Source organism: Stenotrophomonas sp. YJH_SMC_81 (assembly GCF_059370875.1).
Genome location: NZ_JCAFUB010000001.1, coordinates 170550 through 226275 on the forward strand (window position 1 = coordinate 170550; position 55726 = coordinate 226275).

Below are 55726 nucleotides of genomic sequence, written 5' to 3' on the forward strand. Positions count from 1 at the left end.
CCAGCAGCATCGCCTTCTCGGCGGTGCCACCGATGCCGATGCCGAGCATGCCCGGCGGGCACCAGCCGGCGCCCATGGTCGGCACGGTCTTCAGCACCCAGTCGACGATGGAGTCGGACGGGTTGAGCATGGCGAACTTGGTCTTCGCTTCCGAACCACCGCCCTTGGCGGCAACGATGACGTCGACCTTGTTGCCCGGCACCACCTTGACGTTGACCACGCCCGGGGTGTTGTCCTTGGTATTGATCCGCTTGCCGGCCGGATCAGCCAGCACCGAGGCGCGCAGCTTGTTGTCCGGATGCATGTAGGCGCGGCGAACGCCCTCATTGGCCATGTCTTCCACGCCCATGGTGGCGTCATCCCAACGCACGTCCATGCCGATTTCCAGGAACACGGTGACGATGCCGGTGTCCTGGCAGATCGGGCGGTGGCCTTCGGCGCACATCCGCGAATTGATCAGGATCTGGGCCATCGCTTCCTTCGCGGCCGGCGACTCCTCGCGCTCGTACGCGGCGGCGAGGTTCTTGATGTAGTCGACCGGGTGGTAGTACGAGATGTACTGCAGCGCGTCGGCGATGGACTGGATGAGGTCTTCCTGCTTGATCGATGTCACGGCTTGCTCGCTTGCTCGAGGCTGGCGGGGGTAATCCGCCCATTTTACCCCCTCCCCCGGCCCCGGGGTGGTCGTGCTGGCCGCTGGCCGGCAAGATTCCCCCGACGCTCTGTCACGCCACGCGCCACTGCGGCGTCCTTGCCCACATGAACGCCGAAACCGTTTTCCAGACCCACCGCCCGCGCCTGATGGCGCTGGCCTATCGCCTGCTCGGCAGCCGCGCCGACGCCGAAGACGTGGTCCAGGACGCCTGGCTGCGCTGGTCCGGCGCCGATCCTGCCGGCGTCCGCGATGCAGAGGCCTGGCTGGTCACCACCACCACCCGGCTCGGCCTGGACCGGCTGCGAGCGGCCAGGCGCGAGCGTGTCCACTATGTCGGCCCATGGCTGGCCGAACCGCTGGCCGTCACCCTGGAGCCGGACCCGGCGCCCGGTCCGGCCCAGCTGCATGCGCTGGCCAACGACGTCTCGGTCGCCTTCCTGACCCTGCTCGAACAGCTCGGCCCCGAGGAACGCGCCGCGTTCCTGCTGAAGGAGGCCTTTGACCACGACTACCGCGAAATCGCCGACCTGATCGGGCACAGCGAAGCCAACTGCCGGCAACTGGTGCATCGCGCCCGGCAGCGGTTGCAGGCCGGGCGGCCGCGCTTCAACGCCGACGCCAGCCAGCACCGGCAGCTGCTGGCGCGCTTCATGGATGCCTCGCAGCGCGGCGACAGCGAGGCGATCCAGGCCCTGCTGCACGCCAACGCGCAACTGGTCTCCGACGGTGGCGGCGTGGTTACCGCCGCGATCCGCCCGCTGCTGGGCGCCGAGCGCATCGGCCGCCTGTTCTGGGCCATCGCCCGCCGCGGCGCGGTGCATCCGGCGCAGCTGGGCTACGTCAACGGCGAACCGGCGATCCTGCGCTTCCAGGGCGACCGCCTGCACTCGTTCACCACCATCGAAGTGGTCGATGGCCGCATCGCCAACGTGTACAGCGTGCTGAATCCAGAAAAATTGCCGAAGGTTGTCACGCACCGCAACGCTGCGGCGTCCTTGTGATGAAGGCGGCCATCGTGGCCGCCGTGGAGCCCACGATGTCCGATCACACCTCCCCCCGCGTCCCCTACACCCGCCTGGCCGCCGAGGCCTTCAAGGGCCTGCTGGCCACCAGCCAGGCGGTGCATGACAGCTCGATTGATCCGACCCTGATGGAACTGGTGTTCCTGCGCGTGTCGCAGCTCAACGGCTGCGGCTACTGCATGGACATGCACGGCACGGCGCTGCGCAAGGGCGGCATCGAGCCGCGCAAGCTGGACACCCTGCCCGCCTGGCACGAAAGCCGCTTCTTCGATGCGCGCGAACGTGCGGCGCTGGGCTGGGCCGAGGCGCTGACCCGGCTGACCGACGGTGCGCCGTCGCAGGCGACGTTCGATGCATTGGCGCCGCACTTCGATGAGAAGGGCATCAGTGACCTGAGCATGGGCATTGCGGTGATCAATGCCTGGAACCGGCTGGGTGCGGGGCTGCTGCCGCCGCTGCCGTAACGGGGGGCTGGCCGGGCTGCCGCCCGGCACCCGCAGAGGCAACAACCAGAGCAACATCAAAAGCCGGCGCTACTGTGGGTTGGCGGGGTGGATCAGGTCGCAGGGGACGCTGCAAGTACGTCCATGTAAGCTCGGTCGCCGCATCCATGCGGCTCACGCCCCTGCGACCTGACCCACCCCGCCTTCGATAGTTCACTGGAGCTGCTGGTAGGTGTCGACCGTGGTCGACACGGTCGATCCACGCCGTGCATGGATACGGGAGGGTCAGATCCCTTTGTGTGGCAAAGGGATCTGACCCCGGTGCCGGCCACACGGCTGCACTGACCCCATCTGCACGTATCAGGCGCGCACAATACGCGCATGCCTGCTTCCCCCACCGCTGGCGCTGCCGCCGCGAAGAAACCCAGCCTGCGCCAGCGCTTCAGGGCGATGCGCAATCTGCCCCCTTTCCTGCGCATGGTCTGGAAGACCAGTCCGGCGCTGACCCTGGCCAGCCTGGGGCTGCGCCTGATCCGTGCCCTGCTGCCGGTGGCGATGCTGTACGTCGGCAAGTTGATCATCGACAGCGCCCTGCACCTGAGCCAGCACGATGCCGGCTACCCGCCGCTGGGCGAGGCGCTGTCCAGCGGCCTGCTCAATCCACTGCTGGGCCTGCTGGCACTGGAATTCGGCCTGGCCATCGCCTCGGACCTGCTCGGCCGGCTGGTCAGCTACGCCGACGCTCTGCTTTCCGAACTGTTCGCCAACGCCACCAGCATCCGCCTGATGGAACACGCCGCGACGCTGGACCTGGAGGATTTCGAAGACCCGGACCTGCAGGACAAGCTGGACCGTGCGCGGCGCCAGACCATGGGCCGGATGAACCTGATGAGCCAGCTGTTCGGCCAGGTGCAGGACGCGATCACCGTGGCCAGCCTCGCCGTCGGCCTGCTGGTCTACGCGCCGTGGCTGATCCTGCTGCTGGCGCTGGCACTGGTGCCGGCCTTCATCGGCGAATCGCACTTCAACGCGGCCGGCTACAGCCTCAACTTCCAGTGGACGCCCGAGCGCCGCCAGCTCGACTACCTGCGCCAGCTGGGCGCCAGCGTGGAAACGGCCAAGGAAGTGAAGATCTACAACCTGCACCGCTTCCTGGTGGAGCGCTACCGGCGCCTGTCGGTGGCATTGTTCCAGGCCAACCGCGCCCTGGCACGGCGCCGCGCGTTCTGGGGCACGCTGCTGGCTGCGCTGGGCACGCTGGGGTATTACACCGCCTACGCCTACATCGCATGGCGCACGGTGCGCGGGGACTTCTCGATCGGCGACCTGACCTTCCTCGCCGGCAGCTTCCTGCGCCTGCGCCAGCTGCTGGAAGGCCTGCTGATCGGCTTCTCGCAGGTGGCCAGCCAGGCGCTGTACCTGGATGACCTGTTCTCGTTCTTCCAGATCCAGCCGGAAATCCACTCGCGCGATGGGGCCGTGCGCGTGCCGCAACCGATCCGCCAGGGCTTCGTATTCGAGAACGTCGGCTTCCGCTACCCCGATGCCGAACAGTGGGCGGTGCGCCATCTGGATTTCCAGCTGCACGCCGGCGAAGTGCTGGCCCTGGTCGGCGAGAACGGCGCCGGCAAGACCACCCTGGTGAAGCTGCTGGCGCGGCTGTACGAACCGGACGAAGGCCGCATCCTGCTCGACGGCCGCGACCTGCGCGATTACGACCTGGATGACCTGCGCGCCAACCTCGGGGTGATCTTCCAGGACTTCGTGCGCTACAACCTCAGCGCCGGCGAGAACATCGGCGTCGGCCAAGTCGAGGCGATGGACGACCAGGCACGCATCGCTGACGCGGCGCGACGCGGCATGGCCGAGGAAGTCATCGACGACCTGCCCGGCGGCTATGACCAGCAGATCGGCCGCCGCTTCAAGCAGGGCGTGGACCTGTCCGGTGGCCAATGGCAGAAGATCGCCATTGCCCGCGCATGGATGCGCAATGCGCAGGTGATGATCCTGGATGAGCCAACGGCAGCGCTGGATGCCCGCAGTGAGTTCGAGGTGTTCCAGCGGTTCAGGGAACTGGCGGATAATCGCACCGCAGTACTGATTTCCCACCGTTTTTCCTCGGTACGCATGGCCGACCGCATCCTGGTGCTGGCCGATGGCCGGATCGAGGCCAGCGGCACCCATGCGCAGCTGATGGCGCAGGGCGGCCGCTATGCCGAGCTGTTCGAGCTGCAGGCGGCGGGTTACCGCTGAGAACGCCTCTCGTTCCGCCCAATGAGAACTTGTCTCATTTGAGATAGAATCACCCCGACGACTTTCGATAGATACGCCCATGTCCTCCGCTTTCGGCGCCGAAACGGTGCTTGAGGTCCGTCACTGGACCGATGCCTACTTCAGCTTCACCACCACCCGCGACAGCGGTTTCCGCTTCGAGAACGGCCAGTTCGTGATGATCGGCCTGGAAACCGAGGCGCGACCGCTGCTGCGCGCCTATTCCATTGCCAGTGCCAACTGGGAAGAACAACTGGAGTTCTTCAGCATCAAGGTGCAGGACGGCCCGCTGACCTCGCGCCTGCAGCACATCAAGCCGGGCGACAAGGTACTGGTCGGCAAGAAGCCCACCGGCACCCTGCTGATCAGCGACCTGCATCCCGGCAGGAACCTGTACCTGCTGGGCACCGGCACCGGCCTGGCGCCGTGGCTGTCGGTCATCAAGGACCCGGAAACCTACGAGCGCTTCGAGAAGGTGATCCTCTGCCACGGCGTGCGCTACGAGAAGGACCTGGCCTATCGCGATTACTTCGAGAAGGAACTGCGTGAGCACGAGTTCCTCGGCGAAATGATCGGCGACAAGCTGCTGTACTACCCGGCCGTCACCCGCGAGCCGTTCGCCAACCAGGGCCGCCTGACCCAGCTGATGGAGAGCGGCGAGATGCAGCGCACCCTCGGCCTGCCGGAACTGAGCCCGGAAAACGACCGCGCGATGATCTGCGGCAGCCCGCAGATGCTGGCCGACCTTCGCACCGTGCTCGATGCCCGGGGTTTCCAGGTTTCGCCGCGCATCGGCCAACCGGGCCACTACGTGTTCGAACGCGCGTTCGTCGAGAAATAACCCATCGCATCTGTAGAGCCGAGCCCGCGCTCGGCTTGCGCGCGGCGCGCGCTCTCGGAGTCAGCCGGAAAAGCAGCCGAGCGTGGGCTTGGCTCTACAGCAGCGCTTCGATCGCGCTGCGCAACTGCTCCGGCCGGGTGGTGGGCGCATGCCGCGACACCACCTGCCCCTGGCGATCGACCAGGAACTTGCTGAAATTCCACTTGATGCGGGCACTGCCGAGCAGGCCACGCTTTTCGTGCGTCATCCAGGCCCACAACGGATCAGCGCCCTCGCCGTTGACCTCGATCTTCTCCGACAGCGGAAAGCTGACCGGATAGTCCAGCGAACAGAACTGCCGGATCTGCGCCGCGTCCCCCGGCTCCTGCGCACCGAACTGGTTGCACGGGAAGCCGATCACCACCAGGCCGCGTTCGCGGTAGTCCTGCCACAGCTGTTCCAGCCCGGTGTACTGCGGGGTGAACCCACAGCGGCTGGCAACGTTCACCAGCAGCAACGGGTGGCCCTGATAACGGGCCAGCGCCTGCGGCTGGCCGTCGAGGTCACGGAAGCTGAAATCGTAGGCGCTGGTCATGAGGGCGGGCCGTGGGCGGTGAATGCATGGTACCCGCGCCCGGAGCCGGCAACATGCCTTTTGACACAAGTGCGGGCGCCGCCGGCCGGGTTACCCTCGGGCCCTTGTTTGCCTTACCGGAGTTCCTGCCTTGACCACCCGCCTTGCCCTTGCCGTGGCCATGTCCCTCGGCCTTGCCCTGCCCGCCTTCTCGGCCGGCGCCGTCACCCCGGCTGCCAGCACCCATGCCCAGCAGGCCAATCCGTTCTTTGCCGAAAGCCCGCTGCCCCTGCATTATCCGCAGTTCGACAGGATCAAGGACAGCGACTTCGCCCCGGCCTTCGACGCCGGCATGGCGCAGCAGCTGAAGGAAGTGGAGGCCATCGCCAACAACAAGGCCAAGCCGACCTTCGACAACACCATCATCGCCCTGGAAAAGAGCGGTGACATCCTCGACCGTGCGACCACCGTGTTCTTCAGCCTGGTCGGTGCCGATACCAATGACACCCGCAAGAAGCTGCAGGCCGACTACTCGGCGAAGTTCGCCGCGCACAGCGATGCGATCGCGCTGAACGGCAAGCTGTTCGCCCGCATCCAGGCGCTGTACGACACCCGCGGCCAGCTGGGCCTGGACGCCGAAGGCGTACGCCTGGTCGAGAAGTACTACGACAACTACGTGCGCGCCGGTGCCAAGCTGTCCGAAGCCGACAAGGCCAAGCTGAAGGAGATGAACGCCGAGCTGGCCAACCTGGGTACCAAGTTCAGCCAGAACGTGCAGTCGGAAGTGAACGCTTCGGCGATCACTGTCGACGACGTCAAGGAGCTGGACGGCCTGTCCAAGGAGCAGATCGCCGCCGCCGCCGAAGCTGCCAAGGCCCGCGGCCAGGACGGCAAGTACGTGATCACCCTGCTCAACACCACCGGCCAGCCGCCGCTGACCAACCTGGCCAACCGCGCCCTGCGCCAGAAGATATACGAAGCGTCGGTCAGCCGTGGCAGCCGTGGCGGTGAGTTCGACAACACCGCGCTGGTCTCGCGCATCATGCAGCTGCGTGCCGACAAGGCCAAGCTGATGGGCTTCCCGAACTTCGCGGCCTACAACCTGACCAACCAGACCGCGAAGACCCCCGAAGCGGTCAACGCGATGCTGGGCAAGCTGGCTCCGGCCGCCGTGGCCAACGCCAAGCGCGAAGCTGCCGACCTGCAGGCGATGATCGACCAGGAACAGAAGGCGGCCGGCAAGCCGACGTTCAAGCTGGAACCGTGGGACTGGGCCTTCTACAGCGAGAAGGTGCGCCAGGCCAAGTACAACTTCGACGAGTCGCAGCTGAAGCCGTACTTCGAAATGAAGAACGTGCTGGAGAACGGCGTGTTCCATGCCGCCAACCTGGAATTCGGCCTGACCTTCAAGCAGCGCACCGACCTGCCGGTCTATCACGATGACGTCACCGTCTACGACGTGTTCGATGCCGACGGCAGCCAGCTGGCGATCTTCATCTTCGACCCGTATGCACGCGCCTCCAAGCGCGGTGGTGCGTGGATGAACTCCTACGTCTCGCAGTCCAAGCTGACCGGCTTCAAGCCGGTGGTCGCCAACCACCTGAACATCCCGAAGCCGCCGGCCGGCCAGCCGACCCTGCTGACCTGGGATGAGGTGAACACCACCTTCCACGAGTTCGGCCACGCCCTGCACGGCATGTTCTCCAACGTGAAGTACCCGTACTTCTCGGGCACCTCGGTGCCGCGTGACTTCGTCGAGTTCCCCTCGCAGGTCAACGAGATGTGGGCTGACAACCCGGTCATCCTGAAGAACTACGCCAAGCACTACCAGAACGGTTCGGCGATGCCGCAGGCGCTGCTGGACAAGGTGCTGGCGGCGGCCAAGTTCAATCAGGGCTTCGCCACCACCGAGTACCTGGGTGCGGCCATGCTGGATCAGCGCTGGCACCAGATCGGCCCGGACCAGGTGCCGGCAGCCAAGGACGTGATGGCCTTCGAGCGCGCCGCACTGGAGAAGGACGGCATCTACTACGCTCCGGTTCCGCCGCGTTACAGGACCCCGTACTTCAGTCACATCATGGGCGGCTATTCGGCCGGCTACTACGCCTACATCTGGTCGGAAGTGCTTGATGCCAACACCCAGAAGTGGTTCAAGGACAATGGCGGCCTGAGCCGCAAGAACGGCGACCACTTCCGTGCCACCCTGCTGTCCAAGGGCGGCAGCGTCGACGCGATGCAGCTGTTCCGCGATTTCGCCGGCCACGAGCCGCAGATCGAACCGCTGCTGGAAAAGCGTGGCCTGACCGGCGCCGGCAACTGATCGCCTGCGCGCTAGCGTGAAACGAAAACCGCCCGGGAGACCGGGCGGTTTTTTTGTTGTGGTTGGGGTCAGAGCCCTTTTCTGTGAAAAGGGATCTGACCCCGGGGTCTCCGACCCCGCGCTGGCTTCATCGCGGCGCCACGTACCCGCCCGGCACGCCTTCCGGCGACAGCACCAGCTGCCACAGCTGCGCATGCCGGCAGCGGAAGGTGGCCATCGACCCGGCCAGGTAGAAGCGCCACATTCGCCGGAAGTGCTCGTCGTAGTGCGCATCCAGCCGCGGCCACGCTGCTTCCACGTTGCGCCGCCATGCCTGCAGGGTCAGGTCGTAGTCGGTGCCGAAGTTGTGCCAGTCTTCCAGCACGAAACGGCCTTCGAACGCCCGGGTGATCTGCGCCGCCGACGGCAGCATTGAGTTGGGAAAGATGTAGCGCGCGATCCACGGATCGGTGCGATGCCGGGAGATGTTGGTGCCGATGGTGTGCAACAGCAGCAGGCCGCGCGGCGACAGGCAACGCTTGGCCACCTCGAAAAAGCCCGCGTAGTTCTTGTCACCGACGTGCTCGAACATGCCGATCGAGAAAATCGCATCGAACGGTTCGTCCAGCTCGCGGTAGTCCTGCAATCGGATCTCGATCGGCAGGCCCGCGCACAGGTTCCGCGCGAACTCGGCCTGCTCCTGCGAAATCGTCACGCCGACGCCACTCACACCGTAGCGCTCAGCGGCGAACTTCAGCGCTTCGCCCCAACCGCAGCCAATGTCCAGCACGCGCTGGCCCGGGCGCAGGCCCAGCTTTCGGCAGACCAGGTCGAGCTTGGCTTCCTGTGCGGCGTCGAGATCATCGGCGTTGCGCCAATAGCCGCAGCTGTAGACCAGGCGCTGGCCGAGCATGGCCTGGTAGAGATCGTTGCCCAGGTCGTAATGACGGCGCCCGACCTCGTAGCTGCCCTGCCCCGCCTGCAGGTTGAACAGGCGCGCCTTCAGCGCATCGGCCACTTCGCGCCAGCCGTGCACCCGTTCATCCAGGTGCGCCTGCATCAGGTGGGCGAGGAATTCATCCAGGACGTTCGCATCCCACCACCCTTCCATGTAGCTCTCGCCCAGGCCGAGCGAGCCTTGGCCCATGACCCGCGCGAAGAAGCGCGGGTCATGCACCTGGATGTCCTGAGGCTGGGTACCGCCGATGCGGACCCCGGCTTCGTGGAGCAGGCCGGCGACCCGCTCCTGCAACCCTGTATCCACGTCACCTCCTCGACTGCGGTCAACCGCGTGCGAACAGCTCCACGTAGTCCTTGGCCACGTGCGGCAACAGCACCGCCGCCGGTACATCGGCGGTCTGGGTGCCGTCCGAGTATGGACCCACCTGGTACGGAGGGAAAACAAAGCGCAGCGCGGTGATCTGCCCCTTGTCGTCGGTCAGTGGCTGGAACTGGCTGAAATTGTCGGCCTGCGGGCCAGTACCGTCGGCGATCATGCGCGATGCGTTGCGCAGCGATTCCTGCAGTTGGGCCGGGTCCATGTCCTCGCCGCTGAGCCGCGTGGCCACGCGTTCGCGCAGCTGGTCGGCGACGAACTCACTGATCACTTTCCAGCCCTTGGCATCGGCCACCAGCTTGTCGGCGCTGAGCATCTGCTGCTGCTGCGGCAGCCACACGAAGCGCGCCACCAGCGGTTCGCCATGGGCGCCACCGGTATAGCGGCTGCCATCAGCACTGACCACCACCAGCTGCGGCGTTTCCAGCAGCTTCTCGAAGCTCAGCGACAGCTCGTAGGGCATGGTCGGCTTGTCGTTGCCCAGCCCGTCCAGCGCCTGCTGCAGGTCGCTGCGTGCGCTGGTGGCATAGCTCTGCAGCGCGCGCGCCAGGCCGGGGTAGCGGTCGATACCCGCCGGGTAGCTGATGCCCACCACCTCACGCTCGTTGTTTTCGATCACGTCGCGCAGGTCCAGCGGCGCTTCCGTGGCTGGCGTCTCGCCGGCGGCGGTGGCTTCGGCGGCGGGCGCCGCGTCGGTCACCGGCGTCGGCTCGCTTTCACGCTGGCAACCGGCCAGCAACAGCACGCCCACCACGCCGGCCAGCACGCTGACGTGCAGTGGCCGGTTGTTTCCAATCTTCATCGGGATCCCCTGTTCATGTTTGTACATCATCGCCTGCCATGGCTGAAGCGTGGCCCGCTGGCACTCAGCCAACGAGCAGGTCGTGGTACTCCTCGTGCCGCTGCAGGAAAGCCTCGGCGTAGGAACATGCCGGCACCACCTTGTACTTCTGCTCGCGGGCGAAACGCAGTGCCACGCGGGTCAGCTCACCGGCGATGCCACGGCCGGCGATCGGCTCGGGCACCTCGGTGTGGGTGATCACCATGCGCTTGCGCTTGATCTGGTAGTCCAGCACCGCCAGCTGTCCTCGCACACGGGCGGTGAAGCGGTGGTTGGCCAGGTCGTGTTCGACCTCGTAGGCCAGACCGGGGGGCGTGACCGAAGCCATGGAACTGTCTCCTGCGGCGACTGCGTGGATGGTGCGCAGCCGGGCGCCATGATCGCGTGAAGCCTGAACAGGGGCAAGTCCAGTCCATTCACGTCAGTTTTCGCCCTCAAGCTGGAGGGTCGCCGGCCGCTATCGCCTATGGCGGGGTACGGCCAGGCTGGCACGACCCTTGCGACCGTTGATCATGCGCACCACCGTGGAGGCTCCCATGCACGCCAGCGATTCCCATTCCGATACCGACCGCGCCCTGCTGGAGGGCCTGCTGCAACTGGCGGTGGAAGGGCAGACCGAGGATCAGGATTTCCAGCGCATCGGCGAGGAAGTATTCGCCCGCCTGCTGGATACCTACGGCCACACGACCCAGGCCTGAAACCGGATACGCCGGGGCCGGATCCACAGGATCCGACCCCGGCACGCTTCAGCCGCCCAGGCGGAAGGTCGGGTTGGAGAGTTCGCGCAGGAAGTGGTTGAAGATGCTCGGCTGCATGGCCAGCATGAAGATCACGCCGAACGCCGCACCTGCCAGGTGCGCGCTGTGGTTGATGCGGTCGCCGCCGCGCTTGTCCATCCAGATGCTGTAGCCGACGTAGAACGCGGCATAGATGATCGCCGGTGCCGGGATGAAGAACACCAGGATGATCGACCACGGCTTGATCAGGATGAAGGCGAACAGCACCGCCGACACCGCACCGGATGCCCCGAGGCTGAGGTAGTTCGGGTTCTTCTGGTTCTTCAGGTAGCTGGGCAGGATCGAGACCAGCAGCGCGCCGATGTAGAACGCCGGGTAGGTCAGGTAGCTGCCGGTCAGCTGCACCATCACGCTCTCGATGAATCCCCCGAAGAAGAACAGGGTGATCATGTTGAAGATCAGGTGCGACCAGTCGGCGTGGATGAAGCCATAGGTCACCAGCCGGTCGTACTGGCGATGGCGGTCGACGGCCGGCGGCCACAGGATCAGGCGATCGGCCAGCTTGCGGTTGTTGAACGCCATCCACGACAGGATGGCGGTGATGGCGATCAACAGCAGATTGACGGGGGTCATGTCAGGCTCAGGCGCTACGGTAGTTGTCGACCATACGATAGCGTTTCGCGTACCAACCGAAGGCCAACGCCGCGACGAAGGCGAAACCGGCGAAGAAGAACATCAGGAACGCCGCTTCGCTCAGGCCCGTACTGGCAATCCTGTGGGTCACGGCATCGTTGCGCACGGCAGCGTTCGACAGCAGCACCCACAGGTTGCCGATGGTGGTGGTCAGGTTCCAGAAGCTCATCACCACACCCTTCATCGCCTGTGGCGCCTGGCTGTAGGCGAACTCCAGGCCGGTGGCCGAGACCAGCACCTCACCGAAGGTCAGCAGCGCATACGGCAGCATCTGCCAGAAGATCGACATGGCGTTGCCGCCGTCCATCACCACCTGGATGCCGCCGACCACGATCCAGGCCAGGCCGCTGAAGGCGATGCCGGCGGTCATGCGGCGCAGCGCGGTCGGCTCAAAGCCGAAGCGGCGCAGGGCCGGGTACAGCACCAGGTTGTTGAACGGAATCAGGATCATCACCAGCAGCGGGTTCAGCGCCTGCATCTGCGAGGCGGTGAACCAGCTCGGCATCTGCATCTGCTGGCCCTGCAGGACCCAGGTCGAGGCCTTCTGGTCGAACAGCGAGAAGAAAGGCGTGGTCAGCGCGAAGATCACCAGCACGCGCAGCACCGAGCGCACGCCTTCCACGGCTTCGGCCGGATGCTGGCCACGGGCGCGGTCCAGCTGCAACCAGGTACCGCCACCGATGCCGGCGAGGATGGCCACCAGCGCCAGGCACAGGCAGATCACGATGCCCAGCGAGCCGACCAGGCCGAACGAGGCCGCCGCCAGCGCCAGGCCGAGCACGGCGATCACCAGGCCCGGACGGCCCTGGCCGGCCACGCGCGTGGTCAGCGCGGTACGCACCACGTTGGCGAACGAATGCGGATCCTTCGGCGGCAGCGGCACCAGCACGTAGCGCTTGCGGCCCAGCCAGAACACGAAGGTAGCAATGAACATCAGGATGCCCGGGATACCGAACGCCCACTGCGGCCCCCAGTTCTTCAGTGCCAGCGGGATCAGCAGCGAGGCGAACAGCGAGCCGAAGTTGATGATCCAGTAGAAGGCGTCGAAGACGATCTTGGCCAGGTGCTTGTTGCTCTGGTCGAACTGGTCGCCCATGAACGAGGCCACCAGCGGCTTGATGCCACCGGCACCCAGCGCGATCAGGCCCAGGCCGAGGAAGAAGCCCTCGCGGCTGTTCTCGAACAGCGCCAGGCACAGGTGGCCGGCGCAGTAGACCAGGCTGAACCAGAGGATCGTCTGGTACTTGCCGAAGAACCTGTCGGCCAGCCAGCCACCGAGCAGCGGGAAGAAATACACGCCGATCATGAAGCTGTGCATGATGTCCTTGGCTTCACCGGCACGGCCTTCCGCAGTGATTTCCTGCAGCAGCAGCGAGGTGATCAGGAACTGCACCAGGATGTTGCGCATCCCGTAGAAACTGAACCGTTCGCAGGCCTCATTGCCGATGATGTACGGAATCTGGCGCGGCATCTTTCCTTGGCCGGCGATGGGGGCGACTGCGTCGTGGCTCATCCTGTAAGGCATTCCTGCAAAGCGAAAGGCGCAAGGTTACCGGAACCGGGGCTTGCGAAGCACGCTGCAGGGCTGCATGACAACGGTGCCAATCCGTGGCAGGCAGTGCAGGCCCTGCCGGAAGTCACGGCACCTGCACGGCAAAAGCGTAAACTTATCGTTATGCGCCCCCTCGCCCCCGCCCGCCTCCTGCTCAGCTGCCTTGCGCTGTTGCTGGCATTGCAGGCGCAGGCACGACCACAGGCGCCGGCCGCCGTTGCCAGTGAGAGCGAACCTCGGCAGCTGACGGTAGCCGCGCTGGAGCTGCCCAGCCGCGATGACGCGCAATGGAAGCAGCGCCGCGAGCAGGTCGCACAACTGCTGACCGACCTGCAGCCGGACGTGATCTCGGTGCAGCAGGTGCTGCAGCAGCAAGGCCGCAACCCGGCCTGCTGGCTGGCCAGCCGGCTGCGCTACAGCTGCGACTTCGTCACCGCCGACCCACCCAGCCAGCCACTGCGCCATGGCAACGCCATGCTGACCCGGCTGCCGGTGAGCGAGGACGGCGTGACCCTGCTGCATCCTCCCGGCACCTTCAGTGCGGCCGGCATGATGCGGCTGAAGCTGGGCGAGGCGCTGGTCAACATCTATGTGGCGCGGCTGCGCCCGGACCCGGACGAGGCCACTGCCCGCCAACACCAGACCAGCGACCTGATGACCTGGATCGGCGCCACCGCCGAAGGCATGCCGAGCCTGATCGCGGGCGACTTTTCGGCCAGCACGGTGGAGCTGGTGCGGAGCACGCCCGGCTTCCAGCCGGCACGGCGCAATCCCGGCGGCCGCCCCGAGCCGCCTGCGGCCAGTGGCGGCGGCGCCAGTGGCCACGGCTTGGACGTGCTGTTCCAGGTCAAGCACTTCGGCGGCATCCGCCAGCAGCCGATCCTGCTGCCCGCCGACGGCGACCTGCCCGGACTGCGCCTGGGCGTGTTGGCAACCCTGCGCCTGCAGGACGCTACGGCCACGGCGGAATAGGTCGTGCCGGGATCCTGCAACAGAAAAGGCCGGGGTCTCCCCCGGCCTTTCCACTCATCCCGTCGCCGCGATCAGGCGATCGCTTCCTGGTAACGGCGCTCGACTTCATTCCAGTCGATGACGTTGAAGAACGCGCCGATGTATTCCGGGCGGCGGTTCTGGTACTTCAGGTAGTACGCGTGTTCCCACACGTCCAGGCCGAGGATGGGAGTGTTGCCTTCCATCAGCGGGCTGTCCTGGTTGCCGGTGCTCTCGACCACCACCTTCTTGTCCGGGGTCACGCTCAGCCACGCCCAGCCGCTGCCGAAACGGGTCAGCGCCGCCTTGGTGAAGGCGTCCTTGAACTTGTCGAAACCGCCCAGGTCCTTGTCGATGGCCTTGGCCACGTCACCCACCGGGTTGCCACCTGCGTTCGGGGCCATCACGGTCCAGAACAGCGAGTGGTTGGCATGGCCACCACCGTTGTTGCGCACCGGACCCTGCAGGTTCTCCGGCAACGACTTGAGCTTCTTCACCAGCTCTTCGACCGGCAGGTCAGCGTATTCGGTGCCTTCCAGCGCCGCGTTGACGTTGTTGATGTAGGTCTGGTGATGCTTGGTGTGATGGATTTCCATCGTCGCCGCATCGATATGCGGCTCCAGCGCGTCGTAGGCGTAGGACAGCTTGGGCAGGGTGTAGGCCATGATGCATCTCCTGATTGCGAGGGCACCCGACGATGTCGGGCGGTGCGCCGTGAATGATGGGGACAGACCCGCAGATTACCAAGGGGGATGTAAAGGAAATTGCGTCCTGCCAGTGAGCACGACGGCAATTGTTACGCAGCAGTGACGCGGCACCCTCCTCATGCGCCATGCAGCGCGCAGGCGCTACAGTGCGTGCACCACCCTCGCCCGCCCCTGCCCATGCGCAACCCCCGGCTGCTGATCACCGCCATCGCCCTGCTGCTGCTCGGCCTGGTCGCCAACCATTTCCTGCAGCGGCCGCCGGCGCCACAGTTCGCACCGGACCTGCAGGGAACACCGACCGCACGGGCCCCTGCCACGGCAACGCCCGGACGGGACAACGGCCTGCCCGCGTTCCTGCCCACCGAAGCACGCCAGACCATTGCCCTGATCCAGCGAGGCGGTCCATTCCCGCACCGCCAGGACGGCACTACCTTCGGCAACCGCGAGCAGCAGCTGCCACAACGTCCGCGTGGCTACTACCGCGAGTACACCGTCGACACCCCCGGTGCACGCACGCGTGGCACGCGCCGCATCGTCACCGGCGGCGATCCGCCGGAGGCGTGGTACTACACCGACGACCACTACGAATCGTTCCGCAGCTTCACCGTACCGGCCCAGGGAGCGCAGTGATGAGCCACGATGATTTCGGCCTCGGCCTGCATGACATCAACAATGCCGGCGTCTATGCCATCGACAGCGATGACATCGGCGCACTGGCCGCAGCAATGCGCGATGCCAGCCTCAAGGTGATCCGCATCGATCTGGAAGGCGTGACGGACAAGCGCACCCTGCTCGCCCGGCTCGCCGCGCAACTGGATTTCCCGGCCGGTTTCGGCGGCAACTGGGATGCACTGTCGGACAACCTGCGTGATCTGCAATGGCTGCCGGCCAACGGCTACGCGCTGTTCCTGTGCGATGTGGACGCGCTGCGCGCCGCCGCACAGAAGGACTTCGACACCCTGCTGGACGTGATGGATGAAGCCAGCCGCGATTGGGTCGGTCGCGATGTGCCGTTCTGGGTGTTCCTGTCGCAGAGCGCGTAAGGGCAACGCCCTGATAGAGGCTGACCTTGGTCGGCATGGGCGTGCCCCCCATGGATCATCCACGCATGGCGTGGATCTACCCGGCGCAGCTGGATGCACAGTAGATCCACGCCATGCGTGGATGCGCCGTCCTAGCGGCTCCCGTTGTCTTCCTGCAGTTCCTTCTTGAACGGGATGTCCGGCGGGGGCCGTGCCACGGCCGGCTGGTCCTGCATGTTGGGGTTGGTCAGGCCACAGCCACCGCCGGCCTGCAGGATCGAAATGACGCAGGAAATCCTCGTGTTGGTGCCCGGCAGCGGAATCTCCATCGCCTTGACGCCCTTGCGCACCCATTCGGCCAGCAGCGATTCCTGCGGCACCCAGTACTTGTCGAACGAGGTCGGCGTGTAGTCGTAGGGCGGGCGCTTCAGCCAGGTGCCCGATTGCGCGATGCGCTCCTTGCTCCAGCCGTCGTTGGCGCCACCGGGCGCACCGCGCTCGGCGTGGCCATCGCCGTCCTGGCCCGGCACGCGCACGCTGCCATCGGCATTGAACAGGCCATTGCCCTTGCCGGCAGTGCTGGCCTGGCGGGCGCCACTGCTGGCACCGTTACGGTTACGGCTGGATGAACCCCAGTCGTCGCCCTTGGCAGGCGTGGCCCAGTTGCCTGGATTGGGCGCCGGGCGCGCTCCGGCGTTTGCCGTGCTGCTGGAGGCCGACGGACGCGTGCTGCTGCTCGTCTGCGCCGCGCTGCCTTGCGCCGCAGCCGCAGGCGTCACGGAGGCACTGCCACTGGAGGATGCCGGTGCCGCCGCCGGTGCCGGGGCCACTTCACGCTCCCGCACCTGTACATCACGGCCGGTGGGCGCGCGTACGGCGGGCTCACGCCCGGCCACCGCCGCCATCCGCACCTGCGGATCGGCCACGGCCTGCACTTCACGTTCACGCACCTGCACGTCCTGCTGTGGCACGCGCACCTGCATTTCAGGGCTGCGCAGCGGTTTGGGTGCGACGGGCGCTTCGACGATGCTGACTTCGCGTTCGCGCACCTGGATGTCACGCACCTGCGGCGTGCGCACGGCCAGTTCCGGGCTGCGCATCTGGCTTGGCGTCGGCGGCGCCTGCACCGGCTGCACGCTGCGCTCGCGCACAACGGGCGTGCTGTCACGCGGTACGACGCTGACTTCGGTTCGAGGCACGCTGACCGGCGGCACCACGAAATCCGTGCTGGCCTGCGCCACCTCGGTGGCCTGGACCGGTGAAGGCGGCGGCGCGGCAACCGGCGCCGGCTCGGCTTCGGCTGGCGGCGGAGGAACACTGGCGGTCGGCGCGGATGCAGGGGAAGATGCGGCGGCTTCGGCAGCCGCCGGGTGCGGGGCAGGAGCTGTGGCGGCACCCGTCTGCTGCCCCGTCGCAACCCGACCTGCCGCAGCGGCCGCAGCGACTTCGGCGCCTGGCTGATCGCCCCCGCCTTCCTGGGTCGCGCGGCCGACGAACTCCACCTGCACGCGCTCACCCTCGGCACCCTCTTCGTCTGGCGCAGTGGTGCGGATCACCGCCACCCACAGCAGCAGCATGAAGAACAGCAGGTGCAGCAGTGCGCTGATCAGTGCCGAGGTCCAGCGCATCCAGCGCTGGTCGCGCGGCGCAGCGTCCCAGTCCTGCCAGAACAGACGGCGCAACGCTTGCCACAGCGACAGCTGCGGCGATTGGCCTGGCCGGCCGGGCAGCGGACGCGGCAGCAACACCGCAATTATTTCGCCGGCATGCAACGGCCGCGGCAGCGGCCCCAGCGAGCGCAGCCACAACGCCCAGCCATAAGGCAGGCGCGTGGTCTTCTCAAGGACGGCGCGGGGCTGCTGGCGGGCCAGCAGCAGATCGATGAGTTGCTCGGCCCGGGTCAGAGGCACGCGTCAGCGATCAGGCGACGTTGTCGCGCGGAATGTACGGCGCGTGGCCGCTGTCGTGGTCGGTCGCGTCGCGCACGGCGGTCACGCCCGGCACGCGGCCCATCAGGGTCTTTTCGATGCCCTGCTTGAGCGTCACGTCGGCCATGCCGCAGCCCTGGCAGCCACCACCGAAGCGCAGCAGCACCACGCCGTCGGCCGAGACTTCCTGCACGGCCACCTTGCCGCCATGCGAGGCCAGCTGCGGATTGACTTCGTTCTCCACCACCCAGTGCACGCGCTCGACCAGCGAGGCCGCATCACCGGGCGCTTCACCCTTGATGCGCGGCGCCTTGATGGTCAACTGCTGGGCACCGGCGGTGCCGGCGACGATGTCGATCTCTGCGCCGTCGAGCCAGCCAACGCTGCCGGCATCGACATAGAGGGTAAAGCCATCGCAGTCCACCGCCCACTCGTCGCCCAGCAGGTCGGTGGGTTCGGCGAATTCCAGCCGGGCGTCGGCGCGCGGGGTACCGGGGTCGACCGCGCTCAGGCGCACGCCCATGCCAGGCACGCCCTCGCGTTCGATCAGCTTGCGGAAATGGGTCTGGGCAGTGTCGGAGATCTGGATCATCAGGCTATTCTAGCCAAGTAAGCGTCAGCCGCTCATTCGGTTTATACACCGTCCGGCGCATTGTTCAGTCAACACGAGGTGGAGATTCCCATGGCCGACCTGATTCCACTGGCCCAGGCCCGTTGCGTGCCACGCAAAGGCAGCGACCACAAGCTCGGCGAAGCCCGCCTGGCCGAACTGCTGCCGCAGGTTCCCGGCTGGGAGCTGAGCGAGGGCGGGCAGGCCCTGACGCGCACCTTCCGCTTCAAGGATTACTACGCCACCATGGCCTTCGTGAACGCGCTGGCCTGGATTGCCCATCGCGAGGACCACCACCCGGACCTGGGCGTGCACTACGACCGCGCGGTCGTGCGCTTTTCCACCCATGACGTGGGCGGTCTGAGCGAGAACGACTTCATCTGCGCGGCAAAGACTTCGGCCCTGACGGAGCAACTCCCATGAACGTACGCTTGCTGAGCCTGTCCCTGATCGCTGCGACCGGCCTGGCCGGCTGCGGCTCGTCCGAACCGCCGGCACCACCGCCGCCACCGCCGACCGAAGTCGCAGCAGTGAAGACGCCGCCGCCGCAGTACCCGCTTGAACTGGCCTGCATGGGCGTGGGCGGCACCAGTACGTTCAAGGTGACCATCGGCACCGACGGCAAGCCCAGCGAGGTCGCCCTGCTGACTGGCGCGGGCAACCCGCAGCTGGACGAACTGGCCAAAACCGCCGTGCAGGGCTGGCAGTTCAAGGCCGCGACACGCAATGGCCAGCCGGTGCCGGCCACCATCCAGGTGCCGGTCAGCTTCAACCCGCCGCAGCCGAAGCCGGACCAGTGCTTCGCCATTGAAGAGCGCCTGCGCCGCGGCGGCTGATCGCACGCAACCCGACGAGGCCAGCCGGCGCCCGCCTCGCCCTCGCCGCCCCGGTCCTGTCCGGGGCGGTTGTCTGTTGACCAGGACTGCGTCGGTAGATGCTGCAGATTCCCCCCGAAAACATCTGGATTGCGCTGGCGGTCACCCTCGCGGCCGGCCTCGCCACTGCGATCGGCAGCCTGCTGGTGCTGTTCTCGCGCCGCCCCAACCCGCGCCTGCTGGCCTTCGGCCTGGCCTTCGCCGGCGGCGCGATGGTCTATGTGTCGCTGTCGGAAATCCTCAACAAGTCCATTGCTTCGTTCGCACTGGCCCATGGCGAGCGCACCGGTTTCACCTACGGCACCCTCGCGTTCCTGCTGGGCGTGATCGTGATCGTGATGATCGACCACTTCATTCCCAACCCGCATGACAGCCTGGACAAGCAGGATCCCGCGTTCCGCGAGAACAGCCGCGAGTACCTGAAGCGGGTGGCGCTGCTGACTTCCGTCGCGATCACCGCGCACAATTTCCCGGAAGGGCTGGCGACCTTCTTCGCCACGCTGGAAAGCCCGTCGGTGGGCATGCCACTGGCCTTTGCGATTGCCATCCACAACATCCCCGAGGGCATCGCGATCGCGGTGCCGGTGTACTTCGCCACCCAGAACAAGGCCTATGCGTTCAGCGCCAGCCTGCTGTCGGGCCTGGCCGAGCCGGTGGGCGCCGCGCTCGGCTACTGGTTGCTGTCCGGGTCGCTGTCGCACGCCACCTTCGGCTGGTTGTTCGGGCTGATTGCCGGCGTGATGGTGTTCCTGGCACTGGACGAGCTGCTGCCGGCCGCCAAGCGCTATGCGAAGGGCCACGAGACCGTTTATGGGCTGGTGGCGGGCATGGGCACGCTGGCGATCAGCCTGGTGCTGTTCAAATGGTGAGGGGTTTGCGGCCGACGGGCTGAGCCCCTTCGCGGCTGGTACGTCCCACAGTATCGAGAGGTCACGGGCGGGTATGGGCCTACGCTGCGGATGTCCGGGTCCGCCTTGTAGCGAGCCGAGCACCGCAGGTCCGGCGAGGGCGAAGAGGCGCGGGTGTCTGAGCGCAGCGAGTTCCGCGCCGTCCCTCGGCGGACCGAGGAGCGCAGGGCACCGGCGCGCGGCGCCGGCTCGCGGATGGCGGCGTGTTTCTTTGGTTACTTTCTTTCCACGAGCAAAGAAAGTGACAAGCCCACTCTCCGCAGGGAAGCGACGGCGCCGACCGAGCACCCGGCGCCGCCGAACCGCCGTCAGCGCAGACGGTCCAGCGCCTCGACCAGCTCATCCGCCAGCGGCGCGTTCAGCACATACGGGCTCTTGCCGTCGTCCAGTGCAAACTCCAGCGAGGCCGCGTGCAGGAACAGGCGCTTCAGCCCGATCTGCTCACGAAGCCGCTTGTTGACCGCAGGATCGCCGTATTTGTCGTCACCGGCCACCGGATGGCCCAGATGCTGGGCATGCACGCGGATCTGATGGGTGCGGCCGGTTTCGATGCGCACCTCGCAGTACGACTGGCCGCCGCGGCGCTCCAGCACCCGGAAGTGACTGATCGATTCCTTGCCGATCGCATTGACCTGTACATGGCGCTCGCCACCCTGGCGCAGGCCCACGTGCAGCGGCGCGTCGACGGTCATCACGCCGTCCGGCATGCGGCCGGCCAGCAGGGTCAGGTAGCGCTTGCGGATGCCGGCGCCGTGGTCTTCACGCAACAGCGCCTGCAGTTCGCTCAGCGCCGAACGCTTCTTGGCCACGATCAGCAGGCCCGAGGTGTCGCGATCCAGCCGATGGACCAGCTCCAGTGTCTGTCCCGGGCGCAACGCGCGCAGAGTCTCGATGGCACCGAAGCTGATGCCGCTGCCGCCATGGCTGGCCACGCCGGAGGGCTTGTTCAGGGCCAGCAGCCGGGCGTCCTCGAAGACGATGGCCTGCTCCAGGCGCCGCATGAACGCCTCTGGCGGGCCGGCCTTGTCTCCTTCCTCACTGAGACGGACCGGCGGCACACGCACCTCATCGCCCGCCTCCAGCTTGCGCTCGGCCTTGGCGCGGCCGCCGTTCACCCGAACCTGCCCGCTGCGCACCAGCTTGTACACCAGGCTGCGCGGGGCTCCCTTCAGCTGGCCGAGCAGGAAGTTGTCCAGACGCTGGCCGGCGCGGTCGGCGGGAACGGTGATCATGCGCACGGAAGGCTTGTCGCCAGCGGGTTTGGTCGGGTCTTGGGCGGTCATCAGGCTGTTTATTCTGTTACACTCGGGGGGCGAGATAAGGGATTGATTTCGTTGGAAGTTACTCAGGGCCAGAAGCCCAGCTTCCGACGAATCCGGCACAGTGCGCGACCACCGCCCGCGGGGCGGCCATGTTAGCGGCTCACCGGCCTTCCCGGCCATCGCCGGATGCCTGACACGCAACCGTGCTGAACATGTCCCGCGTGGCGCTCCAGCCTGGCTGACAGCTGCCTGCGGCCCTGCAACACCCAAAACCCATAAGAGTGAAGCGCTCCCGCGGCCTGCCGTGGTGTCGTAGCGCTGGAAACCCAAGCCGCCCTCCCCGCGCTTGCGCGAATGGGCGGCGAGCCGTGTCCAGAGGCGAAACCCCATGGCGTTCCGCGCGGTAGCCGCTTGCGAGGAACGCAACAATGAAGCGAATGCTGATCAACGCCACGCAGGCTGAAGAGCTGCGTGTTGCCATCGTGGATGGCCAGTCGTTGTATGACATCGACATCGAACAGCCGTCGAAGGAACAGAAGAAGTCCAACATCTACAAGGGCCGGATCTTCCGCATCGAGCCCTCGCTGGAAGCCGCCTTCGTCGAGTACGGCGGTGGCCGCCATGGCTTCCTGCCGCTGAAGGAAATCTCCCGTGACTACTTCCAGGCCGGTGTCGACCACAACAAGGCCGGCATCCGCGAGCTGCTGAAGGAAGGTCAGGAGATCGTTGTCCAGGTCGACAAGGAAGAGCGTGGCAACAAGGGCGCCGCCCTGACCACGTTCATCTCGCTGGCCGGCCGCTACATGGTGCTGATGCCGAACTCGCCCAGCGCCGGCGGCGTGTCCCGCCGCATCGAGGGCGAAGACCGTGCCGCGCTGAAGGAGGCCCTGGACAAGCTGAACATTCCCGACGACATGGGAGTGATCATCCGTACCGCCGGCGTCGGTCGCGATGCGGAAGAGCTGCAGTGGGACCTGGACTACCTGCTCAACGTCTGGCGCGCCATCGCCGAAGCCGCACTGAGCAAGCCGGCCCCGTTCCTGATCTACCAGGAATCGCGCCTGATCGTGCGCGCCCTGCGTGACTACCTGCGCGCCGACATCGGCGAGATCCTGGTGGACACCGAGGAGATGTACGAGCACGCCCGCGAGTTCATGCAGCAGGTGATGCCGCAGACCCTGCGCAAGCTCAAGCACTACAAGGACGACATCCCGCTGTTCAACCGCTTCCAGATCGAGTCGCAGATCGAAGGTGCCTACGAGCGCAACGTGCGCCTGCCGTCGGGTGGCTCGATCGTGGTCGACCAGACCGAAGCACTGACCGCAGTCGACGTGAACTCCTCGCGCGCCACCAAGGGCAGCGACATCGAGGACACCGCGTTCCAGACCAACCTGGAAGCGGCCGAGGAAGTGGCCCGCCAGCTGCGCCTGCGCGACCTGGGCGGCCTGGTGGTGATCGACTTCATCGACATGGCCTCCAACAAGCACCAGCGCGAGGTCGAGAATCGCCTGGCCAACGCGCTGAAGTACGACCGTGCCCGCGTGCAGGTCGGCCGCATCTCGCGCTTCGGCCTGCTGGAAATGAGCCGCCAGCGCCTGCGCCCGAGCCTGGGCGAATCCAGCCAGATCGTCTGCCCGCGTTGCGACGGCCACGGCCGCATGCGCAGCGTCGAGTCCCTGTCGCTGTCAATCATCCGCGTCGCCGAAGAGCACGCGATGAAGGAGAACACCGGGCAGGTGCTGGTCCAGGCGCCAGTGGAGATCGCCAACTACCTGTTGAACGAGAAGCGCAGCGCCCTGCGCGAGATCGAGCAGCGCCACGAAGCGCCGATCGTGATCGTCGCCGACGAGCAGCTGCACACCCCGCACTATGCGGTCACCCGCCTGCGTGAGAACGAGCTCGGTGAAGAGAGCAGCAAGCCCAGCTACCAGCGCGGCACCCCGCGCAAGCTGCCGGTGCACGCCCTGACCAAGGGCCAGCTGAACATCCCGCCGCCGGCGGTGACCCAGGTCAAGCACACCTCTCCCGCCCCGGTGCGCGAGGAAGCGGCTCCGGCTGCAGCCGCTCCGGCTCCGGTCGTGGCAGCGCCCGTGGCGCCGGCTTCGAGCGGCGGCGTGATCGGTTGGCTCAAGCGCGTGTTCGGTGGCGAGCCGGCGCCGGCGCCGGCTCCGGCCGCCCCGGCTCCGCGCCAGCAGCAGGACGGTGGTCGCAAGGACCGCAACAAGGATCGCAACAAGGATCGCAAGGACCGTCGCGACGAAAACCGTGGCAACGGTGGCAACGGCAACGCGCAGCAGCAGAAGGATGGCGGCAACCGCAAGGACCGTGGTGAGCAGCGCAACAAGGACGGCCGCAACGGCAACAACGGCAATGCCCAGCAGCAGCCACAGCAGGGCAGGCAGAAAGAACCGCAGCAGAAGGATGGCCAGCAGCAGCCGCAGCAGCAGCACAAGCCGCGCAACGAGCAGCAGGGCCAGAACCAGAATCAGCCGAAGCTGAAGCAGCCCAAGCAGCCGCGCCAGCAGCAGGACGGTGACAAGCCGGCCGAGAAGCCGCAGCGCAGCGTCGCCGAAGCCCCGGTTGAAGGTGTGACCGCGGCAGCAGCTGTGGCCGCCAACGCCGTCGCCGCCAACGTGGTGACCGCGCAGGAAGCCACTACACCGGTCGCCCCGGTTGCCCCGGTGGCCGCCGCTCCGGTGGACGCAGTGCCGGTCGAGACCGCTGCCGGCGAGGCCGAAGTGGTTGCGGTTGCCGGTGAAGAGACTGCAGCCGACGCCCATGGCGAGCAGGCTGGCGAAGGTGCAACCCGCCGCCGTCGCGGCCGTCGTGGCGGCCGTCGTCGTCGTCGCGGTGGCGCCGAGAACGCTGCCGGTGGTGACGGCCTGGGCGATGACCAGGACGAGGGTGACGAGGGTGATGACGCCGAGGGCGTCGAGCCGAACGTCGACAGTGCCGCCCCGGCCACTCCGGTCGCCGCCGCACAGCCGACCCGTGCGCAGCCGGAATTCGATTTCGATGACGAAGCCGAACCGGTTGCTGTCGAAGCCGAGAAGCCGGTCCGTACTGCCGCCGCTGCTGTCGCCGCACCGGTGGCGGTGGTGAGCAGCGCCGTGGTCGAGACTGCCGCACCGATCACCGCCGAAGTGCCGGCGGCGGTTGAAGCCGCGGCCAAGGCAGAGCCGGTGTCCTCGCCGGTGCAGACCAGCATGCTCGATGCCATCGACGCAGCAACCCCGGCGCAACCGGTGGCTGTTGCCGCACCGGCGGTCGAAGCAAAGCCGGTCGCGGTGGAAGCAGCCCCGGTGGCTGAAGTCACTCAGGCGATCGAAGCGAAGCCGGCGGCAGTCGAGGCTGCACCGGTGGCTGAAGCCAAGCCGGCCGCTACCGAAGCCGCTCCGGTGGCAGAAGCCAAGCCGGAGATCGTTGAGGCTGCTCCGGTGGTTGAAGCCAAGCCGGTCGTCGAGACCGCGCCGGTGGCCGAACAGCCGGTCGCTCCGGTGGCAGTTGAAGCTGCACCGGTGGAAGCTGCGGCCCCGGTCGCCGATGCAGTGGTGACACCGTCGATCGATCCGGTCGCCGATGGCCACGCCGATGCGGCAGCCCAGGCGGCCGAAGCCAAGGCCGACGAAGAAGACGAAGAAGGCGCCAAGCGCACGCCGCCGGCGAACTGATCGCGCTTTGATCGCGTGAAAGAACGGCGGGGATCGATGATCCCCGCCGTTTCTGTTTGTGCGCCGGGCGCGTGCAGCGCTCTGGTAGAGGCCAACCCTGGTCGGCGCCGTTGTTGGAGCGAACGCGGACACGTCCGTGCCAACCAAAGGTGGCACCTACCAGGACATCAGTGCGCCGGAGCGAATTGCAGGCGGGTCCACACGCCATAATGGTCCGAGGCCCAGCGACCGCTGTCATCGGGCTGGTCGAACAGGAGCTTGGCCTCACGTGCGACCATCGCGTCCTGCTGGAAGAAGATGTGGTCGATCCGCGAGGCCACCGGGTAGTAGTGCCTGTTCAGCGTACTGACCCCGGCCAGGTCGGTGTTGACGTGCACGCTGCCGTAGCTGTCACCGTAATGGCTGCGCAGCTCGCTCAGGTCACTGGCATCGACCAGCGCGTTGAAGTCGCCCGCGATCACCACCGGTGCGCCGGCTGAGGTGCTGGCGATGAAGCGCAGCAGGTCCTCGACCTGGGTGCGACGGATGCGCTGGCCATTTTCGTCGCTGCGCTCGTTGAAGTGGGTGGCATAGACGTTGACCGCCTTGCCGTCCACATTGATGCGCAGATGGGCGACCGTCCGGTAGTCGTCCAGCGGCTGTAGCAGGTGCTCACCCTGGGCGAGGATCGGCCGCCGGGTCAGCAGCGCATTGCCGTAACGTTTCGGCGCACCCACCGGATCGGTGGACACGAACACGTACTTGTAGCCGAGTTGGCTGGCCAGCCACTGCGCCTGGTTGCGCACGTTGCGGCGCTGGATCACCTCCTGCAGGGCAACCGCATCCGGCTGCAGGCGCTTGAGCTCGGCCAGGATGGTGCGGCGGCGGCTCGGCCAGTCCTCGCGGTCGTGATGCAGGTTGAAGGTCACCATGCTCATGCCTGGTGCGCTGGCGATGTCAGCCGCTGTCGCGGCGGTTGGCACGGCTGCCATCACGGCACCCGGCAATGCCAATGCAATGGCCAGTCCCAGGGCACGCACGGCCGTGCGCACCCTTCCCCCCTGCTGCTTCATCGTTACTGCCCCTTGCGCTCGGCGCGGCGCACCGCGCCCGGTACATCGATCTCGACCCGCGCCGGCAGCTGGTGCACGTGTAATTCCCTGTCGGTCCATTCGGCCGCTTCGCCGTTGATGGTCGCCTCGCCCGGATCACCGGCGTACGGCCACGGCAAGACCACGCCACCGACCGGTGGCACCAGGCCCGGCTGCACCTCCAGCACCAGCTGCTTGTCGCTGCGCTGCAGGCGGTAGTTGAGCTGGCCCTGCGGCGTGCGCAGGCCCTGCACAGCGATGCCGTCGCCCTGCAGCCAGGCGGTCGGAATGCCGGCGGCCAACACCAGCGCATCGTCCATGTCACGGCTGTAGGCGAACATGTCCAGGGCCGAGCGCACGAAGTCCGAGGCGACCCAGGCATGCGGCAGGTCACCGACGAAGAACGGCTTGCGCGGCGTGCGCGAGACGACTTCGGCCCACTGGTTCCAGGCCTGCGGCGCACGGTCCTTGAAGAAGAACTCAGTCGCCTGCCAGGCGCGATCGCGCCAGCCAAGGCGGACGAAGGCGGCCACGTTGCGCCACTCGTAGGGCGTGTAGTCCTTCCACTCGCGCTTGCCGTCCCGACGGGCCACGAATTCCTTCCAGTAGCGCTCGAAAGTGGCATCGAGCGCCTGCTGCGGAAGGCGCCCCTGTTCACCGCCCGGAGCCAGCGCGATGGTGGTCGAGGTCGCATCGAAATCGCCCAGCTCGGCCGAGCCCGGCAGGTAATCGATGTTGTGCTGCTGCATCGCCGACAGCAGCGAGGCCTGCAGGTCATCACGGAACTGGTCACGCGATTCGGCAATCTGCATGGCTTCGACCTTGCCCAGCTGGGCCGCCAGCGATGCCGCATCCTTGTAGCCGCGCAAGGCCCAGAAATTGTCCCAGTACGAATGCATCGGCTTGGCCGAATAGCCTTCGTGGCTGATCGAGGCCGGCATCATCCCGTAGAACGCCGGATTGCGCGCCCGATTCTCGTCCGTGCGCTCGCTGGCGCGAAGCTGCTCCATGTAGTTGTAGGCGCCCTGCACATGCGGCCACATCAGTTCGGCGAAGGTGCTGTCACCGGTATAGCGCCCATACTCGGCAATGCTGTAGATCAGCTCGCCATGGCTGTCGTTCTCGGGCACCGGATCGCTGCCACGTGCATCGACACAGCACGGCACCTTGCCATTCTCGAACTGATAAGGCGCATACCAGTTGATGTAATCACGCACCGCATCACTGCGCCCCATGCGCAGAAGGCCCTCTGAAATCATCGCGCCATCGCGGATCCAGCTGCGCGCGTACGAGCGCGTGCCCGGCTGCAGGCGCGGGCCGACCCGCGAGATCAGCATGTGCGCCACGGCGGTGCGCAGGGTATCGACCAGTGCCTGGCCCGCAGCCGGTACCTGCAACGAGACCACCCCCAGCTTCTGCCGCCACTGCTCTGCGACCTGTGCCTGCGCCTTGGCCACATCCAGCGCCTGCGGCGCCCAGCCTCCGGTCTGTGGCAACACCACCGCCACTTCTCGGCTCTGGCCAGGCTCCAGCTTGATCGTATACAGCAGCGCACCGGACGCCATGCCGGTGCTGTCCTTCACCGCCGTGCTGGCCGGGTATTTCCCGGAGGCCAGATGCATCGCGTCGAGCTTGCCATCGAACGTGCTGGCAAAGCGCGCATCCGGCACCTGCAACGGATAGATGCGCGGCTCACCGTTGATGCGCACCAGCTGTTCGCCCACATCCAGCGCATCGATGCGACTGAAGCCGCCGACGGTATTGAGGAACTGGGTCGGCGGGTTCACCTGCCACGGCCGGATCGCCAGCGCCAGGGTGTACTCGTGCGCCACCTTGTCCGGATTGCTCAACCGGTAGCGGCCGATCAGCTGCGCGCGCTCCGGCGTGCCCTGCACGAAGCTGGTTACCGCCAGGCCGGCCTTCTCATGCACCCAGTCGACATTGGCGATGGGCAGGTAGCGATCCTGCAGCGACTGGGTGATGGCCACTGTCGACCAGTCCAGCAACTTGCCGTCCACGCGGATGAACGGCTCGATGCTGAAACTGCCCTTGGCCGGTTCCAGGGCACCGTCCTCGCTGATCAGTGCCTGCTCCTGGCCGCCATCGAGGCCGAGCAGGGTCCAGTACGGCTGTTCGCCCACATATGCACGCGGCAGCGAGCCGCGCGGCAGGTCGGCCGCCACCGAGGACAGGAATGCGTTCGGCGTGGCCGCGAACGCCAGCGGCTTGAGCGTGATGTCACGGATGCCATAGCGCCAGTTCGGGCCATCGTGTAGATCGAAGCGCACGTAGCGCGCGTCGGTATCCGGCAGCGCCAGCCAGTCGCGGCCGCCCGCACCGCCGGTCACCTCGCGCACGGTGCGCCAGTCCCGGCCATCCTCGGACGTCCGCACGGTGTAGCGATTGGCTTCCAGGTTCGGCAGCCAGTCAATCACCGCGCCGCCGATCTCGCGGCTCTTGTGCAGGTCCAGGCTGATGGTCTGCTGCTTGACCCCGCCACTGATCCAGAACGTATCGCTCTTTCCGTCGATCATCCGGTCCTGCAGCGCGGTGGCGGTGTCGGCGATCACCGATGGCACCAGCGCCGAATCATCCTGCGGCGGCAGGCCCTGCAGGGTCAGCTTGTCGAAGCACACCGTGCCGCGGCCGCCGACCTTGCTGTAGATCGTGAACTCGACCGCAGCGCTGCGCGCCATCTCCTTATCCGGCGATGGCCCCCATGCCTTGTCGATCTGGCGACGGCGGTATTCGACCGGCGTCCACGCCTTGGGGAAGCTGTAGCCCGGACGGTTGACCCACCAGACATTATCGCCGCTGGCATCGATCAGCTTGAACTGCAGGTCGTTGCCCGGCGAATCTCCCCGCAGCTGGAAGCCGAAGCGGTAGTTGGCCGGGTACTCGATACCCAGCGCGCGGCGGATGCCGACGTAGCCCGACACCTTGTGGAAATCGTAGTCCAGGCACAGCGCGCGGCCGCCACCGGCACCGCTCACCGGACGCAGCGAACCGCTGACCTGGTCGGACAGCACCAGCTTCCAGGCGCCGATGTCGTCGAAATCGTCCAGTACCTTCGGCGCCGGCAGTGCCGGTGGTGCGGCGATCGCCAGGGAAGTCCACAACAGGCCCAGTCCAACGGCGATCGCTCGCTTCATCCCTTGACGCTCCCCAGCAACAGACCTTGGATGTAGTACCGCTGCAGCACCAGGAACAGTGCCAGCACCGGAACCACGGTGACCACCGCGCCAGCCATCATCATTTCCACGTCCATGATGTGCTCGCGCGAGAGGGTGGCCAGCGCCACCGGCAAAGTGTAGTGCTCCTGGTCGGTCAACACGATCAGCGGCCACATGAAATCGTTCCATGCCCCCATGAAGGTGAAGATCGCCAGGGTCACCAGTACCGGCTTGAGCATCGGCAGCACGATCTGGAAGAAGATGCGCAGCTCCCCCGCGCCATCGATGCGGGCCGCTTCAAGCAGCTCGTCCGGGATCGAACGCGCGTACTGGCGCACCAGGAAGATGCCGAACACGCTGGCCAGCGCTGGCACTATCACCCCGCCAAAGCTGTTGACCAGGCCCAGCTGCTTCATCAGCAGGAACAGCGGCAGCATCGCCACCTGCGCCGGGATCACCAGCGCTGCCATCAGCACCTGGAACAGGCGTTCGCGGCCAACGAAGTTGAGCTTGGCGAAGGCGTAGCCAGCCATGGTGTTGAGCAGCAGCGAACCCAGCGTGATAGCCAGCGACACCAGCAGGCTGTTGGCGAAGTTGCCCCCCATGCCGGTGCGCGCGAACAGCTCGTGGTAGTTGCGCGTGGTGATGCTCGAAGGCAGCAGTGGCGGCGGGAAATGACTGGCCTCGCCCTGCGGCATGAACGAGACCGAGAGCATCCACAGCAGCGGTGCAAGGCTGACCAGGGCCAGCACCAGCAACGCACCATTGATCATCCACGGATACCAGCGCGACTGGCCGATTTCACGACTCATACCAACTGCCTCTTGCGGCCGAAACGCAGCATCACGGTGGTCACCGCCAGGATGATCAGGAACAGCAGGAACGCCACCGCGGAGGCGCGCCCCAGGTTCCACCACTTGAAGCCTTCCTCGAACATGAAATACAGCACGCTGACGGTGCTCTGCAGCGGATCGCCGCGGGTCATGACATACGGCTCGGCGAACAGCTGGAAGTAGCCGGACACGGTGATCACCCCGACCACCAGCAGTACCGGGCCGAGCATCGGCAGGGTAATGTGCAGGAACTGCTTCCAGCGCGAAGCGCCGTCGATGCGCGCGGCTTCGTACAGGTCATGCGGGATCGCCTGCAGGCCGGCGAGGAAGATCACCATGTTGTAGCCGAAGTTCTTCCACACCGCGAACAGCATGATGGTCGGCATCGCCCAGTTGGGATCACCCAGCCAGTCGATCGGACTGATGCCCAGATGGCCCAGCCCGTAGTTCACCAGGCCATAGCTGGTATGGAACAGGTAGCGCCAGATCACCGCCACCGCCACCAGCGTGGTCACCACCGGCGCGAACAGTGCCGTACGGAACAGGGCCTTGAAGCGTGCGGCCGGTGCGTTGAGCAGCATGGCCGCGCCCAGCGACACACCAATCGACAACGGTACGCCGATCAGCACGAAGTAGGTGGTATTCCACAGCGACTTCCAGAACATCGGCGTCTGCAGCAGGTCGATGTAGTTGCCCAGGCCGACGAAGCGCAGGTTGCTGCTGTCGGCCAGTGCATAGAGGTCGAAGTCGGTCACGCTCAGTGCCAGCGCCGAGGCGACCGGCAGGCCGAAGAACACGCCCAGCACGATCAGCGAGGGGCCGGCGAAGATCCAGCCGGCCAGCGAAGTACGTTTCATTGCGCGCTCCCGGCGGCCACTGCGCTGCTCGATTGCGGCGACGGCGCGCGCTCCTGCAGGCGTTGTTGTTCATGCATCCAGCGGCGCTTGGCCAGCACCTTGTCCACGCGCTGGTCCAGTTCGGCCACGGCCTTGTCCTGCGGCAGGCCACCGCGCACCACCTTCTCGGTGACAATGCGCATTTCCTGCACGATGCGCTCCCATTCGAGCACCTTCGGCGTCGGCTTGACCCGCTCCAGCTGATCGCGGAACGCGGCGGCCAGCGGATCGTTGGCCAGCGACGGCGCGTTCCAGGCGCTGCGGCGCGGCGGCAGGTCGCCGATGATCGAATGGAAGCGCGCCTGGATCTGCGGGCGCGACAGGAATTCGATCAGCTTCCAGGACGCCTGCTTCTGCTGCGACTTGCGGAAGATCACCAGGCTGGTGCCGCCGGCGATGCCCGCGCCCGGACCGTCGGGCCCCGGCAGCGCAGCGGTGCCCCACTGTCCTTCCAGTTCCTTCGGCTGCAGTTTCTTGAACTCGCGGATGTTCCAGGGGCCGGAGATGTAGAACACGTTGAAGCCGCGGAAGAATTCATCCCAGACGTTGGAGATCTGCGTCTCGGACATCTTCGGCGCCCAGCCCTGCTCGAACATGTTGGCGTAGAAGGACAGCGTGCGGCGGAACCCCGGGCTGGCGAAATTGCCGCGGGTATCGTCGTCGCGCAGCAGCGGGTCGGGCTGCTGCAGGGCCAGCGACAGCTGCTGCTCGAACTCGTTGATCGGCATCAGCACTGCGTAGCGGTTCGGGCCCTGCATGCGCTTGATCGCCGCCATCTGCTCGTCCCACTCGGCCCAGGTACGCGGCGGGTGGTCGTAGCCGGCCTTGGCCAGCAGGTCCTTGCGGTAGTAGATCAGGCGCGTATCGACGTACCACGGCACGCCGACCAGCTCGCCGTGGATCACGTTGGTATCCCAGATGCCCTGGAAGTAATCTTTCGGATCGACCACAGTGGAGCGCTGCACGAACGGCTGCAGCGGGGTCAATGCATCGAGTTCGGCGAACTCCGGCACCCAGGTGTTGCCGAGCTGGCACACGTCCGGCAGGCCATCGGCGGCGAACGCGGTCAGCAGCTTTTCGTGCGCGGCGGTCCACGGGATGTTCTGCACATCCACCTTGATGCCGGGATTCTCGGCCTCGAACTCGTGGATCAGCTCGCTGACCACCTCGGCTTCGCGGCCCATCGCCCAGAAGCGCACGGTGGTGGTGCCCGGTTCGGTGCGGGCGCAGCCGGCCACGGCCAGGGTGGCCAGGGCAGGCAGCGCCCAGCGGCGCAGGCGGTCGATCCAGTTCGGCATCGGGTTACTTGCCCTGGCCTGTGGTGCGGTTGGCATTGTTCTTCTGTTCCTGCGCGGCAGCCGCGCGTGATTCGGCGATACCCACCGCGCGTGCTGCCGCGGCCTTTTCGTCCTTCTGCAGTTCCAGCGGCTGGAACGACCCTTCCGGCGCCAGCCAGCCGCCGCTGAATCCGGCCCGCTCCAGGCCCTTGCGGATGTACGGATTCTTCTTCATCACTTCCCAGACGAAGTCGTTGCGGTAGTTGGCGATCATGGTCAGGATCGGCCCCTGGTCGATGGCGATGTAGTCGCTGGCGACCCAGCCGCGATCCGGCACCAGGCGACCGGTCTTGATCGGGATGTCGTAGTTGAAGCTGGGATTGAACGAATCCAGGAAGCCGTAGCTGGAATAGATGTAGTCGCCGTAACGCTTGTGCATTTCCAGCGTCGCCGGGATCACCTGCTCGGGCGCGAACACCACCGAGGCGATTGCCGCAGTCGGGGCAATGGTGCCGTCATCGAAGTTCTCGCGCAGGCCGGCGCCGCGCGAGGAGTAGTGGCGGAACTGGCGCTGTTCGCCGCGGTACTCCTGCGTGGTGTTCTGCGGGCCATCGCTGGCGGTCAGGCCCCACACGTTCTCGCCATAGTCCTTCCACTGCATCGGGTTGGCGATGGCGTACTCGCGCTGGGCCAGCGCGGCCGAGCGGCTGTTGAGGAAATAGGTGCTGCCGCGCTCGCGCATGTACGCGTCCTGGATATCGCGGAAATCGATCCAGACGTGGCTGTACTGGTGGCCGAACAGCGGGCCGAAGGACAGGTATTCCTGGCCCTGGTAGACACCCCAGTCGTTGTCATAGGTGCGCGTCCACACTGTCCACGCGTCCGGGCTGACCGGGTGCGTGGGCGAGCCCAGGGCGAGGATGTAGACCATCATCGCCTCGTTGTAGCCCATCCAGTCGTGGTCGATGAAGCCGCTCTCCGGGAACCAGCCCATCGAGATCAGCGGTGCACGCTGCTGCAGCCACGGCCAGTCGACCTTCTTGTACAAGGTATCGGCAATCTGGCGGATTTCCTTCTCGCGCGGATCGTCACCGTCGTAGTACGACTGCGCGAACAGCACGCCCATCATCAGCAGTGCGGTATCCACGGAGGAAAGTTCGACCCAGCTGTCGTAGCGACGGCCTTCCTGCATGTCCAGGAAGTGGTAGTAGAAGCCCTTGTAGCCGGCCTTGCCGGTGCGCTGTGGGCCCATCGGCACGTCGCGGAAGAACTTCAGCGTGGTCAGGGTCCGGTCGATCGCCTGGTTGCGGCTGACCCAGCCGTTCTCGATACCGATGGGATAGGCGGTCAGCGCGAAACCCACCGACGCGATGCTGGCGAACGGCCGCGACGGATAGCGGTCCGGGGTCAGGCCATTGATCTCGTTGGTGGTGTCCCAGAAGAACTGGAAGGTGCGGCGCTCGATGTCATCGAACAGCGGCGGCAACTCCGGCTTCATCGGCCGCGGCGGTGCATCGGCCTCGATCAGGATCACCGGCGGGCGCGGCTTGGCAGGTTCCTGCTGGGCCGGCTGGCAGGCGGCCACCGCCAAGCACAGCATTGCGGCGGACAACAGATGGCGTGCCTGCATGGCGCGGTTCCTCCGGTGGTCTGATCGATGGGAAAGCATACCGTCCAATGATCTGAAATCGTTTACAAGATGCGCTCTTAAAAAACCACGAAAAACGTGGTTTGACACCGCGATCATTGCCCACGCCGCTGCCCCCTGCCCGGCAGCGGCGTGGGCAATGGACCGGCACGGGGCCGGCCATTGCCGTTCTCACACAATCGATGCCGCCGGCGGACCGGCGGCATCGGATACAGCAGCAGGCGGCGCCGCTTAGAAGCGGAAGCCCACCTCGGCCTTCACCTGGCGCGGAGTGCCGATGATGTCGCCGGTCTCGTTGTAGCTGGCCTGCAGCTTGCCGTTGGTCTTGACGTAGTTGTAGGTGGAGAAGTTGTCGAAGTTGAACACGTTGATGATGTCCAGACGGGCGTACAGCTCGGTGTTGCCCGCCAGCTTGAACGTCTTCGTCGCCTGCAGGTCAACCGAACGGTAGCCGAAGATCTTGCCACCCACCAGGAACTTGCCGGTTGCGTTGGGCACGGCCGCCTGCGGGGTCGGCAGGGTGTAGCCGCTGGCCTGCATCACCGGGTACCAGTCGTTGACGGCGGTCGGGGTGGCCAGGGTGATCTTGCCGCCGAAGGTGATGCCCCAGAAGCCCGCGTACGAACCGGTCACCACCAGGCGGTGGCGCGGTGCGCCGTTGGAGCGGATGGTCGGGTAGTCACCGATCAGGCCGCGGTCAAAGGCGTACTTCTCGTTGATGTCGCGGTTATGGCGCGCGGTGGTCCAGGTGTAGGCGATCGAGGTGCCCCAGCCGCTTTCCTTGGTGAACGGCTTCTGTGCCGACAACAGGACCTGGGTGGCACGGGTCTTGATGCCCTGCTGGCCGATGATCAGGCTGCCGAAGCCCGGCACGTTGCAGCTCCAGGCCTGGCTCAGGCCCGGGGAGGTGCCACCACACAGGCGCGGATCATCGAAGAACTGGCCGGTCGGGTAGCGGTTGCCCAGGGTGAAGGCGAAGCCGTCGTAACTCAGGGTACGGGCAATGGTGGCGTCGGTCAGCCAGTCGCCGATCTGGTTGCTCATGCCCAGGCTGAACTGATCCGAGTACGGCGCCTTCAGCTTGTTGTTCAGCAGGTCCACTTCCAGGCCGGCATTGCTGGTCGCGCCGACCAGGGCCTGCAGGTTGCCGATCCCGTTGAGCAGGTTCGGGTTCCAGTCATAGCAGGCGGCCTGGCCGTTGATGCAGGCGCCGGTAGCCGGGTTGCGGAAGTAGATGGTCGGCTGCGGCAGGGCCAGCTTGGTGGTTTCCAGCTGCAGGTTGTCGAACAGGTCACGGTCGTAGGAACGGCCGGCACCACCGTGGATCACGTGCTGCTCGTCGGCGTTGATGTCATACGAGAAGCCCAGGCGCGGCTGCCAGGCGTCCTTGAACGCCTTGCGGTTGTGGCCGTTGCTGATGTAGTCGCTGATGTCCAGGCCGCCCAGTGCCAGCGAATCGGCATAGGTCTGGCCAGCGGGGGCGCGCGGATCCTGCGAATAGATGGCGTCGACCACCTGCTGCGGGGTCACGAAGTCCAGGTAGGACGGGGTCTTTTCGTAGTCCCAGCGCAGGCCGATGTTCAGCTGCAGGTGATCGTTGACCTGCCAGTCGTCCTGGATGAACACGCCGTACTGCTTGGACTTCGAACGCACTTCGCCGGACACGCCGGTCACGCCGGTCACCGGCTTGACGAACTGCGCCTTGTACGGAATGGAATCGGGGAAGTCCGGATCGCCCAGCGAGTACGTGAAGGTCGGATTGATCTGCGCCGCATCGGATGCGTACAGATCGATCGCCTTGTACTTCACGCCCATCTTGATGGTGTGGTCACCGGCCCACTGGATGCCATCCAGGGTCAGGTTGTCTTCGATCGACCAGCCCTTCTGGCCCTTCACCTGCGAATCCAGTGCAGAGGCGCCACCGATCTTCACGATGGTGCGGTCTTCGGGGCCGTCCGGTGCGGTGTAGGTGATGCCGTTGGCCAGCGTCAGCGGGGTCGGGTTGTTGAACGAGTCTTCGTGGGTGACCATCAACTCGTTGTAGTAGCGCTCACCACTGTGGTTCCAGCGCAGGGCATAACGACGGTCGGTGTTGACCACTTCACGGCCGGCTTCCGGCGAGGTCTGGCCACTGAACTGCGACTGGGTTTCGTCGCGGTCCTGGAAGGTCAGCTCGATGCGGTCGTTGTCGGTCGGCTCGAAGTCGATCTTGCCGAAGATCAGATCCTGCTGGAACGGCTGGCTGGCCGGGCCGAGGCCGGCGGCACCGGCGGGCGGCAGCAGGCCGGCAGCGCCGGTGACCGCGCCATCCGGCGCGATGGTGACCGGCAGGTCGAAGCGCTTGGCTTCGTAGGTCACGAAGAAGTGCGCCTTGTCCTGGATGATCGGGCCGCCCAGGGCGAAGCCGTATTCCTTCTCGGCCGAGACCATCTTCTCCTTGCCGCCCTGCCGCTCGGCCGGGGTCTTGGCTCGCATGTCTTCATCGGTGTAGCGGTAGAACGCCTCACCCTTGAACTCATTGGTACCGGACTTGGTCGCAGCCGTCACTGCGGCGCTCGACACCTGGCCATACTCGGCCTTGTAGTTGCCGCTGATGACCTTGTATTCGCCGATGGCCAGCTGCGGGAACGGGTTACCGGCGCTGCCGGACTGGCCGGCCACGCCGCCGCCCTTGACGTAGCTCTTCTGGCCGACGCCGTCGATGTAGACGTTGGTGCCATCTGCATTGGTGGCGCCGCCGCGCAGCGAGGTGTTGCCCTTGGCATCGCGGGTGAAGATCAGGCCCGGCACCGCGTCGGCGAACTCCAGGAAGTTGCGCGACACCTGCGGGGTGGTCTGGATCTGCTGCAGGCTGACGGTCTTGCCAACTTCGGAGGTGCGCACTTCCTGCAGCAGGGTCGGCGCAACAACGTTGACGGTGTCCAGGTTGGTGGCCGCGGTCGAGCCCGGGGTGCTGCTGGCTGCGCCAGCGAAGTTCAGCGTCGCGGTCGAAGCCACGGTGACGGTGACCTTCTGGGTCTGGCCGTTGGCGACCACGTTGTACGTGCCCGGATCCAGGCCCATCAGCGAGTAGCTGCCGTCGGCGCGGATGGTGCCACGGCGGACGGTACCGGTGGCCACGTTGGTGGCGGTCACTTCGGTGCCGGCCTGGGCACCGGCAACCTGGCCGCGCAGGCTGGCGTTGGCCGACTGCGCCATGACGTTCGGGGCGGCAGCCAGCATCAGGCAGCTGACCAGAGCGGTGCTCAGCAGCCGGCGCGCCGGCATGCGGAAGGTGGTATGCATCATCAACTCAATCTCCGGGTGGCGGTAACCGCTTGCGCGGTCCCTGCGATCAGTCAAAAAAAAGAAGAAACGCCTCTGGCTTCAACGGCCGGATGGCGGAGTGGTGGAATCGCGAACAATCAAGCGGGGAACCAGGGTCTGCTTGTCCCCTGCCCCATCCGTGGAGGTGCCGTCCATCAACTGCATCAGACGCGTCATGGCCCGGTCGCCGAGCTCGGCGATGCTGACCTGCATGGTGGTCAGCGACGGGTGGACGAAACGCGCCAGTGGAATGTCATCGAAACCCGCCAGGGCCACATCGGCCGGCACACGGACCCCTGCCTGCGTGAACGCATACAGGCAGCCCAGGGCCATCATGTCGTTGGCGGCGAATACGGCATCGGGCAGCGCTCCGGCTGCCAGCAACTCCTGACCGGCACGATGGCCGGAAGCTTCGTCGAAATCACCGGGCAACTCGATGCCTTCGGCGCCACCGCCAGAAGCCGCCAGCGCGTCACGGAAGCCGCGCAGGCGCTCGCGCGCGTCGAAGTTGAGGTCCGGACCAGAAATGAAGGCAATGCGGCGGTGGCCGGCATCCAGCAGGTGGCGGGTCATCGCCATTGCGCCGGCGTGGTCGTCGATGCTCAGCACCGGGTGGTCCTGGCCGGGCAGATAGGTGTTGATCAACACCGTCGGCAACGACTGCGGCAGGTTGTCGGTCAGGAAGCCCGGGCTCTCGGCATAGGGCGAAAGCACCAGCAGGCCGTCGACGCGGCCGCGCATGGCACGCAGGGCGGCGCCCTGCTGTTCCTGGTCACCGTGGTAGCTGGACACCAGCAGGTGCTGGCGGCGGTTGCGGGCCACGCCGTCAATGCCGCGCATCAGCTCGGAGAAGAATTCGCCGTACAGGTCAGGCAGCACCACGCCCACCGTATTGGTGCGGCGGCTGCTCAGGCTGCGGGCGGCGGCGTGCGGGGTGTAACGCAGCCGTGCGGCCACCTCCAGCACAAGCTGGCGGACCGGTTCGGCGACATTTTCATGCCCGTTGAGCGCGCGGGAAACCGTGGCCACGGAGACCCGGGCTTCGCGTGCGACGTCTTTGATTGTGATAGCTGCCTTGTTCACGAAGCCGCCCTCCACGGCTTGGACCTACCAGCATTGGCGCGGAATGTAAGCGTTTCCATCCAGGCTTGTAAACAGTCCGTTAGGCGAATGTCCCGAAATGGACATGAAAACCTGTCCGTAGCGAGGCCATGAAGGACCCGCCAGGACAGCGTGGGACAAGGGCTCAGCCCTGTTCTGACGGGGTCTGCGCGCGGATGGACAACGCGTGGATATCGGTCTCCATCATCGACCCCAGCGCGGCATAGACCGCGCGGTGCCGGGCAAGCGGCCCCAGCCCGGCGAAGCGCTCACTGACCACATGCACGTTGAAATGGCCGCGCCCGTCGCGCGCACCGGCATGGCCGGCGTGACGATGGCTGTCGTCCTCGATCTCCAGCACGCTCGGCGCCAGCGCCTGCTGCAGCGCATCACGGATCCGCTCGATCCGTTCCGCGTTCACGGCAGCACCTTGCGGAACGGGCGGACCTGCACGCGGGTGTAGACGCCTGCAGCCACGTACGGGTCGGCATCGGCCCAGGCCTGGGCCTGCGGCAGCGACTCGAACTGCGCGATCACCACCGAACCGCTGAAACCGGCCGGGCCCGGGTCTTCACTGTCCACCGCCGGGCACGGCCCGGCCAGCAGCAGGCGTCCCGCGTCGCGCAGCGCATGCAGCCGCGCCAGATGCTCCGGCCGCGCCTGCAGCCGCTGCGCCAGCACATCCTGGCCGTCATACCCTTCGATCACATACCACACCGGCATTTCCTCGCTCGCGTTGTCGGGTCCGCCGATTCTAGCCAATGCAGCCCCTGCCCCGGTCCGGCTGGACACTGGCGCAGCAAAGGCTTACCCTAGACTCCATTGCACGTGGCTGGATGCAGCAGCCCGTCGGATTCTGCGGCCACGCAGCCCCCGACGACAGATCCGCTGCTTCAAACCGGACCACCTGGCCGGGCCACGTAGACGACCTCCCCGTAGTTCTGTCGCTGCCGTTTACTGCGGCGCGTCCTGCTGTTTGATATGTGTGGAATCGCGCCGATCCCGGCGTGTCTGGTGCCCTGGGGCTCCGTGGCGTTGGCCCGGCGAACCCGGTGCCGCGACTGGTCCGTTGCAATCCTGATGTCCATTAGATGACTTCCGAACTCGCGCTCGACGCGAACCCGCCAACCCGGCCGCCCGCCCCCCAGCAGCAGGAAATGCCGCTGGCCGTGGTGCATGGGCAACCGGTCCTGCAGATCCCGCAGGACCTGTACATCCCGCCGGACGCGCTGGAAGTCATCCTGGACGCCTTCGAAGGCCCGCTGGACCTGCTGCTGTACCTGATCCGCCGCCAGAACCTGGATGTGCTGGACATTCCCGTGGCCGAAATCACCCGGCAGTACGTGGAATACATCACCGTGATGCGCGAGCTGCGCTTCGAGCTGGCGGCCGAGTACCTGGTGATGGCCGCGATCCTGGCCGAGGTGAAGTCGCGGATGCTGCTGCCGCGCCCGGTCAGCGAGGAAGGCGATGAGGCCGACCCGCGCGCCGAGCTGGTGCGCCGGCTGCAGGAGTACGAACGTTTCAAGCAGGCCGCCGAGGACATCGACGCCCTGCCCCGCCAGGACCGCGACACCACGGTGGCGCATGCCTTCATGCCCGAGCGCGCCACGGTGAAGCTGCCGCCGCCGGTGGACCTGAAGGAATTGCTGCTGGCCCTGCACGACGTGCTCAAGCGCGCCGAGCTGTTCAGCGGCCACGCCATCAAGCGCGAAGCACTGAGCGTGCGGCAACGCATGGGCGAAGTACTGGGACGCCTGGAAGACGGCAAGTTCTATCGTTTTGAAGGGCTGTTCACCGCCGAAGAAGGCAAGCTGGGCGTGCTGGTCACGTTCCTGGCGGTGCTGGAACTGGCCAAGGAACAGTTGCTGGACATCGTCCAGGAAGAACCGCTGGCGCCGATCTACGTGAAGTCGCTGGCCGCTGGAAACACCAACGCGCCGCTGCAGTTCAGCAGCGAGTTCGACGACAACGACGCCGCCAATGCCAACGAGTGAGCGCTGACTGCCGATGGATCAATCGCTGATCGACCGCATTGTCGAGGGTGCCCTGCTGGCCTCCAGCCAGCCACTCACCCTGGCCCAGCTGAAGGACCTGTTTCCGGAAGAGGAACCGGCACCGCCGGGCAGCATCGAACGTGCGCTGGAGCGCCTGCGCGAGGCCTGCGAAGGTCGTGGCGTGGAACTGGTCGAGGTCGCCTCCGGCTTCCGCTACCAGGTCACCGGCGAAGTACATGGCTGGATCAGCCGGCTGTGGACCGAACGCAAGACCCGCTACACCCGCGCCACCCTGGAAACCCTGGCGCTGATCGCCTACCGGCAGCCGATCACCCGCGGCGAGATCGAGCAGGTGCGCGGCGTGGCGGTCAGCAGCAACATCATCCAGGCGCTGGAAGAACGCGAATGGATCCGCGTGGTCGGCCACCGCGACGTGCCCGGCAAGCCGGCGCTGTTCGGCACCACCAAGGGCTTCCTGGACTACTTCGGGCTGAAGCGGCTGGACGAACTGCCGCCGCTGTCGGAACTGAAGGACCTGGGTGAGCTGGAACCGCAGCTGGCCCTGGACCGTGATGCACCGGCCGTGGCCGGTGCCGAGGGTCCGGACATCTCGGCCGGCGCCGATGGCGTTGCCGCGAACGATGACGCCGGCCTGGCCGGCAGTGACACCCCCGATTCCGCCAATGCAGCCCCTGCATCGGCCTCCGATGAGCAAGCACCTTCGCCCCTCGATGATGGGCACCCCGATTCCGCGCCGGGCGAGCGCGCGGTGCCAGTGAACGAACGCGAAGACAACGCCGTCGCGATGACGACCGTGGCTGTTGACCAAGCCGATTCCGAACCAGAGGCCGACCTCGAAACCGTCGGCCGGAGCAAAACTGATGAGTGACACCCCCCGTAACAAGCTCTCGCTGAAGCGCGAAGCCACCTCCGAACAGTTCAAGCTGGAAGAGCGCCTGCACAAGGTGCTGGCCCAGGCCGGCCTCGGCTCGCGCCGCGCGCTGGAACAGCGCATCGCCGAAGGCCTGGTCAAGGTCAACGGTGAAGTCGCGCAGACCGGCATGTCGGTCAAGAGCGGCGACAGGATCGAACTGGATGGCCGTGGCTTCGTCGCCACTGCCCTGGCCGAGCCGTCGCGCGTGCTGGTCTACAACAAGCCGGAAGGCCAGGTGACCACCCGCGAAGATCCCGAAGGCCGCCCGACCGTGTTCGAGTCGCTGCCGCCGCTGAAGGGCGCGCGCTGGATCGCCATCGGCCGCCTGGACATCAACACCACCGGCCTGCTGCTGGCCACCACCGACGGTGAGCTGGCCAACGCCATGATGCACCCGTCGTTCGAGGTCGAGCGCGAGTACGTGGTGCGCGTGCGTGCACCGGAAGGCGAGGAAAAGGTCTCCGACGCCATCGTCGACCGCCTCAGCCGTGGCGTCGCACTGGAAGACGGTCCGGCCAAGTTTGATGAGATCGAACGCATCGGCGGCACCGATTCTCACGACTGGTTCCGCGTCGTGGTGAAGGAAGGCCGCAACCGCGAAGTGCGCCGCCTGTGGGAATCGCAGGGCTGCCAGGTCAGCCGCCTGAAGCGCACCCGCTATGGCAAGGTGAGCCTGCCGCGCGAACTGGCCCGTGGCCATTCGGTGGAACTGGGCACCGCTCAGGTGGAAGCGCTGCGTGCGCAGCTGAAGCTGGAAGAAGGCGCTCCGTCGGCATTGACGCTGCAGCCGGTGATCGGCCAGCGCCGCGCCGCAAAGACCACCGTGCGCGTGCGCGAAGGTGGCCGCGGCAATGCCTACGTCAATGGCCACAACACCGCTGACGAAGGTCGCGAGCTGCGCCGTTTCGACAACGTCCGCGAAGACCGCGGCCGTGGTCGCGGCGGCAAGGGTGGCGGCTTCAAGGGCGGCCTGACGGTCAGCGGTGAAGCAGCAGCCAAGCAGTCGCAGAAGCCGTTCAAGCAGCGCGCGCCGAAGAATGACCGTTCGCTGCCGGAAGGCAATCCGGCCGCGTTCCGCACCTGGTACGTGCCCGATGGCGTGAGCACTGGCCCGAGCGGGCACCGCAATGCCGGCCCGGGCGCACGTGGCCCGGGTGCCCGTGGACCGGGCGCGGGCGGCCAGGGCCGTCCGTACGGCAAGCCGAAGGGCCCGGGTGCCGCCGGCGGCCAGGGCCGTGGCGGTTTCGGTGGTGAAGGCCGTGGCGGCGCAGGCGGCCAGGGTCGTCCGGCCGGTGCCGGCAACCGCTCGCAGGGCCAGGGCAACAAGCACCCGTACGGTCATCCGGGCAACGCTCCGAGCTTCCCGTCCGACCATGCAACCCCGGGTTTCAACCCGTATGGCAGCCCGAAGCCGGCACACGGCGCCCGTCCGGGCGGTCGCGGCCCGGGCGGTGGCAACCGTGGCCCCGGAGGTAACCGCGGCCCCGGCGGTCCGGGTGGCAACCGTGGTCCCGGCGGCAACCGCGGCCCGGGCGGCCCGCGCCGTAGCGGCCCACGCGGCGGCTGATCACAGGCCACGCTGAAATGAGAAACCCCGGCCCAGGCCGGGGTTTTTCTTTAAAAAGGGGACGGAGGGGATTAAGTCGTTTTCGCCACGCCATGTGTCGAAGGGGCGAAAACGACTTAATCCCCTCCGTCCCCTTTTGCGTGGCGCTGGAAAGCGGCGGGCGTGGTGCCGGCCATGCTGCGGAAGAAGGCGATGAACGGGCTCTCGGCGGAAAAGCCAGTGTCCTGCGCCACATGCGCGACGCGATGCCCGAGCAGCAACAGCTCCATGGCCCTCATCAGGCGCCATTGCTGGCGCCAAGCCTGATAGCCCATGCCGGTATCACGTTGCATCAGCCGGCCAATGGTGCGCACGCTCAGACCCGCGCGCTCGGCCAGCTCGCCCAGTTCGGGCGGCAGCTGTTCGGCCAGCGGCAGGCAACGTGCAATGCGTGGATCACGCGGCAAAGGCAGGTCCATCGGCGCCACCGGTGCAGCGGCGATTTCCAGCACGCACAACGCCAGTTGATGGTGCGCGCGCGGCAATTGCCAGTCATGGTCGAACGGTGCCTGCGCGATCGGCTCCAGCAAGGCCTGCAGCAGCGGACCTACGCCGATGATCGCCGGTTGCCGGGGCAGCTGGGCCGACAGGGTGGCGTCGAAGTACAACGAACGGTAGTCGACCGCCTGGCGCATCTGCGCGCGATGGCGCAGCCCGCCCGGAATCCACGCCGCGCGCGCAGGCGGCAGCAGGCTGATGCGATCACCGTAGGTCAGGCGCGTACAGCCCTGCCGGGTGTAGAGCAGCTGCGCGCGTGCATGCTGGTGCCAACCCGAATCGTGATCCGCCAGTGACGCCGCGATCCCCAGCACCGGAGCGCTCCAGGCATCAGCGTCGAAGGGCGCGTCCGGCTGCAACCAGGCCATGTCCGATTTCATATATCCAATGACAGGATGGAGAGAGTGCGCCATTGCAGGCGCGACCACAATGCGCGGCCCTGTTCGTGGAGCGCCCGCATGTCGCGTCGCCTGTTGTTGCTCACCATCGCGCTGCTGATGTTTCCCCAGCTGGCGCAGACCCTGTACAGCCCGGCCCTGGCCGATCTGGGCAAACGCTTCGCCCTGCCGCCGGGTACCGCCAGCCAGGCCATGAGCCTGTATCTGTTCGGCTTCGCTGCAGGCGTGCTGCTGTGGGGGCGCCTGGCCGATCGTATCGGTCGTCGCCCGGCCATTCTCTGTGGCCTCGGCATCTTTGCCGTGGCTGCACTGGGCGGCCTGCTGGCTGGCAGCTTCGGCCCGGTGTTGCTGGCCCAAGCGCTGGCCGCGGTCGGCGCCGCGGCCGCTTCGGTGGTCACCCAGACCGTGCTGCGCGACCATCTGCAGGGGCCGGCGTTGGCGCAGGCATTCTCCTGGATCGGCATGGCCCTGGCCCTGAGTCCGGCCATCGGCCTTGCACTGGGCACGCTGCTGGTGGGCCGCCATGGCTATGCCGGTGTGCAGGCCGGCCTCCTGCTGATGGTCATCCTGCTGATGCTCGGATGCACATCCGGCCTGCACGAGAGCCGCCCTGCCGAAGTCGCGCACACACCCATGCTGCCGCTGCTGCGGCAACTGCTGCGCGATCGCTGGATCTGGTCACAGGCGCTGCTGGTGACGGCGTTCAACGTGGCCATGTACAGCTGGTACGCGCTGGGTCCGTTCGTGTTTGAACGACTGCATTGGCCGCTGGCTTGGTTCGGTGCAAGCGGCGCGGTGCTGGCACTGGGCTCGGCACTGGGCGCGTGGGGCAATGGCCGCCTGCTGCGTGCCGGCGTTGCCGCGGCCACGCGCATCCGCATCGCCGCAGGCCTGGTTCTGACGGGAGGCCTGCTGGCTGCGCTGCTGCATGATCACCCTGCCCTGGTCGCGGCGATGGTGCCGGTGGTGACGGGCTTCGGCTTGGCCATTCCCAATGTGCTCGGCCAGGCCCTGCGCGGCTATCCACACTGTCTCGGCAGCGCAGGCGCGCTGTTCGGCCTGCTCTACTACCTGTTGATCGGTGCGGCAATGGCGTTGGTTGGTGCAGTGCAGTTGCTGGCACCGACCGTTATCGTGTGTGGCCTGCTGGCCTTGTGGCTGCAGCGACGGCGTCCCGCTGCGACCTAGGAATTGCTGCAAATGGAGCGCACTGTGCGCGGCTTCCGGGAACGGCTTTGATTCGCTGGCTATCGTGCGCGCTGTCCTACCCAAGGCAGATGCCCATGATCACCATCACCGCCGAACAGGCCCGCGCCAATGCTGACGCCGCCAAGCGCCCGATCGAACTGTTCTACCGCGACCTCGACAACGCCATCCAGGCCGGCTCGGAAAATGGCCGTCGCTACATCGTGTTCGGCTTCAGCCAGGTAATGGCCAGCGGGCAGCTCGTCGAAGACGCGGTCGCACAATTGCTGAAAAATGGTTTCGTTGTCGAACGGCTGTTGAGCGACTCCGAACAGCACTACATCCGCATCAGCTGGGGAACTGCCGAGCCGACGCGCCTCAGCGCCGGCTGATGGTGAAGGCGGCGCCGTCCACGCCCAGGTCCCAGCCCTTGCCGGTACCGGACAGGGCCAGCGAGATGTCACCCTTGGTCATCACCTGCGCGTTGCTGGACTTCACCGCACCCGCATGCGCACCCACCGAGGCGTAGGTACCCAGCAGTTCGTTGACGCTGACCGCACCGGTGAAGCTGCCACGCCCATTGGTGATCTTCGACTTGCCCACGGTCAGGCCGCCGCCCTTCACTTCGATACGTACCGGCATGCTGGCGCCATTGCTGCAGGTGACGGTGCCGTTGCCGGAGGCGGTCTTGTAGATCAGCGACCAGCCGGACAGGTTGTAGCGCAGCTGGCAATCGAGATTGCCGGCAGCGTGCGCAGCCGGGGCCAGCGTTGCAGCAGACAGGGCCAGCAGCACGGCGAAAGGCTTGTTCATGGCAGGACTTCCAGTTCGGTCGGACTGACGGCGAATCTAGCAGTGCGCGCGTGCACGTTGGATGCAGGCGCGCGCGCTGGTGCGGCGGTGTTCAGGCCGTGGCTCAGGCCTGTTCATCCAGGTGGAAGGCATCGGCATCGAGCATCGCCGGGAAGCGCGCGCGATGCGCGGCCAAGGCATCGGCCGAGATGGTGGTGGTCACCACCTGTTCGCGTTCGCGGATCTCCACCTGCGGCTGGCCGAGGAAGTCGATCACCGCGCTGTCGCCGGCGTAGTGCAGCTGGTTGCCGTCCACGCCGACGCGGTTTACCGCCGCCACGAAGCACAGGTTCTCGATCGCGCGCGCGCGCAGCAGGGTCTTCCACGCATAGGCGCGCGCCGACGGCCAGTTGGCCACGAAGATCTGCAGATCGAAGTCCAGCTGCTGCGGACGCTCGACGTTGTAGCGGTTGCGGCAGAACACCGGGAAGCGCAGGTCGTAGCAGACCTGCGGATTGATCCGCCAGCCCTTCCATTCCACGCTCAGGCGCTCGCGGCCGGCGGCATAACGCTCGTGCTCGCCGCCGTAACGGAACAGGTGGCGCTTGTCGTAGTACTCCAGCGTGCCATCGGGCGTGGCGAACAGCAGGCGGTTGTAGACGCCTTCGCCATCACGCAGCTGCACGCTGCCGATCACCGCCGCGTTCAAGGCCCTGGCCTGCTCGCGCACCCAGGCCACGGTCGGGCCGTCCATGCCTTCGGCCTGGGCAATGGCCTCGTTGGAGAAACCACTGGTGAAGGTCTCCGGCAGGATCACCAGGTCGGTGGTGCCGGCCAGCGGTGCCAGCAGCGCGCCGTAGTAGGCGCGGTTGCCGGCCGGGTCGTGCCAGCGGGTGTCGCCCTGGACGAGGGAAATACGCAGATCCTGCATGTCCACGCCTCCGCTCACAGCAGGCGCAGGCGTTCGATCGCCGCGTCCATGGTCGCTTCGTTCTTGGCGAAGCACAGGCGCACCAGGCGCTGGCCGGCCGGAGGAGTCTCGTAGAACGGCGACAGCGGGATGGCGGTCACGCCCTTCTCGATGGTCAGCCACTTCACGAACTCATGGTCCGGCAGGTCGCTGATGGCCGAGTAGTCGACCAGCTGGAAGTAGCCGCCCGGCACCGGCAGCGCCTTCAGGCGGGTGCTGGCCAGCTGCTCGCGGAAACGGTCGCGCTTGGCCTGGTAGAACGCGCCCAGTTCCAGGTGGTGTTCCGGCTCATCGCGGATCATCGCGGCGAAACCGTACTGCGCCGGGCCGAAGCTGGTGAAGGTGTTGTACTGGTGCACCTTGCGGAACTCGGCGGTCAGCGCCGGCGGGGCGATCGCATAGCCGATCTTCCAGCCGGTGCAGTGGTAGGTCTTGCCGAAGCTGGAGATCACGAACGCGCGCTCGCGCAGTTCCGGGTAGCGCAGCGCCGATTCATGGCGGCGGCCGTCATAGATGATGTGCTCATACACCTCATCGGAGATCAGGTAGATCTGCGTGCCGCGCAGCAGCTCGGCCAGCGCCTGCATGTCCTGCGCCGACAGCATCGCGCCGGACGGGTTGTGCGGGGTGTTGACGATCAGCATGCGTGTGCGCGGGGTGATCGCCGCACGCACGCGGTCCCAGTCGACGGCGAAGGTCTGCGGATCCAGCGACACATGCACGGCCTTGGCACCGGCCAGATCGATCGCCGGTTCATAGCAGTCATAGGCCGGGTCGAGCACGATCACTTCTTCGCCGGCACGCACCACGGCGTGGATGGCGTTGAAGATGGCCTCGGTACCGCCACTGGTGACGGTGATCTCGCTGTCCGCATCCACCTGCGCGCCGTAGCAGTCCAGCGCCTTCTGGGCGATGGCCTGGCGCAGCGGCGCCACGCCGGTCATCGGCGGGTACTGGTTCAGCCCGGCGGCCATCGCCTTGGCCGTCTCATCGATCAGGCGCTGCGGCGCGGAAAAGTCCGGGAAACCCTGGCCCAGGTTGACCGCGCCGTGTTCGGCGGCGAGCTGGGACATCACGGTGAAGATCGTGGTACCGACCTTGGGCAGCTTGGTGGTGGGTTGCATCGGCCTGGACTGTGGGTAACAAGGCCTCCGAGTTTACGCAATCCGCGCGTCGGTAGTGCCGGCCGCTGGCCGGCAACCTCGGCTGGCAGATGGCGAAATTGCCGGCCAGCGGCCGGCACTACCCTGTGAATTCACCGCTACAATTGCCACCGCACTCCGGCATGAAGACCCCTGCCCCTTGAACACCCCTGCATTGCTGGCCGCCAGCGGCCTGAGCTTCTCCCGCAATGACGAGCCGGTGTTCGGCCCGCTGGACTTCCATGTGGACGCGGGTGAAGCCCTGCTGGTGCAGGGTGGCAACGGCGCCGGCAAGACCACTCTGCTGCGCGTGCTGGCCGGCCTGACCCGGCCCGGCGCCGGCCAGGTGCGGATCGATGGCAAGCCCGCCAGCAACGCCGAGCGTGCGCGCTATGTCGCCTATCTCAGCCACCTGCCGGCGCTGAAGCCGGACCTCGGCACGCTGGAGAACCTGCACTTCCTGTGCGGCCTGCACGGCCGCCGTGCGCGGCAGATGCCCGGCAACGCGCTGGCCATCGTCGGCCTGGCCGGTTACGAGGACACTCTGGTACGCCACCTGTCGGCCGGGCAGAAGCGGCGGCTGGCACTGGCGCGCATCTGGCTGTCGCCGGCGCCACTGTGGCTGCTCGACGAACCCTACGCCAACCTCGACCTGGAGGGCATCACTCTGGTCAACCGGATGATTTCGGCGCACCTGCGCGCCGGTGGCGCTGCGCTGGTCACCACCCACGGCGCCTATGCCGCACCGCCGGTGCGCACCCGCCAGCTCGACCTCGGCGGTGCCGCATGATCGCGCCGGGTACCGAACCAGGCCTGTGGCAGACCGCAGGCGCCCTGCTCAAGCGCGACCTGCGCCTGCTCTGGCGCCGCCGCGGCGACGCGCTGCAACCGCTGCTGTTCGCGGTGCTGGTGGTGGTGCTGTTCGCGCTGGCCCAGGGTCGTGAGCCACAACTGCTGGCCGCCACCGCCGGCGCGGTGCTGTGGCTGGCCGTGCTGCTGGCGGGACAGCTGTCGCTGGATTCGCTGTTCCGTTCCGACGCCGAAGATGGCTCGCTGGAACAGTGGCTGCTGGCGCCGGTGCCGCTGGCCTGGCTGGTACTGGTGCGCGTGCTGCTGCACTGGGCCACCACGGCACTGCCGCTGATCGTGGTCAGCCCGCTGCTGGCCGAAATGCTGCATCTGCCGCATGACCAGCTGCCGATGTTGCTGGCATCGTTGCTGCTGGGAACGCCGTTGCTGAGCCTGATCGGTGGCGTGGTCGCTGCACTGACCGTTGGCATCCGGCGCTCTGGTATTCTCGTGGCGTTGCTGTCGTTGCCGCTGTACGTGCCGGTGCTGGTGTTCGGCGCAGGCAGCCTGGCGGCAGCCGGGCGCGGGCAGGATCCGGTCGGTGCGCTGCTGATGCTGGGCGCCGGCCTGCTGGTCGCGCTGGTGCTGGCGCCGCTGGCCACCGCCGCTGCAATACGTATTTCTCTGAGTTGACCGAGCTGAGAGCCAATCCACCCCTGCTGGATAGCCGCCACGCATGAATCCGATTGTCCGCTGGTTCCACCAACTCGGTTCGCCTCCCACGTTCGACCGTTTCGCTGCCCGCTGGTCGCGGGTGTTCTACCTCGCCGCAGTGCCGGTGCTGCTGGTCGGCATGTGGCAGGCGCTGCTGGTGGTGCCGCCGGAAGCCAAGCAGCTGGACAGCTTCCGCATCCTCTACATCCACGTCCCCAGTGCCTGGATGAGCCTGTTCGTGTTCGCGCTGATGGCGCTGTATGCCGCGATCGCGCTGATCTGGCGGATCAAGGTCTGCGAGATCCTGGCCATGGCCTGCGCGCCGATGGGCGCCGGCTTCACCCTCATCACCCTGCTGACCGGCAGCATCTGGGGCAAGGGCACCTGGGGCACCTGGTGGGACTGGGACCCGCGCATGACCAGCGAACTGGTACTGCTGTTCCTGTACCTGGGCGTGATCGGCCTGTACCACGCCATCGAAGACCGCCGCAGCGCCGCGCGCGCCGCTGGCCTGCTGGCCATTGTAGGTGTCAGCCTGCTGCCGGTGATCCGCTATTCGGTGGACTGGTGGGGCGGCCTGCACCAGCGCCAGTCGATCAACGTGTTCGGTGAATCGGCGATCAGCAGCGCGATGATCGCGCCGCTGTGGTGGATGGTGATCGGCACCAAGTTCTGGTTCGCCGGTTCGGTGCTGGCCAAGGCCCGCGCCGACAATCTCGACCGCGAGGCCGGCAAGGCCTGGGTCGGCGGCCGTGTCGATGCCGCGCGCGCCACCCGGGAGGCCCAGCCATGACACACCTGCCCTATGTGATCGGCGCCTACGCCGTATTCGTGCTGGTGCTCAGCGCCGATGCCCTCGGTTCGTGGCTGCGCCTGCGCGTGGCGCGCCGGCTGGCACTGGCCCGCCAGCAGCGGCAGCAGACCCGCGCTGGCAGGCAGGACGCGGCGACGCCGCTGTCGACGGAGCTGGAACGATGACCCCGGTGCAGCGTCGCCGCCTGGTGTGGGTGCTGCTGGCCCTGCTCGCCTCCGGCCTGGCCACCGCGCTGGTGGCGATGGCGCTGGAACGCAACATCGCCTACCTGTACACCCCTTCGGAAGTGCTGCGCGGCGATGTCGATGCACAGTCGCGTTTCCGCTTGGGCGGCATGGTGGTGAAGGGCTCCTTCAACCGCCCGGTCGGCTCGCTGGAGGCGCGCTTCGACGTGACCGACGGCGATGCACAGCTGGCGGTGACCACCTCGCGGATCCTGCCGGACATGTTCGCCGAAGGCACCGCGGTGGTCGCCAGTGGCCGCCTGAAGGACGGCGTCTTCGTCGCCGACGAAGTGCTGGCCAAGCACGATGAGAAGTACGTGCCGAAGGAAGTGGCCGACAAGATGGGCGATGCCCATCGCAAGCACGACGTGCCGGTGACAGCCCCCGAGGTGCGCTGAGTGCTGCCCGAACTGGGTCAGATCCTGCTGTTGTGTGCGTTGCTGGCCTCGCTGCTGCAGGCCGGCCTGCCGCTGGCCGGTGCGCATCGCAACAACGCGGCATGGATGGCAGTGGCGCGGCCTGCCGCCTTCGCGCAGTTGCTGCTGTTGGCCGGCGCCTTCGCGGTGCTGACCACCGCGTTCGTGCAGCAGGATTTCTCGGTGCGCTATGTGGCCGAGAACTCCAATTCGCTGCTGCCGCTGATCTACCGCTATTCGGCGGTGTGGGGCGCGCACGAGGGCTCGCTGCTGATGTGGGCGCTGGTGCTGGCATTGTGGACCGGCGCGGTGGCGCTGTTCTCGCGGCACCTGCCGGCACCGGTGCAGGCGCGCGTACTGGCGGTGATGGGCATTGTCAGCGTCGGCTTCCTCGCCTTCCTGATCTTCACCTCCAATCCGTTCCTGCGCCTGAACCCTGCACCGCTGGAAGGCCGCGACCTCAATCCGCTGCTGCAGGATCCGGGGCTGATCATCCATCCACCGATGCTGTACCTGGGCTACGTAGGCTTCGCGGTGCCCTTCGCATTCGCGGTAGCGGCGCTGCTGGAAGGTCGCGTGGATGCGCGCTGGCTGCGCTGGACGCGGCCGTGGACCAACGTCGCCTGGGGCTTTTTGACCCTGGGCATCGCACTGGGCAGCTGGTGGGCCTACTACGAGCTGGGTTGGGGCGGCTGGTGGTTCTGGGACCCGGTGGAAAATGCCAGCTTCATGCCGTGGCTGGTCGGTGCGGCACTGATCCATTCACAGGCCGTCACCGAAAAGCGCGGCACCTTCGGCAGCTGGACCCTGCTGCTGGCGATCGCCGCCTTCGCGCTGTCGTTGCTGGGCACCTTCCTGGTGCGCTCGGGCGTGCTGACCAGCGTGCATTCGTTCGCTGCCGATCCCTCGCGCGGCCTGTTCATCCTGGTGTTCCTGTCGGTACTGGTGGGCGGCAGCCTGCTGCTGTATGCGCTGCGTGCCAGCCAGCTGAGCGTGGATGCCGATGATCCGCGCCGTGGCTTCACCGCCACCTCGCGCGAGACCCTGCTGCTGGCGAACAACCTGCTGCTGGCCACCGCCTGCGCGATGGTGCTGCTCGGCACGCTGTACCCGCTGCTGGCCGATGCGCTGTCGCTGGGCAAGATCTCGGTCGGTCCGCCCTACTTCGGCAGCCTGTTCCTGCTGCTGATGGCACCGATGATCCTGTTGCTGCCGTTCGGCCCGCTGGTGAAATGGCAGCGTGACCAGCCCTCGCGCGCCTTCGCGCTGCTGGTACCCTGGCTGGGCCTGGCGGTATTGCTGGGCGCGCTGGTCTGGTGGCAGGCACCGCAGAATGGCTGGAAGGCCGGCATCGGCGTCGCCGCTGCGGCCTGGGTCGCACTCGGCACCGCACGCTTCGTCTGGCAGCGCCTGCGCGGCAACGGCCGCTTCACCGCCGAAATGCTCGGCATGATCGTCGCCCACGCCGGCATCGCCGTGTTCCTGGCCGGCGCCCTGCTGGTCGAAGCGCTGAACGTGCAGCGCGAAGTGGCGCTGGCACCGGGGCAGCAGCTGGTGGTCGGTCGCTACGAAGTCCGCTTCGAAGGCGTGGACCATCGCGAAGGGCCGAATTTCATCGCTGATCGGGGCCACCTGCGGGTGTTCCGCAACGGCCGCGAGCAGGCCCTGCTGCATCCCGAGAAGCGCCAGTACGCCAGTGGCGGCCAGGTGATGACCGAGGCCGGCATCGATGCACGCTTCGACGGTGATGTCTACGTGGCATTGGGCGAGCCGCTGGGCAACAATGCATGGGCGGTCCGGGTGCACATCAAGCCGTTCGTGCGCTGGATCTGGCTCGGCGCGCTGCTGATGGCCCTGGGCGGATTCATCACCGCCGCCGACCGCCGTTTCCGTCGTCCGTAGGAGTTCCCATGTCCGAGTCCCCCGCCCCGCGCCCCTCCCGCCCGCTGCCGCCGGTAGCCATCGTGATCGGCGTGCTGTTCTTCTTCGGCCTGCTCGGGCTGATGATCTACGGGGTGATGAAATCGGGCGACCCGCAGCGCGACGTGCTGCCGTCGGCGCTGATCGACAAGCCGGCGCCGGCGTTCGCGCTGCCGGTGCTGCATGACCCGGAAATGATCGTACACAGCGACGAGCTGCGCGGCGCGCCCTATCTGCTGAACGTCTGGGGCAGCTGGTGCGCGGCCTGCCGCGAAGAACACCCGGTACTGACCCGCTTTGCCGAGAGCAAGCGCGTGCGCGTGATCGGCTACAACTGGAAGGATGATCCGACCGACGCGCTGCACTGGCTGGAGCAGCTGGGCAACCCGTTCATGGTGGTGCTTAGCGACGTCGAGGGCCGCACCGCGATCGACTGGGGCGTGACCGCTGCGCCAGAAACCTTCCTGGTTGATGGCAGCGGCATCGTGCGCTGGAAGTACAGTGGCGCGATGACCCAGCGCGTGATCGATGAGAAGCTGATCCCGGCACTGGAGAAGATCGAGAAGGCCCAGGGCAGTGCCGGCAACACCCTGCATACGGCGCCCTGAGCCGATGCGCTGGCTGCTGGCGCTGCTGCTCCTGATGCTGCCGCTGGTCGTGCTGGCCCAGCAGCCGCTGCACGATCCACAGCCGCTGCAGTTCCGCGACGATGCCGAGGAGCGCCGCTTCCATGACCTGGCCGCACAACTGCGCTGCGTGCAGTGCCAGAACCAGTCGCTGGCCGATTCGAACGCACAGATCGCGCAGGACCTGCGCCGCGAGGTGCTGCAGCTGATGCAGCAGGGCCACGACGACGCACAGATCAAGCAGTTCCTGGTCGCCCGCTACGGTGAGTTCGTGCTCTATCAACCACCGTTGCAGCCGGGCACCTGGCTGCTGTGGGGTGGCCCCCTGCTGGTGCTCGGCGCCGGTGCACTGGTGGTGCTGGGCATCGTCCGCCGACGTGGACGCACCGTCGGCGCGGCGCCGGCCGGCAAGGCCGATGAAGGAGACGAATGGTGAACCCTTGGCTGCCGGTGCTGGCCGGCCTGGTTGCAGCGCTGATGGCAGCACTGGTGCTGTGGCCGCTGCGCCACCACGGTCGTCGCGGTTTCGTGGTCGGCGTGTTCGCACTGGGCGTGGCCGGTGCCTGCCTGTACCTGCTGGTCGGTGATCCGCGTGCAGCACAGGTACAGCCGACGCCGTCGGTGGCCACCCTGCGCGATGGCGTGCAGGCCCTGCAGGATGCACTGAAGCGCGACCCTCAGCGTGCCGATGGCTGGGCATTGCTCGGGCGTTCGCAGGCCGAACTGGGCAATGCCTCAGCTGCGGCAGACGCCTTCTCGAAGGCCGCCGAATTGGCACCGGATGATCCGGGCGTGCTGGTGGAAGCCGCGCAGGCGCGCGCGCAGGCTGATGCCGGCAAGCAGTTCGATGACACCGCGATGACCTGGTTGCAGCAGGCACGTACACAGGCCCCCGACGCCGAGCGCGCCAGCTGGCTGCTGGGCATCGCCCTGCGCCAACGCGGAAGGAATGCCGAGGCTGCGGACGTGTGGAGCGGCCTGCTGCCGCGACTGGAACCGGGTGCCGCGCAGGCGCTGCAGGCGCAGATCGCGATTGCCCGCGAGGCCGCCGGCCATGCGCCCGATGCTGGCGTTGCGGCGCCACCGGCGCAGCTGCAGGTGCGCGTGCAGCTGCCGGCACTGAACAACGCCGAGTGGCCCGCCAGCACCCAGGTGTTCGTGCTGGCCCGTGCCGTCGGCGGCCCGCCGATGCCGGTGGCCGCTCGCAAGCTGCCGCTGAGCGGATTCCCGGACACGGTCGGGCTGGGCGACGGTGACAGTCCGATGCCAACCGCACCGCTGTCGGCCCATCGCGAAGTGGAAGTGCTGGCACGCATCTCGCGTACTGGTAGCGCCAATCGCAGCGAGGGCGACCTGCAGAGCGTTCCAGTGAAGGTAAGCCTGCCGCATGAAGGCGTGGTGGAACTGCGGTTTCCATAACGCGCCGCCCGGTAGTGCCGGCCGCTGGCCGGCAACCACGCAGGCGCATCAGGATTCATGAGGTTGCCGGCCAGCGGCCGGCACTACCTGCATCGCCGATGGAATCCAGCGTGTCGCCAGCTCCGCATGCCGCCCCGCTAGAATGCGTGCATGACCGAATTCATCCCGCCCGGCACCCGCTTCCACGCCCTGCCTTCGCCGTTCCCGTTCAAGCGCGGTGGCGCCCTGCACGGCGCGCGCGTGGCCTACGAGACCTGGGGAACGCTGGCGGCCGATGCCAGCAATGCGATCCTGATCGTGACCGGCCTGTCCCCAGACGCGCATGCAGCGGCCAACGAGGCCAACCCGGCACCGGGCTGGTGGGAAGCGATGGTTGGCCCCGGCAAGCCGATCGATACCAACCGCTGGTTCGTGGTATGCGTGAATTCGCTGGGCAGCTGCAAGGGCTCGACCGGCCCCGCTTCGCTCAACCCGGCCAACGGTGAGCCCTACCGCCTGGACTTCCCCGAGCTGTCGATCGAAGACGGTGCCCGCGCCGCCGTCGACGTCGTGCGTGCACTCGGTATCGAGCGGCTGGCCTGCGTGGTCGGCAACTCGATGGGCGGCATGACGGCCCTTGCCATCCTGATGCTGCATCCGGGCATCGCGCGCAGCCACGTCAACATTTCCGGCAGCGCGCAGGCGTTGCCGTTCTCGATCGCGATCCGCTCGCTGCAGCGCGAGGCAATCCGCCTTGACCCGCGCTGGAATGGCGGCCACTAC

Annotated in this window: 53 protein-coding genes (2 of these 53 only partly in view); 28 read left to right on the plus strand and 25 right to left on the minus strand. The window is 66.8% G+C overall.

Annotation, left to right across the window (positions count from 1 at the left end):
- On the minus strand, positions 1-613 hold the beginning of the coding sequence (locus tag AC5P8U_RS00795; RefSeq protein WP_005417564.1) for a fumarate hydratase. Its footprint begins 905 nt before the window's first position; 613 of the gene's 1518 nt are visible here — the first part of the coding sequence; it begins with the start codon at positions 611-613; the stop codon falls past the left edge of the window.
- Between the two features lie 146 nt (positions 614-759).
- On the opposite strand from AC5P8U_RS00795, the gene AC5P8U_RS00800 reads away from it, so the two are divergent.
- From AC5P8U_RS00800 to AC5P8U_RS00815, 4 genes are all read left to right on the plus strand, one after another.
- A complete protein-coding gene (locus AC5P8U_RS00800) occupies positions 760-1656 on the plus strand; it encodes an RNA polymerase sigma-70 factor (RefSeq protein WP_447897373.1) in 897 nt (298 codons plus the stop codon).
- Between the two features lie 35 nt (positions 1657-1691).
- Complete coding sequence (locus AC5P8U_RS00805) at positions 1692-2141, plus strand: carboxymuconolactone decarboxylase family protein (protein ID WP_151355321.1); 450 nt, start codon at positions 1692-1694, stop codon at positions 2139-2141.
- A 360-nt stretch (positions 2142-2501) separates the two neighbouring features.
- On the plus strand, positions 2502-4373 hold the full coding sequence (locus tag AC5P8U_RS00810; protein ID WP_151355322.1) for an ABC transporter ATP-binding protein: 1872 nt from the start codon (positions 2502-2504) through the stop codon (positions 4371-4373).
- A 79-nt stretch (positions 4374-4452) separates the two neighbouring features.
- On the plus strand, positions 4453-5232 hold the full coding sequence (locus tag AC5P8U_RS00815) for a ferredoxin--NADP reductase (RefSeq protein ID WP_049439380.1): 780 nt from the start codon (positions 4453-4455) through the stop codon (positions 5230-5232).
- 94 nt (positions 5233-5326) lie between these two features.
- Here the strand turns inward: AC5P8U_RS00815 and AC5P8U_RS00820 are convergent, their stop codons facing one another.
- The gene (locus tag AC5P8U_RS00820; RefSeq protein WP_053497833.1) at positions 5327-5806 is read right to left on the minus strand and encodes a glutathione peroxidase; all 480 of its coding nucleotides are present in this window, start codon (positions 5804-5806) and stop codon (positions 5327-5329) included.
- 130 nt (positions 5807-5936) lie between these two features.
- On the opposite strand from AC5P8U_RS00820, the gene AC5P8U_RS00825 reads away from it, so the two are divergent.
- Entirely contained in the window at positions 5937-8105 is a 2169-nt protein-coding gene (locus AC5P8U_RS00825; RefSeq protein WP_353080284.1) for a M3 family metallopeptidase, read from the plus strand.
- A 127-nt stretch (positions 8106-8232) separates the two neighbouring features.
- Here AC5P8U_RS00825 and cfa read toward each other — a convergent pair whose 3' ends face one another.
- Genes cfa through AC5P8U_RS00840 form a run of 3 tightly spaced genes read right to left on the minus strand, consistent with a single transcriptional unit; the run spans position 8233 to position 10589 of the window.
- Positions 8233-9348 carry a cyclopropane fatty acyl phospholipid synthase gene (gene cfa / locus AC5P8U_RS00830; protein WP_072168359.1) on the minus strand — a complete coding sequence of 372 codons (1116 nt, stop codon included), beginning with the start codon at positions 9346-9348 and terminating at the stop codon, positions 8233-8235.
- Between the two features lie 19 nt (positions 9349-9367).
- A complete protein-coding gene (locus AC5P8U_RS00835; RefSeq protein ID WP_088496687.1) occupies positions 9368-10249 on the minus strand; it encodes a DUF3298 and DUF4163 domain-containing protein in 882 nt (293 codons plus the stop codon).
- 37 nt (positions 10250-10286) lie between these two features.
- Positions 10287-10589 carry a GNAT family N-acetyltransferase gene (locus AC5P8U_RS00840; protein ID WP_005417588.1) on the minus strand — a complete coding sequence of 101 codons (303 nt, stop codon included), beginning with the start codon at positions 10587-10589 and terminating at the stop codon, positions 10287-10289.
- A gap of 208 nt (positions 10590-10797) precedes the next feature.
- On the opposite strand from AC5P8U_RS00840, the gene AC5P8U_RS00845 reads away from it, so the two are divergent.
- A complete protein-coding gene (locus tag AC5P8U_RS00845) occupies positions 10798-10959 on the plus strand; it encodes a hypothetical protein (RefSeq protein WP_162911592.1) in 162 nt (53 codons plus the stop codon).
- A 48-nt stretch (positions 10960-11007) separates the two neighbouring features.
- On the opposite strand, the gene AC5P8U_RS00850 is transcribed toward AC5P8U_RS00845, so the two are convergent.
- Both AC5P8U_RS00850 and AC5P8U_RS00855 read right to left on the minus strand, forming a co-directional pair.
- Positions 11008-11631: a rhomboid family intramembrane serine protease gene (locus tag AC5P8U_RS00850; protein ID WP_005417591.1), complete on the minus strand. Its 624-nt coding sequence runs from the start codon at positions 11629-11631 to the stop codon at positions 11008-11010.
- A 7-nt stretch (positions 11632-11638) separates the two neighbouring features.
- A complete protein-coding gene (locus AC5P8U_RS00855) occupies positions 11639-13204 on the minus strand; it encodes a POT-type proton-dependent oligopeptide transporter (RefSeq protein ID WP_439426295.1) in 1566 nt (521 codons plus the stop codon).
- A gap of 162 nt (positions 13205-13366) precedes the next feature.
- Between AC5P8U_RS00855 and AC5P8U_RS00860 the strand changes: the two genes are divergently transcribed.
- Positions 13367-14215 (plus strand): endonuclease/exonuclease/phosphatase family protein, encoded by an 849-nt coding sequence (locus AC5P8U_RS00860; protein WP_072168362.1) that lies wholly within the window; start codon positions 13367-13369, stop codon positions 14213-14215.
- A 71-nt stretch (positions 14216-14286) separates the two neighbouring features.
- Here the strand turns inward: AC5P8U_RS00860 and AC5P8U_RS00865 are convergent, their stop codons facing one another.
- On the minus strand, positions 14287-14898 hold the full coding sequence (locus AC5P8U_RS00865) for a superoxide dismutase (RefSeq protein WP_005410310.1): 612 nt from the start codon (positions 14896-14898) through the stop codon (positions 14287-14289).
- A 219-nt stretch (positions 14899-15117) separates the two neighbouring features.
- Between AC5P8U_RS00865 and AC5P8U_RS00870 the strand changes: the two genes are divergently transcribed.
- Positions 15118-15570 carry a guanyl-specific ribonuclease gene (locus AC5P8U_RS00870; RefSeq protein ID WP_061478000.1) on the plus strand — a complete coding sequence of 151 codons (453 nt, stop codon included), beginning with the start codon at positions 15118-15120 and terminating at the stop codon, positions 15568-15570.
- Positions 15570-15983, plus strand: coding sequence for a barstar family protein (locus AC5P8U_RS00875; protein ID WP_072168363.1), 414 nt, complete (start codon positions 15570-15572; stop codon positions 15981-15983). Before AC5P8U_RS00870 ends, AC5P8U_RS00875 begins: the two co-directional genes overlap by 1 nt.
- A 131-nt stretch (positions 15984-16114) precedes the next feature.
- Here AC5P8U_RS00875 and AC5P8U_RS00880 read toward each other — a convergent pair whose 3' ends face one another.
- Positions 16115-17872 carry a hypothetical protein gene (locus AC5P8U_RS00880; protein ID WP_495213833.1) on the minus strand — a complete coding sequence of 586 codons (1758 nt, stop codon included), beginning with the start codon at positions 17870-17872 and terminating at the stop codon, positions 16115-16117.
- Between the two features lie 10 nt (positions 17873-17882).
- Entirely contained in the window at positions 17883-18482 is a 600-nt protein-coding gene (locus tag AC5P8U_RS00885) for an NfuA family Fe-S biogenesis protein (RefSeq protein ID WP_049417239.1), read from the minus strand.
- A gap of 90 nt (positions 18483-18572) precedes the next feature.
- Between AC5P8U_RS00885 and AC5P8U_RS00890 the strand changes: the two genes are divergently transcribed.
- The 3 genes from AC5P8U_RS00890 (at position 18573) to zupT (ending at position 20244) form a co-directional block, all read left to right on the plus strand.
- Positions 18573-18923: a 4a-hydroxytetrahydrobiopterin dehydratase gene (locus tag AC5P8U_RS00890; RefSeq protein ID WP_021203009.1), complete on the plus strand. Its 351-nt coding sequence runs from the start codon at positions 18573-18575 to the stop codon at positions 18921-18923.
- Positions 18920-19336, plus strand: coding sequence for an energy transducer TonB (locus AC5P8U_RS00895; RefSeq protein ID WP_005417613.1), 417 nt, complete (start codon positions 18920-18922; stop codon positions 19334-19336). Before AC5P8U_RS00890 ends, AC5P8U_RS00895 begins: the two co-directional genes overlap by 4 nt.
- A gap of 98 nt (positions 19337-19434) precedes the next feature.
- A complete protein-coding gene (gene zupT, locus AC5P8U_RS00900; RefSeq protein WP_353080282.1) occupies positions 19435-20244 on the plus strand; it encodes a zinc transporter ZupT in 810 nt (269 codons plus the stop codon).
- A gap of 347 nt (positions 20245-20591) precedes the next feature.
- On the opposite strand, the gene AC5P8U_RS00905 is transcribed toward zupT, so the two are convergent.
- The gene (locus AC5P8U_RS00905; RefSeq protein ID WP_049397926.1) at positions 20592-21566 is read right to left on the minus strand and encodes an RluA family pseudouridine synthase; all 975 of its coding nucleotides are present in this window, start codon (positions 21564-21566) and stop codon (positions 20592-20594) included.
- Between the two features lie 407 nt (positions 21567-21973).
- Here AC5P8U_RS00905 and AC5P8U_RS00910 point away from each other — a divergent pair, with 407 nt between their 5' ends.
- Positions 21974-25216 (plus strand): Rne/Rng family ribonuclease, encoded by a 3243-nt coding sequence (locus AC5P8U_RS00910; RefSeq protein ID WP_447897375.1) that lies wholly within the window; start codon positions 21974-21976, stop codon positions 25214-25216.
- A gap of 167 nt (positions 25217-25383) precedes the next feature.
- Here AC5P8U_RS00910 and AC5P8U_RS00915 read toward each other — a convergent pair whose 3' ends face one another.
- The 10 genes from AC5P8U_RS00915 to AC5P8U_RS00960 all read right to left on the minus strand — a co-directional run bounded on the left by AC5P8U_RS00915 (position 25384) and on the right by AC5P8U_RS00960 (position 39237).
- A complete protein-coding gene (locus AC5P8U_RS00915; RefSeq protein ID WP_032954315.1) occupies positions 25384-26268 on the minus strand; it encodes an endonuclease/exonuclease/phosphatase family protein in 885 nt (294 codons plus the stop codon).
- Positions 26269-26270: 2 nt separating this feature from the next.
- Positions 26271-29438 carry a discoidin domain-containing protein gene (locus tag AC5P8U_RS00920; RefSeq protein ID WP_423172943.1) on the minus strand — a complete coding sequence of 1056 codons (3168 nt, stop codon included), beginning with the start codon at positions 29436-29438 and terminating at the stop codon, positions 26271-26273.
- Positions 29435-30271 carry a carbohydrate ABC transporter permease gene (locus AC5P8U_RS00925; protein ID WP_439426298.1) on the minus strand — a complete coding sequence of 279 codons (837 nt, stop codon included), beginning with the start codon at positions 30269-30271 and terminating at the stop codon, positions 29435-29437. The genes AC5P8U_RS00920 and AC5P8U_RS00925 overlap by 4 nt, the downstream gene beginning before the upstream one ends.
- Positions 30268-31149, minus strand: coding sequence for a carbohydrate ABC transporter permease (locus AC5P8U_RS00930; protein ID WP_005410323.1), 882 nt, complete (start codon positions 31147-31149; stop codon positions 30268-30270). Before AC5P8U_RS00930 ends, AC5P8U_RS00925 begins: the two co-directional genes overlap by 4 nt.
- Positions 31146-32486, minus strand: coding sequence for a sugar ABC transporter substrate-binding protein (locus AC5P8U_RS00935; protein ID WP_252744460.1), 1341 nt, complete (start codon positions 32484-32486; stop codon positions 31146-31148). The genes AC5P8U_RS00930 and AC5P8U_RS00935 overlap by 4 nt, the downstream gene beginning before the upstream one ends.
- 4 nt (positions 32487-32490) lie before the next feature.
- The gene (locus AC5P8U_RS00940) at positions 32491-34095 is read right to left on the minus strand and encodes a glucoamylase family protein (RefSeq protein ID WP_061478010.1); all 1605 of its coding nucleotides are present in this window, start codon (positions 34093-34095) and stop codon (positions 32491-32493) included.
- 249 nt (positions 34096-34344) lie between these two features.
- Complete coding sequence (locus tag AC5P8U_RS00945) at positions 34345-37401, minus strand: TonB-dependent receptor (protein ID WP_061478011.1); 3057 nt, start codon at positions 37399-37401, stop codon at positions 34345-34347.
- Between the two features lie 78 nt (positions 37402-37479).
- A complete protein-coding gene (locus AC5P8U_RS00950) occupies positions 37480-38517 on the minus strand; it encodes a LacI family DNA-binding transcriptional regulator (protein WP_005417630.1) in 1038 nt (345 codons plus the stop codon).
- A gap of 148 nt (positions 38518-38665) precedes the next feature.
- Positions 38666-38941 (minus strand): BolA family protein, encoded by a 276-nt coding sequence (locus AC5P8U_RS00955; RefSeq protein WP_005417632.1) that lies wholly within the window; start codon positions 38939-38941, stop codon positions 38666-38668.
- Positions 38938-39237, minus strand: a complete 300-nt coding sequence (locus AC5P8U_RS00960) for a YciI family protein (RefSeq protein ID WP_005417634.1) — start codon at positions 39235-39237, stop codon at positions 38938-38940. The genes AC5P8U_RS00955 and AC5P8U_RS00960 overlap by 4 nt, the downstream gene beginning before the upstream one ends.
- A 374-nt stretch (positions 39238-39611) precedes the next feature.
- On the opposite strand from AC5P8U_RS00960, the gene AC5P8U_RS00965 reads away from it, so the two are divergent.
- The 3 genes from AC5P8U_RS00965 to AC5P8U_RS00975 are packed head-to-tail and all read left to right on the plus strand — an operon-like array spanning position 39612 to position 43018.
- The gene (locus AC5P8U_RS00965; protein WP_188240803.1) at positions 39612-40517 is read left to right on the plus strand and encodes a segregation and condensation protein A; all 906 of its coding nucleotides are present in this window, start codon (positions 39612-39614) and stop codon (positions 40515-40517) included.
- Positions 40518-40530: 13 nt separating this feature from the next.
- Positions 40531-41406, plus strand: coding sequence for an SMC-Scp complex subunit ScpB (gene scpB / locus AC5P8U_RS00970; RefSeq protein WP_072168371.1), 876 nt, complete (start codon positions 40531-40533; stop codon positions 41404-41406).
- Complete coding sequence (locus AC5P8U_RS00975; protein WP_072168372.1) at positions 41399-43018, plus strand: pseudouridine synthase; 1620 nt, start codon at positions 41399-41401, stop codon at positions 43016-43018. Before scpB ends, AC5P8U_RS00975 begins: the two co-directional genes overlap by 8 nt.
- A gap of 116 nt (positions 43019-43134) precedes the next feature.
- Here the strand turns inward: AC5P8U_RS00975 and AC5P8U_RS00980 are convergent, their stop codons facing one another.
- Positions 43135-43923, minus strand: coding sequence for an AraC family transcriptional regulator (locus AC5P8U_RS00980; protein ID WP_088496669.1), 789 nt, complete (start codon positions 43921-43923; stop codon positions 43135-43137).
- 90 nt (positions 43924-44013) lie between these two features.
- On the opposite strand from AC5P8U_RS00980, the gene AC5P8U_RS00985 reads away from it, so the two are divergent.
- The gene (locus tag AC5P8U_RS00985; RefSeq protein ID WP_088496668.1) at positions 44014-45141 is read left to right on the plus strand and encodes an MFS transporter; all 1128 of its coding nucleotides are present in this window, start codon (positions 44014-44016) and stop codon (positions 45139-45141) included.
- A 95-nt stretch (positions 45142-45236) separates the two neighbouring features.
- Positions 45237-45530, plus strand: coding sequence for a hypothetical protein (locus AC5P8U_RS00990; RefSeq protein WP_088496667.1), 294 nt, complete (start codon positions 45237-45239; stop codon positions 45528-45530).
- On the opposite strand, the gene AC5P8U_RS00995 is transcribed toward AC5P8U_RS00990, so the two are convergent.
- The 3 genes from AC5P8U_RS00995 to AC5P8U_RS01005 form a co-directional block, all read right to left on the minus strand.
- Positions 45517-45951: a hypothetical protein gene (locus AC5P8U_RS00995; protein WP_061478014.1), complete on the minus strand. Its 435-nt coding sequence runs from the start codon at positions 45949-45951 to the stop codon at positions 45517-45519. The genes AC5P8U_RS00990 and AC5P8U_RS00995 overlap by 14 nt on opposite strands.
- 103 nt (positions 45952-46054) lie before the next feature.
- A complete protein-coding gene (locus tag AC5P8U_RS01000) occupies positions 46055-46861 on the minus strand; it encodes an amidohydrolase (RefSeq protein WP_061478015.1) in 807 nt (268 codons plus the stop codon).
- A 14-nt stretch (positions 46862-46875) separates the two neighbouring features.
- Entirely contained in the window at positions 46876-48024 is a 1149-nt protein-coding gene (locus AC5P8U_RS01005; RefSeq protein ID WP_072168376.1) for a pyridoxal phosphate-dependent aminotransferase, read from the minus strand.
- A 55-nt stretch (positions 48025-48079) separates the two neighbouring features.
- Here AC5P8U_RS01005 and ccmA point away from each other — a divergent pair, with 55 nt between their 5' ends.
- From ccmA to metX, 10 genes are all read left to right on the plus strand, one after another.
- Complete coding sequence (gene ccmA, locus AC5P8U_RS01010; protein WP_430543876.1) at positions 48080-48832, plus strand: heme ABC exporter ATP-binding protein CcmA; 753 nt, start codon at positions 48080-48082, stop codon at positions 48830-48832.
- Positions 48829-49524 carry a heme exporter protein CcmB gene (ccmB, locus tag AC5P8U_RS01015; protein ID WP_006456616.1) on the plus strand — a complete coding sequence of 232 codons (696 nt, stop codon included), beginning with the start codon at positions 48829-48831 and terminating at the stop codon, positions 49522-49524. Before ccmA ends, ccmB begins: the two co-directional genes overlap by 4 nt.
- Positions 49525-49567: 43 nt before the next feature.
- On the plus strand, positions 49568-50338 hold the full coding sequence (ccmC, locus tag AC5P8U_RS01020; RefSeq protein WP_061478017.1) for a heme ABC transporter permease CcmC: 771 nt from the start codon (positions 49568-49570) through the stop codon (positions 50336-50338).
- Positions 50335-50523 carry a heme exporter protein CcmD gene (locus tag AC5P8U_RS01025; protein ID WP_061478018.1) on the plus strand — a complete coding sequence of 63 codons (189 nt, stop codon included), beginning with the start codon at positions 50335-50337 and terminating at the stop codon, positions 50521-50523. The genes ccmC and AC5P8U_RS01025 overlap by 4 nt, the downstream gene beginning before the upstream one ends.
- The gene (gene ccmE, locus AC5P8U_RS01030; protein ID WP_088496664.1) at positions 50520-50981 is read left to right on the plus strand and encodes a cytochrome c maturation protein CcmE; all 462 of its coding nucleotides are present in this window, start codon (positions 50520-50522) and stop codon (positions 50979-50981) included. Before AC5P8U_RS01025 ends, ccmE begins: the two co-directional genes overlap by 4 nt.
- Positions 50982-52901 carry a heme lyase CcmF/NrfE family subunit gene (locus AC5P8U_RS01035; protein ID WP_088496663.1) on the plus strand — a complete coding sequence of 640 codons (1920 nt, stop codon included), beginning with the start codon at positions 50982-50984 and terminating at the stop codon, positions 52899-52901.
- A gap of 8 nt (positions 52902-52909) precedes the next feature.
- The gene (locus AC5P8U_RS01040) at positions 52910-53527 is read left to right on the plus strand and encodes a DsbE family thiol:disulfide interchange protein (RefSeq protein ID WP_072168378.1); all 618 of its coding nucleotides are present in this window, start codon (positions 52910-52912) and stop codon (positions 53525-53527) included.
- Positions 53528-53531: 4 nt separating this feature from the next.
- Complete coding sequence (locus tag AC5P8U_RS01045; protein ID WP_447897577.1) at positions 53532-53981, plus strand: cytochrome c-type biogenesis protein; 450 nt, start codon at positions 53532-53534, stop codon at positions 53979-53981.
- Positions 53975-54964 carry a tetratricopeptide repeat protein gene (locus AC5P8U_RS01050; protein ID WP_447897578.1) on the plus strand — a complete coding sequence of 330 codons (990 nt, stop codon included), beginning with the start codon at positions 53975-53977 and terminating at the stop codon, positions 54962-54964. Before AC5P8U_RS01045 ends, AC5P8U_RS01050 begins: the two co-directional genes overlap by 7 nt.
- Positions 54965-55114: 150 nt before the next feature.
- Positions 55115-55726: the 5' portion of a homoserine O-acetyltransferase MetX gene (gene metX / locus AC5P8U_RS01055; RefSeq protein WP_072168381.1), read on the plus strand. 501 nt of this gene lie beyond the right edge of the window; 612 of the gene's 1113 nt are visible here — the first part of the coding sequence; its start codon is at positions 55115-55117; its stop codon lies off the right edge, out of view.

What these genes read in the sequence shown, in the direction of transcription:
- AC5P8U_RS00800 (WP_447897373.1), top strand. Translation starts at nt 760, where the DNA reads ATGAACGCCGAAACCGTTTTCCAGACCCACCGCCCGCGCCTGATGGCG.
- AC5P8U_RS00805 (WP_151355321.1), top strand. Translation starts at nt 1,692, where the DNA reads ATGTCCGATCACACCTCCCCCCGCGTCCCCTACACCCGCCTGGCCGCC.
- AC5P8U_RS00810 (WP_151355322.1), top strand. Translation starts at nt 2,502, where the DNA reads ATGCCTGCTTCCCCCACCGCTGGCGCTGCCGCCGCGAAGAAACCCAGC.
- AC5P8U_RS00815 (WP_049439380.1), top strand. Translation starts at nt 4,453, where the DNA reads ATGTCCTCCGCTTTCGGCGCCGAAACGGTGCTTGAGGTCCGTCACTGG.
- AC5P8U_RS00820 (WP_053497833.1), bottom strand. Translation starts at nt 5,806, where the DNA reads ATGACCAGCGCCTACGATTTCAGCTTCCGTGACCTCGACGGCCAGCCG.
- AC5P8U_RS00835 (WP_088496687.1), bottom strand. Translation starts at nt 10,249, where the DNA reads ATGTACAAACATGAACAGGGGATCCCGATGAAGATTGGAAACAACCGG.
- AC5P8U_RS00840 (WP_005417588.1), bottom strand. Translation starts at nt 10,589, where the DNA reads ATGGCTTCGGTCACGCCCCCCGGTCTGGCCTACGAGGTCGAACACGAC.
- AC5P8U_RS00845 (WP_162911592.1), top strand. Translation starts at nt 10,798, where the DNA reads ATGCACGCCAGCGATTCCCATTCCGATACCGACCGCGCCCTGCTGGAG.
- AC5P8U_RS00850 (WP_005417591.1), bottom strand. Translation starts at nt 11,631, where the DNA reads ATGACCCCCGTCAATCTGCTGTTGATCGCCATCACCGCCATCCTGTCG.
- AC5P8U_RS00855 (WP_439426295.1), bottom strand. Translation starts at nt 13,204, where the DNA reads ATGAGCCACGACGCAGTCGCCCCCATCGCCGGCCAAGGAAAGATGCCG.
- AC5P8U_RS00860 (WP_072168362.1), top strand. Translation starts at nt 13,367, where the DNA reads ATGCGCCCCCTCGCCCCCGCCCGCCTCCTGCTCAGCTGCCTTGCGCTG.
- AC5P8U_RS00865 (WP_005410310.1), bottom strand. Translation starts at nt 14,898, where the DNA reads ATGGCCTACACCCTGCCCAAGCTGTCCTACGCCTACGACGCGCTGGAG.
- AC5P8U_RS00870 (WP_061478000.1), top strand. Translation starts at nt 15,118, where the DNA reads ATGCGCAACCCCCGGCTGCTGATCACCGCCATCGCCCTGCTGCTGCTC.
- AC5P8U_RS00875 (WP_072168363.1), top strand. Translation starts at nt 15,570, where the DNA reads ATGAGCCACGATGATTTCGGCCTCGGCCTGCATGACATCAACAATGCC.
- AC5P8U_RS00885 (WP_049417239.1), bottom strand. Translation starts at nt 18,482, where the DNA reads ATGATCCAGATCTCCGACACTGCCCAGACCCATTTCCGCAAGCTGATC.
- AC5P8U_RS00890 (WP_021203009.1), top strand. Translation starts at nt 18,573, where the DNA reads ATGGCCGACCTGATTCCACTGGCCCAGGCCCGTTGCGTGCCACGCAAA.
- AC5P8U_RS00895 (WP_005417613.1), top strand. Translation starts at nt 18,920, where the DNA reads ATGAACGTACGCTTGCTGAGCCTGTCCCTGATCGCTGCGACCGGCCTG.
- zupT (WP_353080282.1), top strand. Translation starts at nt 19,435, where the DNA reads ATGCTGCAGATTCCCCCCGAAAACATCTGGATTGCGCTGGCGGTCACC.
- AC5P8U_RS00905 (WP_049397926.1), bottom strand. Translation starts at nt 21,566, where the DNA reads ATGACCGCCCAAGACCCGACCAAACCCGCTGGCGACAAGCCTTCCGTG.
- AC5P8U_RS00910 (WP_447897375.1), top strand. Translation starts at nt 21,974, where the DNA reads ATGAAGCGAATGCTGATCAACGCCACGCAGGCTGAAGAGCTGCGTGTT.
- AC5P8U_RS00915 (WP_032954315.1), bottom strand. Translation starts at nt 26,268, where the DNA reads ATGAAGCAGCAGGGGGGAAGGGTGCGCACGGCCGTGCGTGCCCTGGGA.
- AC5P8U_RS00920 (WP_423172943.1), bottom strand. Translation starts at nt 29,438, where the DNA reads ATGAAGCGAGCGATCGCCGTTGGACTGGGCCTGTTGTGGACTTCCCTG.
- AC5P8U_RS00925 (WP_439426298.1), bottom strand. Translation starts at nt 30,271, where the DNA reads ATGAGTCGTGAAATCGGCCAGTCGCGCTGGTATCCGTGGATGATCAAT.
- AC5P8U_RS00930 (WP_005410323.1), bottom strand. Translation starts at nt 31,149, where the DNA reads ATGAAACGTACTTCGCTGGCCGGCTGGATCTTCGCCGGCCCCTCGCTG.
- AC5P8U_RS00935 (WP_252744460.1), bottom strand. Translation starts at nt 32,486, where the DNA reads ATGCCGAACTGGATCGACCGCCTGCGCCGCTGGGCGCTGCCTGCCCTG.
- AC5P8U_RS00940 (WP_061478010.1), bottom strand. Translation starts at nt 34,095, where the DNA reads ATGCAGGCACGCCATCTGTTGTCCGCCGCAATGCTGTGCTTGGCGGTG.
- AC5P8U_RS00945 (WP_061478011.1), bottom strand. Translation starts at nt 37,401, where the DNA reads ATGATGCATACCACCTTCCGCATGCCGGCGCGCCGGCTGCTGAGCACC.
- AC5P8U_RS00965 (WP_188240803.1), top strand. Translation starts at nt 39,612, where the DNA reads ATGACTTCCGAACTCGCGCTCGACGCGAACCCGCCAACCCGGCCGCCC.
- scpB (WP_072168371.1), top strand. Translation starts at nt 40,531, where the DNA reads ATGGATCAATCGCTGATCGACCGCATTGTCGAGGGTGCCCTGCTGGCC.
- AC5P8U_RS00975 (WP_072168372.1), top strand. Translation starts at nt 41,399, where the DNA reads ATGAGTGACACCCCCCGTAACAAGCTCTCGCTGAAGCGCGAAGCCACC.
- AC5P8U_RS00980 (WP_088496669.1), bottom strand. Translation starts at nt 43,923, where the DNA reads ATGGCCTGGTTGCAGCCGGACGCGCCCTTCGACGCTGATGCCTGGAGC.
- AC5P8U_RS00985 (WP_088496668.1), top strand. Translation starts at nt 44,014, where the DNA reads ATGTCGCGTCGCCTGTTGTTGCTCACCATCGCGCTGCTGATGTTTCCC.
- AC5P8U_RS00990 (WP_088496667.1), top strand. Translation starts at nt 45,237, where the DNA reads ATGATCACCATCACCGCCGAACAGGCCCGCGCCAATGCTGACGCCGCC.
- AC5P8U_RS00995 (WP_061478014.1), bottom strand. Translation starts at nt 45,951, where the DNA reads ATGAACAAGCCTTTCGCCGTGCTGCTGGCCCTGTCTGCTGCAACGCTG.
- AC5P8U_RS01000 (WP_061478015.1), bottom strand. Translation starts at nt 46,861, where the DNA reads ATGCAGGATCTGCGTATTTCCCTCGTCCAGGGCGACACCCGCTGGCAC.
- AC5P8U_RS01005 (WP_072168376.1), bottom strand. Translation starts at nt 48,024, where the DNA reads ATGCAACCCACCACCAAGCTGCCCAAGGTCGGTACCACGATCTTCACC.
- ccmB (WP_006456616.1), top strand. Translation starts at nt 48,829, where the DNA reads ATGATCGCGCCGGGTACCGAACCAGGCCTGTGGCAGACCGCAGGCGCC.
- ccmC (WP_061478017.1), top strand. Translation starts at nt 49,568, where the DNA reads ATGAATCCGATTGTCCGCTGGTTCCACCAACTCGGTTCGCCTCCCACG.
- AC5P8U_RS01025 (WP_061478018.1), top strand. Translation starts at nt 50,335, where the DNA reads ATGACACACCTGCCCTATGTGATCGGCGCCTACGCCGTATTCGTGCTG.
- ccmE (WP_088496664.1), top strand. Translation starts at nt 50,520, where the DNA reads ATGACCCCGGTGCAGCGTCGCCGCCTGGTGTGGGTGCTGCTGGCCCTG.
- AC5P8U_RS01040 (WP_072168378.1), top strand. Translation starts at nt 52,910, where the DNA reads ATGTCCGAGTCCCCCGCCCCGCGCCCCTCCCGCCCGCTGCCGCCGGTA.
- AC5P8U_RS01045 (WP_447897577.1), top strand. Translation starts at nt 53,532, where the DNA reads ATGCGCTGGCTGCTGGCGCTGCTGCTCCTGATGCTGCCGCTGGTCGTG.
- AC5P8U_RS01050 (WP_447897578.1), top strand. Translation starts at nt 53,975, where the DNA reads ATGGTGAACCCTTGGCTGCCGGTGCTGGCCGGCCTGGTTGCAGCGCTG.